This is a genomic window from Paenibacillus sp. MMO-177 (genome assembly GCF_037147795.1).
In the GTDB taxonomy this organism is placed as follows: domain Bacteria; phylum Bacillota; class Bacilli; order Paenibacillales; family Paenibacillaceae; genus Pristimantibacillus.
On the sequence record NZ_JBBCUR010000008.1, the window covers coordinates 57,672 to 115,342 of the forward strand.

The following is a 57,671-nucleotide window of genomic DNA, read 5'->3' on the forward strand; positions in this document are numbered from 1 at the left end:
AAGCTAACGGAAAAGGGCAAGGAGCTCTGGCGCGAGACGAATGCGACGCGAATGAATATGATGCGTCCTCTGCTGTCGATGACCGAACAAGATCACCGCGAGCTGAGCCGTCTCCAGAACGAAGTATTGCGTTTATTAAAACAATCCAAGGAGGAAGCTTAAGCCATGACAACAGTTGTGTCCAATCAATTGCGCAAAGGGCCGATTATGGCCTCCTTGCTCATCGCTGCGTTCGTGGCTCTGCTGAGCCAAACCGTGCTTAACGTCGCGTTGCCGAAAATGATGGAGGATCTTGACGTTGGCGAAAGCACGATTCAATGGCTGTCCAACGGCTACATGCTGGTGAACGGCGTACTCGTCCCAATCAGTGCTTATCTGATCAATCGGTTTACAACCCGGAAATTGTTTCTGGTTGCCTCGTCCTTATTCGCAATCGGTACGATCGTATGTGCCTTGTCGGGCGACTTCAGCTCTTTGTTAACCGGCCGTCTCGTACAGGCATGCGGCGCGGGCATCCTGATGCCGCTGATGACTATCGTCACCTTAACCATCTTCCCCGTCGAAGAGCGCGGCAAAGCGATGGGACTCATGGGCGTTGCGATGATTTTCGCACCGGCCGTCGGACCGACGCTCTCCGGCTGGGTCGTCGAGCACTACGACTGGCATGTTCTGTTCTATATCGTATTACCGCTGGCGATCCTCGCCGTTGTATTCGGCGCCTTCTCGATGAGGGACGTCATCAAGACATCCCGGCCGAATCTCGACATTCTGAGCGTCGTACTGTCCACGCTCGGCTTCGGCGGCCTGTTATACGGCTTCAGCGAAGCGGGTACGAAAGGCTGGGATTCCACCGAAGTCATCGTGTGCCTGGCCGTTGGCGCAATTGCGCTCATTCTGTTTATCGTCCGTTCGATACTCCTGAAAACTCCGCTGCTTGAAATGCGCGTCTTCAAGTATTCGATGTTCTCGCTTACCACGTTGATCAACGCCATTATTACAATGGCAATGTTCTCCGGCATGATTCTATTGCCGATCTTCCTGCAGAATATCCGCGGCTTTACGCCTCTCGAATCAGGATTGCTGCTGCTCCCGGGCGCCATCTTGATGGGTATCATGTCGCCGATCACCGGCATGGTGTTCGACAAAATCGGCGCACGCTGGCTGGCCGTCCTCGGCCTTGCCATTACAGCCGTTACGACCTACGAATTCAGTCATTTAAAAATCGATTCGTCGTACAATCACATGATGCTCTTCTATACGCTGCGGATGTTCGGCATGTCCATGCTTATGATGCCTATTCAGACAGCAGGCCTTAACCAGCTGCCGCGCCGCCTGAATGCTCACGGCTCTGCCATGTCGCAGACGCTCCGGAACGTCTCCGGCGCGCTTGGCACCGCGATTCTTGTCACCATTATGACTAACAAAGCCGCGTCGCATGCGAAGGAGCTGATCATCGCCGGAAAAATCAATCCGTCCGACAAAGCAAAAATGGGCGAAATCACCATACAATCGACGATCTACGGCATTAACCAATCATTCGTCGTCGCGACTTGGTTGACGATTGCCGCGCTCGTGCTCGCCTTCTTCATCCGCAAGGTGAAGCCTGCCGAGGACGCGGTGCAGGTGCCGGATAAGGCGGCGGAAGCGGTGCAAGTGCCGGATAAGGCAGAGAAGGAGGCGGCGCCTGCTGCGGAATTGGCTAACAACGAAAATCGCTCGAATCGGCAAAGCGCAGACGGCGAATTCCGCAACGCCATTCGCGGGTTTCTTACGCCTCAACCGCCGAAGAACAACGATCAATTTAACGATCAGGAATACCGGAAGGCGATTCTTCGCTTAAAAGGGAATTCCGCACAGGACCAGGAAGACCGTCAGGAAGAGATGAACGATAAGGCATACCGGGAATCGCTTAAGAAGCTCAACAAACCGCAAAAAGAAAGCGAATGAGAAATCGCGTTTTCTCAGAGCCAAGAGAGGAGATTAATCGATGAAAATTTACATTGTTTACGATAGCGAAGCAGGCCACACGGAACAACTTGCCCGCTCCATTGCCAAAGGTGCCGAAAGCGTGGAAGGAGCAGAGGTGTTCATCAATCACGTCAAACAGGCGAGCGTCAAAGACCTCGCTCAGATGGATGCCATTATCTGGGGCTGTCCCGGGCACTTCGGCACGATCAGTTCCGGCATGAAAGAATGGATCGACAAACTCGGTTATTTATGGGCCAACGGGACTCTGGTTGATAAAATCGGCGCCGTTTTCTGCACGACCGCAACCATACACGGAGGGATAGAAGCCACCTTACTGAACCTGATTACGCCGATGCTGCATCAAGGGATGATTATTGTCGGCTTGCCGGCCAATATTCCCGCAAATGCGCTGTACGGCAGTTATTACGGGGTAGGCGTCACATCTCCCGTCGAGGATACCCATGACCCGCTGAGCCAATCGCTCTTCTCGAAAGGGCTGGCGCTAGGCGAAGCTCTCGGAGCGCGCGTAGCTCATGCGACGGGCACTTTTGCGGCGGGCAAGAAAACGCCGGGGACGACGGTTTAAAGCAGAAATTGACAAGCGCGGCCCTTCAAGAGGCCGCGCTTTTATTGAATCGATTTGATTTTGCAAGGGCAAGATAGATGCATATTACACGCTCGGCGCTCTAGCGGAGCGCGCCATAATCCCGAAGAAGGCTCGCCACATTCTCGTGCCCCTGCTGAACAGCCAGCGACAATGGCGTATCCCCGCCATCCGCAGAGGCATTTACATCCGCTCCATGCTCCATTAACAGGCGGATCATCTCCATATTGTCGTTATGGAAGGCCGCCGAGTGCAGGCAGGTATGGCCGTTGCTGTCCAGGATTGTTGTGTTTGCCCCTTTTGCGAGCAGCAGATTAATGACTTCGAGGCTCCGTTCCCCGGCAATCGCCGCATGCAGGGCTGTATTCGAAGGAATAAACGAAATGCTGGAATGAGAGACGGCATTTACGTCCGCGCCGTGCTCCAACAGTACCCGCACAACCTCCGCGTTGCCAAAATGGGCGGCATAGCCAAGCGGCGTTAGCCCGTCCTGATTCTCGGTATTGGCCAGCTGCGGATGGGCCTCAACAAGCGCTTTCGCTTTGGCGGCATCACCGCTCTGAGCCGCATGGAACAGATCATTTATGTAAGAGTGCAGGTCCATTCGTATAACCTCCGTTTGAAAGATAATGAGCCTATTTGATCTTCTCGCAAGGACCTTCCAATTCCTGCCGAATAATTGAAAAAGCCGGCCACATAAGTGACCGGCTTTTTCCCACCAACCTTACGCATACCGGGCAATTGCTTGCTGATACACGTCCTTCGGACGAAGCCCGATATACTTATCGACCGGCTCGCCGTTATGGAAGACGATGACGGTTGGCATCGACATCACGCCAAACTCGGAAGCAATCTCCGGCGACTCGTCACAGTCCACTTGAAGGATCGAGACACGCTCGCCTTCCTCCTGCTGAAGCTCATCCAGGATAGGCAGCAGCACCTTGCATGGCGGGCACCATTTTGCCCCGAATTCAACTAGAGTAGCCCCGCTTGCGCGAACAGCCTGGTGGAACGACTGTCCGTCTATTTTTCTAACGCTCATCTTCATCCCTCCGTTTCCTTCTGCTCTTGCAGAATCGACTGAATGCGGTCCTCCAGATTGCGTTTAATGCTGCTCAGAAGCTGAATCTGCGCCTCGATCTCCTCCAGCTTCTCGCGGTAGATCGGAAGCACCTCCTTGCAGAACGCCTCCTTGTTCTTCAAGACGCAGTGCAGGAAACCGGCGATTTGCTCCGTCGATATTCCAAGCTGAAGATACAGCTGAATCGTCCTCACCTGCTCTTCGGCAAGCGGCGAATATTCCCGGTACCCGTTCTCCAGCCGGATGGGAGTAAGCAGTCCCTGCTCCTCATAATAACGAAGCGACCTCAGGCTAACTCCCGTACGGGCCGCAAGCTCTCCGATTTTCATTCCTAACGCCTCCTGCATCGTCGATTCGAATCGATTATATACCCTCACATTAATGTGAGGGTCAAGGTGAAACGGCTTCAAGCAGGCAAAAACCCTTCCTTGATCGGAAGGGCTAAGCTTCTATTATTGCTGGCGGTACGCCTGCGGCGTAACGCCGGTCATTTTTAGAAAAGCACGATGAAATTGGCTGGTGCTCGAGAAGCCGAGATCGACGCTGATCTGTCCGATCGTGGCGCCCGAACGGCGCAGTCTGTTCATGGCCTCCGTAATGCGCAGCCTCAGCAAATATTGATACGGGGTTGTACCGGTTGCTTCTCGGAAGGAACGGATGAAATGATACCGGCTTTGAAGCGCGATTCCGGCAAGCTCCTCGATATTGATCGTATGGTCGTAGCAGTCATGGAGATAGGTCAAAGCCCGCCTAATGTGCGGATCGTTAATGCCCGGCGGCATGAGCTCCTTCTGGCCAAGCTTAAGCATGCCGCCCAAATAGGCGACCACATCCTGCTCAACCTCCTGCACCGCAATCGGATCGGCCAAGGCCTGCCCTTCAATCAACGCCATCATCCATTCACGGAATCGGCCCACCATGTCTCCGGTATGGAATTCCTGACGGATGTCCTGCCCCGCTCCCGCCATAAAATGCGGCTGAAGAGACTCCATCCCGCCTTCTCCGCGTTCGCGAACTTTTATAATGATAACGGAAGATTGCTCGCCCAGATAAAAATGATGCTCGGTCCCCGGCGGCTGAAGCAAGCCGTTGCCTTGCTTCAAGCCATAACTCCGCTCTTCCTGCGTAAAATGCACGGTGCCTTTGATCGGAAGCGTAACCTGCATCCAGTCCTCATGTTTGTGGGGAACATTCTTGTAGTCATGGCTTCCTTGCCACAGCTCGATCCAGTTGGTCTCTACTTTCATCTCCATATCTCTTCACCTGCCATCATTATAGCAAAAGTTGCTCCATTTGCAGCACTTTTCGCAACGACCGTTTTCCGCTGCCCCCGCTATACTGAAACAAATGAAAAGGGGGAACCGTTCCATGAATACGACCGCTGCTTTACAGGCGCAGCGCAACCCGGCCATCTGGATGCTGTTTGGCGTCAGCTTCGCCCATCTGCTGAATGATGCGATGCAGACCGCCGTGCCTTCCGCTTTTCCGCTGTTTCAATCCGAGATGCATCTGAGCTTCACTAAAATCGGCTGGGTAGCTTTTATGCTGAACATTACCGCATCCCTGCTCCAGCCGTTTATCGGTTACGTATCCGACCGCAGGCCAATGCCCTTCCTGCTGCCGCTTGGCATGCTCTTCTCGCTGGCCGGCGTAGTTGGCTTCGCTTATGCGGACAGCTTCTGGATGCTGCTTGTCTCTTCCGCACTTATCGGGGTAGGCTCGTCCGTCCTGCACCCGGAATCTTCCCGGGTCGCCCGGATGGCTGCCTCCGGCGGGAAAGGGATGGCGCAATCGGTATTCCAGGTAGGCGGCAACACCGGTCAGGCGCTGGCACCGCTGCTTGTTGCCTTTCTGTTGATGCCTCATGGCCAAAAAGGCTTCCTGTGGTTTACGATTTTTGCCGTTGCGGGCATCGTTATTCAACAGATCATCAGCCGCTGGTATGCCGGTCAGTTGACCGCTGCCGCATCGATCAAGAAGACGGCTAGCCGGATGCTGGATAAGCAATCGGCCCATTCCACCTTGTTCGTGGCTGGCACGATGGCGCTGCTCATTATCCTGCTGTTCTCCAAGTTTGTTTATATAGCGGGCATGACCGGTTATTATTCGTTTTATTTCATCGATCATTACGGATTGTCGTTCTCTCGCGCGCAAATCTGCTTGTTCGCTCTGCAATTCGCTGGCATGGTGGGCACGCTGCTTGGCGGACCGCTTGCCGACAAGTTCGGCCGCAAGACGATGATCTGGATATCCATTGCCGGAACAGCGCCGTTCTCGCTGCTGCTCCCTTATGCAAGCCCGGCAGTCGCTCTCGTCTTGTGCTTGGCAATTGGCCTCATTCTGATGTCCGGCTTCTCCGTCATCATCGTCTATGCGCAGGAGCTGATGCCAAGGCATATCGGCACCGTATCCGGCTTGTTCTTCGGGCTCGCGTTTGGCATGGGCGGACTCGGCTCCGTTCTGCTCGGCTGGCTGACCGATGTGAAGGATGTCGCTTTTACGATCCAGCTCTGTTCCTTCCTCCCGCTGCTTGGACTTTGCGCGTTCCTGCTGCCGAAGGACTCGAAGCTGATGGGCAAGGCGTAGACAGGGATTACCGCCAAGTTGACAGCTCCAGACCAAATAAGACCCTGTCGGGGTCTTATTCGCTGCTTATTTACTTTACTTGAGCCCGATAAGACCCTGCCAGGGCCTTATCGCTCTACTCTATGTGGTTCAGACCTCTCGGGTTCCACCGCTTTAAGGTCCCTCAGGGATCTTAACCCGGCAAATTGGCGCACCGCTCACCACCTTAAGGTCCCTCAAGGACCTTAAAAGCTGGAATCCCCTTTATTTTGCCGACTCTCGGCCATATTTCGCATCATTAAGGTCCCTTAGGGACCTTAACCCGGCAAAGCGCCGCTGCGTTTCGAGCGTTAAGGCCCCTCAGGGACCTTAACGTCCTTGATCCAGCTCCAAAATCATTTATGTATCGTCACCTTTGTACCCGCAGGTACCGCATTATATAACCATTCTACATCCTCATTCAGCATGCGGATGCAGCCCGCGCTTGCGTTCGTGCCGATTGACGAAGGGGCGTTGGTCCCGTGAATGCCGTACTTCGTGCCTTGGGTATCCGGGACACTTAGCCCAAGCCAGCGGCTGCCGAGCGGATTCCTCGGGTCGCCGCCCGGAATTCCTTTAGCGGAGTACCAGGGATTCTCGATCTTCGTCATAATCTCGAAGGTTCCTGTCGGCGTTAATCCCGCTTTTTTCCCGCTGGCGATATTGAACGTCTTCTTAACCGTCCCGCCGGATTTTACGTACAGCTTGTTTTTGGTAATATCGATATCTACCGAGAGCTTGGCCGGGGTGGGCACAGCAACCGTGCTGCTGGACTTCGCCGCCACCATATAATACGGGTTGGGAATTTGCAGCTCCTGACCTGCTTGAATCAGACTTGTGGCCGTGCCTACTTCGTTTGCCTCGGCAACCGCCTTCTGATAATCCTGCGATTTGAAATATTTGACCGACAAGCTGTACAGGGTATCGCCCTTCACAACATGATGCCTGCCCTCGCCCGACGGCAGCGGAATTCGAAGCGTCATCCCTATTTGCAGCTCGGAATTAGGATCGGTTATCCCGTTATATTCCATTAGCGTGTCCATATAATTGCCGCGGTTAAAATAGCTTTTGGCAACCGCAAACAAAGTATCTCCGGGTTGTACCTCGTAATAGTCCAGGACAAGAGGACTTTTCAGCTTGATTACCGTTCCGGCTTTCAAAGATACTTTTGGATCCAAACCGTTCACTTTCGCTACCTGCTCGTAATCGCCTGTCAGATAATATTTCTTCGAGATACCAAACAACGTATCTCCGGGCCTAACGGTATACGGAATGACAATGCCGGAAGCCTTCTCCGCCTCCGCCCCCGAATTCCCGGGATAGCTGACCAATGCCATCATAACCATAATCATACAAAGGACCCACTTCGACTGCCTGCTCAACGATGATCACACCTTCTGAAGGAATAATTGCGGCTCATCTGATTCGCTGTCATTCGGCAGGATTCCTTCTTATTCGGCAGCCTCCGGCAACAATTGGTCCGTACGTAGGAAACAAACGCAAGAAGAACCCGCCGCAGCGGGTTCTTCCAGAACTACACTTCCCCGATATACCTAACGCTAACAAGGATTCAAGCACTACCCCTTAATCCACTCCCCAGCCAACTATGCCTACCATGATTTTTCTGATCGGCTCCATTCCCATGTTGATGAGCACGACCGTTGTCCCTGATGCCGCACCGGACCAATTAAGAACAAAGCCTACCGCGACAAAGGCGCTCCAGGTCATAAGGATCAGGTAGAAGACGAAATCCTTGTACCATTTTTTACGAATGAGCGTTTTTCCTCCGGCATAGAGCAGGACGAAGTACGCGAGCACGATGACGAGAGCGACATAGAGCATAACCTACTTCTCCTTCTTTTCCATTAAATAATCAAAAGACTTGTTGCTTAGTCCCATCCGTGCCATCCGGAATTTGACCTTTGTCTCTAGCGGGGACTGCTTAAACACCTCATCCCAATTCTTGCTCCACGCCTTCCATTGCTTCGGATATTTCCGGTGGGTCTTCTCCGCAGCCCCGAAAATATCGGTATTTAACTGCTGCCCCCTCTTCCATGACTCTTGCAGCAGGGAGCTTACCTGCAGTTGTCCTCCTTCTTCAAGCGACTGGATGATCCCCGGTTTATATAAATCCTGCGCGCAATTGGATTCCTGCAATGTGCCGGTCACGTCGACTTCCGCCGTAAACGCGAGCTGATTGTTCTTCAGCTTCGGGATAAGCTTGGTGGAAGATTTGAAAATCTGAATGGTGTCATAGCCTTTCTTCCCTTTATCGTCTTTGCAAGGAACAACCACAAAAGACTGTTTCACGCTATCCCGCAAATAGGATGCGCCAAGCGATTCCTTCCGGCTCATCCAGCCGATCATTTTATCATCCTTCAGGACCGCAAGGCGTCCCAGCTTAAGCTTGGAAGGAATGGAGGTGTTGCCAAACGACCTCAGGGAGGAAGTGTCCTTCATTCCGGATACAAAAATCTCGGGGACGACGGCGCTTTTCGCATCTCCGGTCACTTCCATAGCCAGCTGATAAACCGGAATATTAGGCAGAATGGAGGTGTGCTGCATCTCGGATAAAATAATCTCCTTCATTCCTGCCCCCGAAATTGCCTGCAGCTGCATGAACTGCTCCAAAATCCGGCGCGCCGTACCCGGCGTCGCAAGCACGCTTACCGTCTCCCTGGAGCCCGAATTTCGGAAATAAACGTCAATCAGCTCGTTCAAGCCATGCTGCATAGCTTTTTCCCCAACTACAACGACGCGGTTATGCGCGAAAAACAGCTTGCGCGGACTTTCCGAATAGCTGTTCATCATCGCATCCCGGATGGTCTTGCCTTTTGTCGAGTATACAATGATGGGCGATTTCTGCCCGCCGCCTCCCGATCCTCCCATAACCGAAGAGATTGCGGCAGGGATAACGACCTGATAGGATACAATCCAGCTGTTTCCGTCCCAATCAATGCCGGTTGCCGACGTAATCGCTACTTCGTTCAGCTCGATCCGGTTCCAGCAGCCGGTTGTCAGCAGCGTGAACAGGAGCAGCAACAGGGTACAGCAGATAAGCTTAAATCGTCGTTTCATGGCTTCCGGACGCCTCCTTGCCGCTTTCGTCTCCCGCGCGTCACGAGAAGTCCCACGGCAATAAGAATCGGCAATGCAATATTCGTGATCAGCAGCACCGGCATATTGACCAAGGTTGTCATAAGGGTGCTTTCCATATTTTTCGGCCACTCGCCTGCCGTCGTGACGATCGCGAGAGCGCTTAAACCGATAACCGCATGGCGCTCGCTGCGCAAGCGAAGAGAGTGAAAAAGACAATGAACGGCTGCAAACAGGAAGACGGCTAATTTGACATACATCGTCAGGACCCAGACCGAAACGGTAAATATTTCGATCCGCTCCAGAAATTCGCCAACCTCGACAATCGACATGACATTAACAAAGGCGTAGGACATAAACGGTACAAGCTGCTGCCCAAAGATCGTAAGGCTCAGCAGGATAATCAGCACAAGCTGCGAGGATCCAAGCAAAGTTCCCAAGAGGCCTGCTCTCACGCCGTGTGCCGGGTTTTTCATATATGGATTGATAAGAAGCAGGACGGCCACCTCCGACAAAAGACCGATAGGAGGAAAAGAAGCAATCGCCAATCTGGCCGCGCTCGTATCGAACAGCGGAATGAGCCTTTTGAAATCGATGTCCGCGTAAAGGACAAAGACGGATATCGGAACTATAAGCACGATCATGAGGAGCACCAAAAAAGCCGAACGCGCAATCGCTTCAATTCCCTGCATGACGGTAAAGGCCGTTACGACCACAATAATAGCCGCCAGCATGAACAGCGGAGTGGAATCAAGAACGATATCGGCTATAAAATCGGCAAACGTCCGGACAATGACGCAAAAGGAGTTGAAATAATAGATCCCAACGAATAATCCGATAGCGATGCCAACCGGTCTTCCGAAGCTGCTTTCCATCCATTCCACAAAAAGCTGCCCTTTGTTCGCCTTGCATAACAGCGCGATGCCCAAAGCCATAATCATGCCGGCTATGGTCGCTATAACGCCTGATATCCATGCGTCATGATGGGCAATCGTGACCATTACGCTTGGTATTGCCAATACGATGGTAGGCGTAATTGCGCTTTGAATTAAGGCAACCGTCTGCAGGGTCGATATAGCCGGCTTCATCATGCTAGGCTCCTTCCTGATCCGGGCTGGGCTTCTGCCCCGCGCCTTCTCTTATTGAATTGCTGCCATTTGCGATATTTTTCGGACGCTTACGCATCGCCCACCAAGGCACTCGAACCAGAACATCCTTCATATTGGCAGGTACAAAAGGCGAGAATGGCATCATATACGGTTTGCCGAAGGAACGTAAACCGCATAAATGGGCAAGCAGAACCATTAACCCGGACATTATGCCAAACAGCCCGAACGTACCGGCAAGAATCATTAACACAAAGCGGATAAGCCGGGCTGCAATTCCCATATTCACCGCCGGAATAACGAAGCTCGCAATAGCCGTAAAGGATACGACAATAACCATGGCAGCCGATATAATCCCTGCCTGAACGGCCGCCTGGCCAAGTACGAGCGCTCCGACGATCGAAATCGCCGGTCCGATTATCCGCGGCATCCGCACACCCGCTTCGCGCAAGATCTCGAAGGTAATCTCCATCAGGAAAGCCTCGAGCAACGCCGGGAACGGAATTCCCTCCCGCTGGGCTGCCAAGCTGATGAGCAGCGAGGTCGGCAGCATTTCCTGATGGAAGGTCGTGATCGCGATATAGAGCGACGGCAGCAGCATGGATATAAAAAAGGAGGCCATCCGGATGATCCGCAGAAAAGTCGCGATATCGTAACGCTGGTAGTAATCCTCGCTCGATTGAAAAAACTTCGCAAAGGTTGCAGGCCCGATCAGGACAAAAGGCGTTCCGGAAACCATAATCAAAACCTGGCCTTCCAGCAAAGCAGCGCTTGCGGCATCCGGACGCTCGGTATTTTGCAGCAGCGGAAAAGGCGTAAACGCCCGGTCCTGAATAAACTCTTCGACATAGCCGCTTTCCAGCACGCCGTCGATATCGATCTTGTCTAACCGGCGGTGAACCTCCTTAACGATTTCCTCCTCCGCGATTCCCTCCATATAGACAACCGCAACATTCGTCCTCGTCTGACGCCCGATCATTTTGTAGTCAAACCGAATGTCAGGCGACTTGATAATTCTTCGGATAAGAGAGGTGTTGGTCCTCAGATTCTCCGTAAAGCCCTCCTTCGGCCCCCGAATAACGGTCTGGCTGCTCGGCTCCTCAACCGCCCGGGTTTTGCCTCCGGTTGTATCCATCACAATCGCCCGCAGGCAGCCGTTCACCACAAGGATTGTACTTCCCTCAAGTATGCTGTAGCCTGCTTGCTCAATCGTGCTGACTTCGCTAAGCTTGCCAATTGCAATGGACCGCTCGGTCAAATGATGATAAAGGCCTGACTCCTTGCCCCCCTCCTCATCCGCATACGGATTATTGGCATCGTCCAGAAGACTTAGCAGCAGCGTGTTAATCGACGTCCCTTCCACAATCCCGTCAATATAGAGAATCGCATACCGCGTATTGTCAAAAGAACGATGCTGAAACGTACGGCACACGATATCCTCGCCCCCGCCAAGGAACCGGTGCAGGCGCTCAATATTGATATCCATATCCGGAAGCAGCACTTGCTCGGGCTGCCTGTCTTGGCCAGACGAAGAGGTCTGCTTGCTTGACTTTGATGAAGTCTTATCAATTAGCATGGTTGCTGTCCTCGCTAGATGGCTGTTTTTGTAGCTTGCTGCGCGAGCGAACTCCGGACCGGAGAAGCATAACGATCAGCAGCAGGACCGGAATGTACATTTGGAAAATCGGAAAATGATACTTTACATTTTGCTCGAAGCCTACGTTAACCTGATGCATGTAGCTCTTAAACCAGAACGAACCTAAAAAGATGCCAATCCCAACCGGAATGGCGGCAATCCGAAGCGAAATACGAAGCAAATAGGCCAAGGCAAGCGATGCGCCAAGATAATAAGCCGTCAGCTTTACGTACACCGCCGTGAAAAACAACAGCGCTACAAGCGGATCAAACCGCTCGAACACATCCCCGATTGTAACAAAGGTCGTTGCTTGAAGAAGCGGTACCGTGCTCCATGGGGCTAATGAGCCTAGACTCGCGATAATAAACACATTCATGACGGTAATAAACACTCCGGCGAACAAGTAGCTCTTCAGCGTTACCCGGATCACCTGACCAAAGCTGCTTCTGTCAATATAGCGATAGAACATGAGGAACAATACCATTTCGCCAAAGGGAAAGGAGATAAGCTCCGGAATAGCGGCATTCCAAACAGGCTTGAAGCCTTTTTCCAGAATCGGCAGCAGTCTGGCAAGATCAATGATCCCCGTAAAAATCAGCAAGAGATAGATTAAGACATAAATCAGAATCAAGATCGGCAGCAGCACCTCGGCCATCCGAAAGAACACTCCGGGGCCGCCCATGACGGCATATCCTCCAATGATGCAAATAATGAGCATGATGACGGACAACGGCGTATCCGACAGCATAAACATAATGGACAGGTCTGCAAACTCTCGGACATTGCGGGTGCATTTATAGCAGAAATAGACAACGTAGATGAGTCCAAATACAAAGCCAATCACATTGCCGAAATACAGCTTGAATATTTCAATCAGGTTTCGGTCAGGCTCAAGCCTTTGAATCTGCAGCGTTACAAGGCTGATAACCGCAAAGCCGGCCAGCACACCCACGGCCACCGACAACCATGCATCCCGCTCCGCCGTGCCGCCAAGCACAAATAAAGAGGAGCTGCCGATTAAAAACAGGATGACCATCGTAGCCATTTGTCTCAACGTCACCATGACTAATCCCCTCCCGTCAGCGATGTGCCCAAATTTGCATTTCTTATCGTGCCCGGCGGAATGGAAAATAATTCAGAATGAGGAAGGCGGGACCATAGAGGGGAATAAAAAAAGCTGTCCTAGCGGACAGCTAAATGACTATTTCCGCTCGATTACCTCCGACAAAGGATCCTTCGGCGGGATGCGGTTATGCTTGCGGAAAGCATAGATGCGGATTGCGATAATTTTGATGATCGCGTAGACGGGAACGACGATAATCATCCCAAACGCGCCGATAATGGAGCTTGCGCCAATGACGAGAAGCATGACGGTGAACGGATGGACATTCATTTGCTTGCCGATGATCCGCGGTCCGATCAGATTCGATTCGATCTGGTTCGAGACGATAAGCACGACGCCAACGAGAAGCACCGTCATCGGGGAGACGGTAAGCGCGACTACGGCCGTCGGGATAAAGGCGATTAACGGTCCGATATAAGGAATGAAATTCGTAATGGCGGCAATTAAACCAAGCAACAACGGATAAGGCATATGGATCAGCAGGTAACCGACAAAAGTCAGCAAGCCGATAAGCAGCGACGTAAGCACCTTGCTCAGGATAAACGAACCGATCGACGCATCGATTTCCTTGAGCGCCCCGCTTGCTTCCTTGTGAAAACGCTCCGGCAGCATCCGCAGAATATGGCCAGGCAGCTTGTCTCCCTCGCTGAGCAAGTAGTAAATCATAAACGGAACAAGCCCAAGCAGGAAGAAGAAGTTCATAATCACATTAAAAATGCCGCGTACGCTGCCGATGACGGAATTAAGCAATTCATCCAGCGATCCGGTCAGCTTGTTCGTCAGATTTTCCGTAGAAAGAGCATCCTTCTGCCCGATTTCCTTCACCCACTCATGCTGCTGCAAGGACTCGAGCCATGACTGGACGGAAGCGACGATCTGCGGAAAGTTGTTCACCAAATTGATGGACTGGTCCCGGATTGGAGGCCAGATCATCCAGAAGAACAAGTAACAGATGCCAATTGCGCCTATGTAAACAAGCAGAATCGCTAGCGCCTTCGGAAGCTTCATAGACAGCAGCCTTACAAACGGCCGGAACAAATAATAGAACATGCCCGAAATCAAAAGCGGCACGAATAACGCCGCCAGCACCTTGCCGATCGGGTTAAACACGAAATCGACTTTGGACGCCAGATAGGCGATCAATAAGACAACGATAATGCCATAACCTATGCGAAACCACTTGCCTTGCGGCATACGGACAAAACTCCTTTTAACTATATTTTTGGCCTATTACTAGAATTAACGCAAAGCGGGCGATAATAAACATCGCAAGGAACAATTAATCCTCCCAAATTCTCCGAATGCTAGGTTTATCTTCCGACGAGAAGGTCAGCTGAAAAACATCGGGATTAGACATGGCTTCCCACTCTTTAAATCCGATCCGGTTGTCAAAATGCTTAAGCAGAAGAGAAATCAGATTTCCGTGCGAGACGACAACCATGTTGTTCCTGCCGCTGTTCAAGGCTTCCGAAACGACACTTGCAGCGCGGCTCATTGCCGCATTGCTGGACTCCCCTCCCTCGTAGTGCAAGTCCGGATCCTCGTAGGTTAGCCGCAGCATCTCCCGCCAATCCGCATGATTGGAGCCGGACAGAATTCGTTCCGTTAACCGATCATCCATAACGATGTCTACCGCTAGTCGATCGGCCAACGGGGCAATGCTGCGATAAGCTCTTTCGAACGGACTTGATAGGATGACATCAACCGCCCTGCCGGAAAAGAAATCCGCAAGCGCCTCGGCCTGCCGAACGCCCGCCTCCGTTAATGGCGCATCCGGCTCCTGACCGGCAGCTTTGCAATGACGAACAAGATACACTTGTTTCATGACGTTGGCTCCTTACATTATTTTCTTTAGATAAATCATACCATATCTTGGCATTAAGCTAATATCCTATAGCAACTCTTGCGGTACGCAGCTTCACGCGCGCGCCGTCTCTTAAGGCAAGTTTTTGGCCCTCCTGACGATCGACCATGCGTAACTTCTCCTCAGTGAATAACCTATCTAAGCTAACCTCATTCAATAACCATTCATAACGTTGGTTTCCCTTACCTTAAATGAATCGAGGTCACCTGATGGCAAATCCCTATACAAAAGCCCGAATTCATAAAATTGTCCGCCGCTTCGGGTTGTCCCCGCTCGGTTCGAACCCGGTCGCTTCATTTTACCGAAAAAACGCCGTCCTCCAGGTTAAAACGCGAAGTGGGACATATGCGATAAAACCCTTTTTTCGGAATAAGTTCCTCCGCACAAGTACAATTCATCAGATCAAAACAACCACGCGCTATGTTCAACTTTTGATGAATGGCGGCTTCGGCTACATGCCTGCATGGCTCGAGAGCAAATCCGAAAGGTTATGGACGTTAGATCAAGGAAGGCCCTTTTATGTGACCGCGTGGATAAAGGGCAGGAAATTAGAGAAACAAGAAGATTTCATAGAGCTTGGTCGGGCTCTTGTCACGCTGCATACGATATCCAATGGTTTTCTGCAAACGACGAGAGGGGCATCCGCACGAACACAAATCCGATACTGGGAAATCCAAGACCGTCTCTTTCGCAGACGAATGGCGAAAGCAGTCCGCAAGAATGAACGGAACCGCAGATGGTACTTGAATTATGGAGAACAATGCAACAAATTCTCCAATCTAGCCTGGACCGAATTGAGAAGTCCTGAGATTATAGATCTCTTAGATCGGGAACCGATACGTCCCGTATTGATACACAATGATATTACCTCGCCTAATGTCATTATTTCTGATGATGGCCCGCTTTTCCTTATCGATTGGGACCACGTAAAGGTTGGCTCCATCTATGTCGAGTTAGCAAAAGCCCTTATCAACACATGTCAATTTAATCCCGATTTTATGCATTCTTTGTTAAACGGGTATGAAGAACTGTATCCTTTGAACCGGACTGAACGCAAATTGATTTCTTTGATATACCGTTTACCCCGGGAAGCTTGGCAAGCCACTCTGTTCCCTAATCGCCCTATAAGCCGTGAAACGCTGAGCATTATGGAACGAACATGGGCTGACCGATTGAAAGCAATGGATTTATTGGATGATTGGTCAAATCAGTAAGGGCGAAAATCCCGTCCTCAAAGTGCACACCCACAACGGCGGATCCATGACGATGTAGGCGGCGATCCAATAATCAAACAAGAGCCTTCGAACTCTATCGGTTCGAAGGCTCTTGCTACTGGAAGATTAGATCAAATCGGACTTTTGAAGCAGGTTCCGAACCATCATCGCAACTTCGGCTCGCGAAACGTAGGCATTCGGCGCCAGCTTGGCTTCGCCTCTGCCGGATACGATGCCGGCTTGCACGCAGTCGGCAATACCGGTCTTCGCCCAGCCGGAGGCCTCAGCCGCGTCTGCGAACGAACGAAGCGCCGCGTCTGTCGATTGCGCCGGAAGCTTGTCTTTCAAGCCGGTAACCTTCATCGCCTTGGCGAGGATCGTCATGACTTGTTCCCTCGTAATCCGCTCGTCCGGGCGGAATGCGCCATCTGCGAAGCCATTTATCAATCCATACTTGACCGCGGTGTTCACAGCGCCGAAGTACCAATCCGATGCCTTCACATCCGGGAAAGCACCCTCTCCGCTCTCCAGCTTCAGCCCAAGGCCGCGAATAACAATCGCAACGAACTCGGCACGCGTGATCGTACGGTCGGGACTGAACAGGCCATTGCCCGTCCCCTCGATGACCATCCGCGATCCCATATCGTTGACCGCGTCCTTCGCCCAATGCTTCGTCATGTCGGCAAATTCGAGCGGGTGCCAGACGACGGAGTACGTGCTGTTGGTTAAGCTGTTGATTTTCGCGTAATGCTTGCCGTTGATGACAACGACCTTCGTCGGTACATGGCGTACCGTTCCGTCCGGATCGACGACCACGCCCGTCGTTATTTTACTCGGGTCGACTCCGTCCGGAATCGCGATCGTACGCTCTACGTATGCGTTGAATTGGGTGACCTGAACGGTCTGATCCCCATAAGTCCCGCGTACCGTAAATTCAACCGGCGGAGCGACAAGAGTGAATGTGCCTTTCTCTGCCGCATTCTCCACTAATTTGACCTTATCCGCAGCCGGAACGGCAATTTCAACCTGGATCTTGATGTCTTCCAAAGCCACAGATTTCCCCAATTTTCCGGACATCGCGTCGATGTTGATTTGCTGCGCCGGAAGCGTGTAGGCGGCTTTGTCCGTTTGAAGAACAAGCGTAGCCGAAGCGTTCTCCATGTTTTTGACAATCTGTCCGTTCAGCTCGCCGATGACTAAATCCGCTGCCGTTTTGACCGGTATGGTCACAACCGCATGGCTTCCTTCCGCATCCAACTTCGCTTGGAGCTTGGCAGGATCGACGGCAACCGTTAACGTCTTCACGCCGCCGGTTTCGGACATCTTCGCCTTGCCCATATTTTCGACCTTGCCATTTACGAGAACGTCCACGTTATCCGCAGCGCTAGGTACGGATGTTGAAGGTCCCGGATTTGGCGTATCATCTGTCACAATCGCTATTGTCTTGCCGAAGTGAACGACTGTGCCCGTCGCCGTGTCGATCTCTGCAACTCCGATTTTATCGCCGTTCATTGCCGGAATCAGGCCGTCGGCTGGCAGATCGGTATAACCGGTTAGTACTTCGTCTACGTTTGGCACAATCACGTCACTGCTGCCAAAGTTACGATAAACCAGCTTTTGACCTTCCGATACGTCCGGCGTCACCGTCAGCTTTGTCTTACCGTTGTTCGCCGAGCCGCTCGGATCGCTCGCCGTTACTGTCAGGCCCGTTGCCGCAACCGGTCCCGCAGGCTCGTCCGTCACGACAGCCGTCGCTTGACCGAAGCGTACCACCTTGCCCGTCACCGTTTCAATCTCCGCAACCCCGATCTTATCGCCGCTCGATGCCGCAATCAGGCCATCGGCTGGCAGATTGGTGTAATCTGTTTCAGTCAGCACAACGCCTACATTCGGTACGTTCACGTCGTTAACGCCGAAATTCCGGTACACCAGCTTGTTGCCTTCGGATGCGTCCGGCGTCACCGTCAGCTTCGTCTTGCCGTCATTCGCCGTGCCGCTTGGATCGACCGACGTTACCGTCAGCCCCGTTGCCTCAACCGGACCGGGCTGATCGTCTATCGCCAAGGCCATCGCTTGGCCGAAGTGAATCACCTTGCCCGTCTCGGTTTCGATCTCCACGACTCCGATCTTATCGCCGGTTGTCGCCGGAATTAGACCGTCGGCAGGCAGATCGGCGTAGCCCGTCGCTGTTAGCACATCACCTATGTTTGGCATGGCGGCGTCGCCAGATCCAAAGTTCCGGTACATCAGCTTGTGGCCCGCCGATGCGTCCGGCGTTACCGTCAGCTTCGTCTTGCCGTTATTCGCCGCGCCGCTCGGGTCGCTCGACGCAACGTTCAGACCGCTTACCGTGATCTCGTATGCCGCTTCGCTTGCTTTCACATTGAAATCGGTTCCGTAGAAGTCGCCCGTATAACCGGAATATACGGCTTTAAGGGTATGAGCGCCTTCCGACAAATCGTTCGTATTCAAGATGAACATAGCGGTTGGCATAGGTCCTATGGGTGAAGTTAACGCCATACTGTCACCCTGCTGCACGCCGTCAACGTAGAATGTCACCGTTCCCCCATAAGAGACGGGATTAAAAATCCCTACCGAGTGGGACGGAGCGCCCGTTACGGACGCGGTATAGAAAGAGGGGATCTGTTGACCGATAACGACATTTTTCGAACCGCCGAGGAATGTCGTCGACGGCGTTCCTTGCGTGCCTTTCGTCAGCCGGATGCTTTTATTTCCCGCCTTGTCTACCGCCTCCACCTCGTAATAGGCGGGAGACGAAGGAGCAGCCATAATGATCGTCGTAGCGTGATTATTGTAATAACCTACGCCATTGACATACAGATTATAATAGTCAATTCCGCTTCCGGAACCGTCAGTGGCGGCGTTAAAAGATATCGCCACGGAGCTGCTGTCGTACCACTCGCTTTCGGTGATGACGTCGCCCTCCGGCCAAGTCGGCGACGTGTTGTCTACCGTCATGCTAGGATAGAAGACGCTCGTACGATTGCCGTACTGGTCCTTGAAGTAATAGCCGCCTAAGTTATAATTGCCATCGATCAGACCCGTCGTATCGGCCGAGACCCGCACCGACGTCTCCGCTCCGCCCTCGATTACAGCTACCATCGCGTCGTCGGAAGCTTGATAGACGCCAATTCGATGACCGTACCATAACCAGTCTGAGAACATGCCGATTGTCAGATCGTGCGCGTGTTCGTACTGATCGGATACGTAACTCGGCTGGACATAGAAATTAAAATCCATACCCGCGTAGAGGCGCGGGTATTGGCCGTCCTCCGCATACCATACATGGTCGAAATCCCAGTTGTTCTCGGCTTGCGTATCGGACGTGAAGGTTGCCGCGTCCTGCAACTCCGCCGTGCTGCGACCGCTTCCGAATAGATGGGGAACGGGTTGATCTTCGCCATCCTTGCCTGTCGTCTCCTCGTCCCAGTAGGATGCCATAACGATCGTCTCTTCATTGGCACCGATCAAGCCGCCCGCGTCTACCCCCGTTGCGTCCAGCCCGCCTGCCGCGTAACTATGCGTGATCGAATCATAGCCCGAATTGCCGATCAAGCCGCCGACATCATTGCCGCCGGCTACTCGGCCCGTGGCATAGGAGGCATAGAGTTGATTGAACATCGCCGCGCCGATCAGACCGCCAACCTCATCCTTGCGATCTGCGGCCGCCCCGACATCCCCGACTGCATAGCTCCGGAATATTCTCGAATCGGCCGCGTACCCAAGCAGCCCTCCCATTCTGGATCCCTTGGCAACCGTCGCTTCGGCATGGGAGTTATAGACAAACCCGTTCTTCCAATAACCTACTAATCCTCCGACTGCATTTACGCCGGTGACGGTACCCGGTCCGACTCGGTCGTACGCGAACAGCAAGCGCGAATTGTCTTCTCCCGTGACCTTGCCTGCCAACCCGCCTACGTTCTTATTGCCGGTCACCGTTCCCTTAACGATTACGAACATGAAGCCCGCTTTATCCGAGCCCGTTTGGCGGACTGACCCGGCCAGGATGCCGACGTTATCGTGGCCGACAATGCCTCCCGAGCCAAGCTCGACCGTCAAGTTATAAATGCGGGCGTTTTCCGTGGCGGAGAACAACCCGACATTATCCGTAGTCGGCATATCAATCTCCAGGCCGCTGATCGTTTTGCCGTTGCCATCAAAGTTTCCCGTGAAGCTATTGCCATTGCCGATAGGGCCCCAAAGGCCATCCAGCACGATGTTATTCTTCAACTTGTAGTTGCCGCTTAACGTATAAGGGCCTTTCCCGATTGCAGCCAATTCGTCGGCGTTCCCTACCAACCACGGATTTGATTCGGTTCCATCGCCCGTCAATCCCGGCAAGCCCGCATAAGCCACATTGCCCGCCACCGGCGAGAAAAGCGACAAAACCAGCAGTAAGCCGGTCAGCATGACCAGCAGCTTCCTGCCGGAGAAATTCATGACGCTCTTTGCGCCATCCTGATTCTTCATCTAAACCCCACCTTTATCATGTATAATCACCGAGTCTTTCCGTACCATCATACAGAATGGCAATAAACGTAGAATAAACAAGAAAAGCCGCGGAATCTGTCGATTCCGCGGCCTTCGCCTTTGTTTGGAGCTAATGCGTCATTTTCCTGACATATTCTTTCATGCGCGGGTCGGGCTTCATGCCCAGTTCCTGCTGCAGCAGCTTCTCCAGCAACCGGTATTGGCGGAGCGCCTCATTCTTATTTCCCAATTCGATGTGTAAACGTATCACCTCGTGATGGATGTCTTCCCTCAAGGGATCAAGCCGCAGGATAACGCCGAAATCATGCAAAGAATCAAGCGGCCGGCTGTTCGCCAAGCGGCGTCTACCGGCCGCCTCTAACAGATCGATGTATTGTTGCTCGAGCCGGCGTCTGATCGGGATGGCCCATTCGAACGCCTTGCCATTCAGCAGCTCCCCTGCATACAACGCCTCCGCTTGCTTGAGCAGCTTGTCGGCCCGTTCCGGAACCGCTCGGATTTCCTTCAGCAGCCTTTCGAATTCATACAAGTCGCAATAGACACCGTTATCTTCCACGCGGATTTCCGTTCTCCCCGTGTGAATGACGTTCCCGAACTTATCCGCATCGATCGCTTGACGGATGTAATAGATCATCGAATTTAAATTTTTTAACGCCTTCTCCGTCTCCAGGCCGCCCCATAACGTTTCGACGATTTCTTCCCGGCTCACCGTTCGTTTGCATACGAGAAAAGCAAACAGCTCTTCGGTTTTCGGGCTTCGCAGCTTGATCGGCATTTCCTGCCGGCCCTGGCCGTATATTTTCAATCCGTTCAGCAGCTGAATGTATAAGGAAGGAGTGCGATGGCGCGTCTTGCCGATCTTGTCCAATGTCTGGTTCAATCGCGCTGCCGTGACCGGCTTCATCAGATAATCCAAGGCGTTTATATCGAACGCTTGAACGGCGTAGTCTCCATAACCGGTCGCAAACACCAACCGGACCGAATCGTCAATCTCCCGAAGTTTGGCGGACAAAGCCATTCCGTCGATCTTCGGCATGGCAATATCCAGGAAGGCGATATCGATCGGGTTCGTTTTCGCGAACTCATAGGCCTCCGTCGGGTTCAGGAAAGTGTGGCATACGCCGAACTGACCGCTCTCGAGCAGAAGCCTCTTCAGCCGTTTCACCGACAAATCCTCATCATCCACTATCAATGCCGTTAACATGGATTATCCCCCAGCCTTTCCACCGGATACGCCGGAATGACGAAAGATACCGTCGTCCCGATCCCTTCTTCGCTTTCCACGCAAATAACCGTATCGTACAGAAGCTTAAGCCTTCTGCCGATATTCCACATTCCGACTCCTTTTTTGTCCGAATTCGAATCCGAGATCATGCGCAGCACCTCTTCTTTTCTACGCTCGCTCATCCCGCATCCATTATCCGCCACGATAAACCGAACCCCGCCTGTCGCTTCCTTTTTCACGGATATGGACACTTTTCCCCGGTCGTAAGTAGACAGCAAACCGTGCCGGATCGCGTTCTCCACGAGCGGCTGCAGGATCAGCGGAGGAATCCGGGTGTTCAGCTCCGCCTCCACTTCATACTCGACCTCCAGCCGATTCCCGAAGCGCGCCCGTTCGATATGCACATATGCTTCCACGAGCTCCATCTCGCTGTGCAGCGATGTCAACGAGCTCAATTGCTTGAAATCGAAGCTGCTTCTTAAATAGTGAGAAAGAGTCAGCGTCAATTCCTCGGCCTTCCGGGGCTCGATGATGCACAATTCGGCAATCGCGTTCAAGGCATTATAGAGAAAATGAGGATTGATCTGCGAACGCAGAAAAGCGATCTCCGCGTTCGCGGCGTTTCGTACAGAAGCCTTCAATCGGGTCAAGCTTCGGACACGAGCCGTCAATTCCTCCGCTTCAAACGGCTTCCCGACAAAGTCGTTGGCCCCGATTTCCAAAGCGGACCGTACATCGTACTCTCTGTTTCGCGCCGTCAGCATCAATACCGGCAGTTCGAAAGCGGAGAACCGTTCTCTGATTTTCTGCAGCACTTCGTAGCCGGAAAGGTCGGGCATCATGATGTCCAGAATCGCCAAGGAGAAATCCGCTTTCAGGGAAAGCTGATCGAGCGCCATTTGTCCGCGGTTGACCGCTACGATGGAATAGCCTTCGAGCCGAAGCAGGTTGATCATCGCCTGCAGATTGGAAGAATCGTCGTCCGCCACCAGAATCGGCTCGTTGATCTCCCCTTGGATATAGACAGGATATTCCAAATTCGGGAAGGCGGCATCCGAATAAGATGCCCACTCTTCTTCCAAGTGACCGGCGGCGACTTCCGAATTCACTTCCGATCGCGGAAGGGTGAACGTAAATACCGCGCCTTGTCCTGGAGTGGATTCCACCCCGATTTCTCCCCCGTGAAGCTCAACCAGCTTCTTGGTTATGCTTAAACCGAGACCTGTTCCTTCATAGCTTCGCGTTTCGGAAGGATCCGCTTGTTCGAAGGCGTCAAAGATGCGCTGCCACATGGACGGGTCGATCCCAATCCCAGTATCGCTTACCCGGATTTCTGTCGCCTCGCCGACAATCCTGGCGCTTACGGCCACCTTGCCTCGGTCGGTGAACTTGATGGCATTGCCCATCAGGTTATGCAGGATTTGAATGAGTCGGTTGCCGTCCGCTTGCACGGCGGGAAAGTCCGCCGGTATGCCGTTAACCAGCGCAATAGGCTTGCCGCCGAGCAGAAACGAATGGATCCGGATAACCGAATCGACGACCGCCTTCAATTCAATATGGCTCTTCTGCAACACGATATCGCCATGCTTCATTTTAGTATAATCGAGCAATTCGTTGACCAGTTGGGCGAGCCTTCTGCCGCTCCCCAGAATAATCGCCAAATTTTGCGCCTGTTTATCCGTGACCGGCCCCTCGATCCCTTTGATCAGCGCATCGGTTATGCCGACGATGGCGTTCAGCGGCGTCTTTAGTTCGTGAGAAGTATTCGAGAGGAAATCGTCTTTGATCTTGTCTGCCTGTAGCAGCCGATTTTTCATTTCATCTACCGTATGATAGGCTTCGAAAAACCGGAGGACGATCAGGAAGATGACGACGACGTTAAATACGACGATATAAAACTGAGAAAGCCAGAGATTTTCTTTCAAGGTCAAGGCAAATAAAATAATGTCCAGGGAGTACAGATTGATGGCGAGAATCGCCATAAACAGCAGCAAAGCTTTGAGCCGGCTGTGATGCCCGCTCCTAATAAAGAGGACAGCGGCTTTCCAAAGCATCCAAATCAGCATGGCTTCATACATGACAATGACGTATACCTGAATGTTTGTGTACAAACGAATCGGAGCAATACCGACAAAGACGAGGAACACGCCCAGCACAATCCATATCGCATGCAGTACCTTTATCGAAATCATGTTTTCCTGCATCTTATAAAAAAAAGCGGCGAGCACGATCAAGGTGGCAATAGACACGATATCCTTCGCTCTGTACATCGTTTCGAAGGTAACGTCAGGCAGAAACAATAAGAGGGACCGTTCGTCGATCAAACCGTGATAAACGGCGTATAACGCGCAGATGAGCGCAAATACAAGCAGCGAATAATCTTTGTTGCTGTACACAGCCGCCGCGGCGAAACAAATCAAATAAATCAACGCCAACACGCCGAGGATCGCAAGCGTGCTGAATTCGCGTATCGAGTTCTTCATCTCATGCTTAACCATCGCAGCCTGCTCGCCAAAATAGAGGGAGGCCGGAATGCCCGCATTGAGGTAATCGTAATTGGCCACTTGGACGATGATTTCCGCATCCCCCCTGTCAAGCGAAACAAGCCCGAACTGCGGCGTGTTGCCCGCCCGATATCCCGCTGCTTCCCCTGATGGCGTCCCGTCTTCGAGAAGCTTCCGTCCGTTCACGAAGATGACGCTCGAAAAACGGATATTGTTTTTTTTGAGCGCGAAAACACCTCCGAAAGGCACGTTTTTCAACACCATCCGGTAGGTAGCGAACCCGAATACAGGCAAGGATTGGCCGTCGACGATTTTGCCGTTCCATCGCGAAGGCACCTTCATATAGGAGGCGTTTAAGGCTCCGTTTTCGCGGAAATCGGCAGGGGTCAGCAGCCGGTTCCAGTAAAATTCCCATTCGCCGTCCAGTCTGATTCTCGTATCCCGCTTGTAATTCCAAGAAGAGAGATCCAAGACCCCCTTCCGGACTCGCAGATCGCCGGTTTGATCACGATGATTCATCATGATCGACAACGGAATCAGAGAGAACGCAACTAAGCCGAGCAGGCAAACGATTAGAGATCTTTTTAGCAAGCCACAATTCCTCTCATGGTGTAGAAATCCCGTTCCGAAAAGAACGGGGTCTGGCTGGTCAAGGCATTAACGAATATGATGCAATATTCGACAAATTGTGCCAGATTCCTCCCGAATGACGTCGCGTATTTCAAAGGCGTGTATTGTGTGCAGCGTAGGCGAGCGCCGGAAATTTAATCCAACGTACGAACGCCCGTATCCCCATCAGCAAGACAAAAAAGGCGGTCCCTTAGGGAACCGCCCTCGCCTCTCGTCAGCCCTTGGCTGCAAGGAACGCAGAAGCCTGCGTCTCCAGCTCGGTCTTCACTTTGTCGACGCCCGCTGCTTTCATCTTGGAATTCAGCGAATCGAATTGCTTGTCGACATCCTTCACGGCACCGATCGCAAGCGGCATAAAGTATTGCGTCGAGACGTTTTTCAGATTCGCAATCTCGGTCTTCACATTATCCGTGTTAAACGTGAAGCCCAGATAAGGGACCGGCTGCAGGAAGTCCTTGATCTTGTTGTTCAGCTCAATGTAGGAATCCGTCCAGCTTGCGCTTGGCTTGAAGTAATCCTTGTCGACGAACCAGAAGCCCGCCGCATCCGGCGGATACGTATTGTCTGCAGCGGTTACGCCGTCCGGCAAGGCCAGCTTATCGTCCGCCGTAAGCACGTAGTTCTTGCCTTCGATGCCATAGTAAGCATTATAGACGTAGGTTTGGTCTTCCATGATAAGATCAAGAGCTTCCATCGCGCGTTCAGGATGTTTGGAGTTAGCCGCAATGGCAATGCCGTTGTTCAGCCAGCTGTTGGACGGTGCATGGCCAGTCGGCGACAGCACAGGCATAATGTAGGTGTCGATGTTCTTGTCTTTGCAGGACGACAGAGTGGCTTGAATATCGATCGAGTTGCCAAACGCTACGCCGGATTTCCCGTCGCAGAAGTTATCCTTCGAGCGAATCTTGTTGGAATAAGGATTCTTGTTGACATATCCCGCATCATACCATTGCTTCATAATGCCAGCCGCATATTTGAACGCGCCTTGAACCGGCTCGTCGGTGATGCTCAGGATTTTACCGGTTGCGTCCTCCTGGTCCGTATAGTTGCCGACACCGGACGGGTCGCCGGAGTCAAGCGGAGCGCCGGCGTAAGCGAACTTCTCTTGAACCAAAGCGCCAAACGGAGCAGGCAGATCATATTGAGAGTCCAGGTTGAGCGGAATCATGTTCGGGTAGTCCTTTTTAATCTCAGCAAAATAAGGCCCGAGCTCTGAAATTTTCGTCGGATTAGTCAGCCCGGCTTTCTCCATTACATCCTTGCGGAGTACGATAACGCCAACCTTGCGGTCCGGAGTTGTAGTCGGAATCATATATTGCTTGCCGTTTACCTGCGCGGCTTTATAAGCAGCCGGATCCTGCTTGGCATAATACTTCGGCATATACTTCTGGAACATATCCTGCGTCAGTTCCTTGAAGGAGCCTTTATTGGCTTCCGGCACATAGAAGTTCCAGTCGGCCGTGAAGACGAAATCGACATCTTCTCCGGAAGCCAGAATGAGAGGATATTTCGCGGCGATATCTCCCCAGCCGATATAGTTGATCTCAAGCGTTGCGTTAAGGTCCTTTTTCAGCTTTTCGTTCAGCGCTGCCATAACATCCGGCATGCCCTTTGGCGCTTCGCCCAGCAAATAGCCGACCAACTTCACTTCTTCCGAGTGATCATTCCCCGTATCGGCGGCTGCCGTTTCCTTGCTGCCCTCTGACGGCGAAGCCGAAGGCTCTTCAGAAGCCTTGGAGGAAGCCGGCGTATTGCTGCTATTATTGTTGCTGCTGCTGCAGGCGGCTAGCAGGAGCGCCATCATGGCGATCAGGGCCAGCATCGTAAACAGGCTTTTTGTTTTTCCTTTCAAGTAAATCCCTCCCCTTATAATGGCCAAGCGAATCAAGCATCTATATAAATTCCAAGTCCAGCGGAATCTATATCATCCCTTGACGGCGCCAATCGTAACGCCGCTGACGAAATACTTCTGCGCAAACGGGAAGACAAGCAGAATGGGTCCCGTTGCAATTACGGTCATCGCGAGCTTAAAGGTCTCCTTCGGTGCATCCAAGCTGGTCACATGCTGTGCCATAGCGGAGGACAGATTGATGGAGGACAGCATTTTGTAAAGCAAATATTGCAGCGGAATGAGCGAGTCCTTCGTCGTAAACATCATCGCCGTCCACCAGTCATTCCAATAAGCCAGCGCGGTAAACACTCCGATCGAAGCAAGCGCAGGCTTGCTGAGCGGCAGAACCATCTGCAGGAAAATTCTCATCTCGCCCGCTCCGTCAATTCTGGCGGATTCGATCAGCGGTTCGGGAACGGAGCTTTTAATAAAGCTGCGAAGAATAAGAATGTACATGACATTGAACATCGGGCCTAGAATCAGTACCGCGTAAGTATTCGTCAGATGCAGGTTGCGGCTGAGCCAAATATAGTAAGGAGCGAGTCCGCCGTTAAACAGCGTGGTGAAGAAGAGGAAGAACGCCAGCTTATTGCGGTGCTTCAGCTCTTTTCTCCCCAGCACATAGGCAGCCATCGTTGAGATGAACAGCGACAATACCGTGCCGACTACCGTCACGATAATCGATACCTTGTAGGCCGAAAGCACGTCGTTAGGATAGCGGAAAATATACTTAAACGCTTCAAGGGATACCTCGCGCGGCCAGAACCAGTACCCGTCCGCAAGTACGGAGCTCTCCGAGGAGAATGCGCCTGCCAGAAGAACGATAAAGGGCAGCAGACATATTAGAGCGATAATGGATACGACCGTATAAGAGATCGTTGTAAAAATCGGAGCGGAATTCAGCTTCCGGCTGGAAGTTGGACTGCTCATCGCAACACCTTCTTTCTCGCGTAACTCGCGTAAATTGAATAGGAGGCTTCCGGCTAGGACTAGAACAGCGCTTGCTCTTTGTCATACCGGCGCACCAGCCAGTTGGCGGTCAGAATAATGATGAGGGTCAGCACCGACTGATACAGCCCGACCGAGGAGGCCATGCCGAAATCGGCCGATCCCATTAAGGACCTGAACGCCAGCGTATCGATAATATCCGTCGCGTCCATCAGCAGACCGTTGTTGCCGATCAGCTGATAGAACATATCGAACTCGCCTCTCATAATCCGCCCAAGTCCCAGCAACAGCAAAATAATCATCGTTGGCTTGAGCAGAGGCAAGGTAATTCTCGCAATTCGCTGAAACCGGGTTGCCCCGTCAATGGTGGCTGCCTCGTAGATCTCCTGATCGATGCCTACAATAGCGGCCAGATACAGGATGCTGCCGTAGCCTACCCATTTCCACACATACAAGAAGGGAAGAAGGAAGTACCAATAGCTGGTGTTCGAATAAATATCAAGCGCCTGCACGTCAATGTAATGAAGAAGCTTGTTTACGATGCCGTACTCGTAATTGAGGAAGTTATAGACAAAGGCAGACACCGTTACCCAGGAAATAAAATACGGGAGGAACATCAGCGTTTGACTCAGCTTCTTGAACGATTTGCGCCGGATCTCGGACAGGAACACGGCAGCAATAATGGAGAACAAGGTGTAGCATCCGAGGAACATAACGTTGTACACCATCGTATTGCGGGTAACAAGCCATGCTTTGCCCGAAGCGAAGAAATAATGAAAATTGTCAAAGCCCACCCATTCGCTCAGAAACATGCCGCCTTGCCTGGAGTAAGATTCGAATGCCATCACGATACCACCCATCGGGATGTAAGCGAATACAACAAAATAAACGGCAACCGGTAAAAACATCAGATACAACAGCCAATTCTTTCGAATATCTTTCATGCGAGCAACCTCCGTAACATTCTCTCCGCCATCTCTATCTGTTTCTATGTTATCGAATGCGGCTTTTGCCTCACACGGGGTAAACCTACGATCATCTTTGAAAACCTATGAAAGGGGAAACGGCTTGGCGGAGCGCGTCGCAGGAAAAAAAGCCCGCCCGGCGTTTTATATAACGCCGGGCGGGCTTCTTCAAAATTCAATTATCGGCTGGCGATATACTCCGCCGCCTGCTTTTGCACCTCTGCCTTCACCTTTTCAATTCCGGCCTTCTTCAAGTGCTGCTTCAACGTATCGAAGGCCGCTTCCACATCACTAACCGCTCCGATATAGATCGGCTGCGCGTATTGCGTGGAGACATTTTTAAGATTGGCAATCTCCGATTTCACCTGATCGGAATTAAACAGGAACCCTACCAGAGGAGTCGGCTCCAGCAGAGGCTGAATCCGGTCCTGCAGCTCTTTATACGACTCCGTCGAATTGGCAATCGGCTTAAACAGGTTCTTGTTCACAAACCAGAAGCCGGCGGCATCGGGAGGATACGTATTGGATTCGGACGTCACGCCCGCCGGGAGGCCAATCATGCCGTCAGGCGTTATCGTGTAGTTAACCCCTTCGATTCCGTAATAAGCCAGATAGGCGTACGAAGGATCCTCCATAATCAAATCAAGCGCCTCCAGCGTTCTTTCCGGATTTTTGGAGGAGGCGGCAATCGCTACCCCATTGTTCAGCCAGCTGGATTCCGCGGCCTTCCCTGAAGGATACAGCATCGGGAAGGGGTAGACGTCAATCCCCTGCTCCTTGCAGGACATAAAGACATTCATCATATCGATCGAATTGCCGAATGCGATGCCCGATTTCCCGTTGCAGAAATTATCCTTCGAGCGAATGTTGTTCGCGTAAGGATTTTTGTTAATATACCCCTTGTCGTACCAGTCCTTCATGATAGAAGCGGCTTCCTTCTGCCAGCCCAGGATCGGCTCTTCGGCCATGCTGTACATGACGGCCTCAGGGTCCTCCATATCCGCCGTTATGCCTTGGGCAAGAGGATCGCCCGAATCAAACGGAGCCGTAAACCAGGCAAACTTCTCCAGCATCAGATAAGCAAACGGAGTTGGAAGATCGTATTGGGAATCCAGATTAAGAGGAATCATGCCCGGATAGTCGCGTTTAATCTCCGCCAGATACGGCTCTATCTCCGAGAACTTCGTAATCCGCGTCATGCCGGCCTTCTCCATCACGTCCTTGCGGAATAAAGCGACATTCACCTTGCGGTCGGGCGAGGCGGTCGGAACCATATACGGCGTCCCGTTCACATCGGCTGCGCGAAGCGCTTCCGGTGCCATCGCCGCCATATGCCGCGGCATATATTGCTCCAGCATGGATGGGCTAAGCGGATAGAAGGCCCCCTTGGTCGCCTCCGCGACATAGAAATTCCAGTCTGCCGCAAATATAAAATCAACGTCCTGGCCGCTCGCCATAACAAGCGGATACTTCGACGCGACATCATTCCATCCGATATAATTCAGCTCAATCGTTGCGTTTATATCCTTCCTCAGCTTCTCGTTAATCGCCTGAAGCACTTGCGGCAGCCCCTTTGGGGCCTCGCCAATGAGATATCCGACAAGCTTTGCTTCCTTCTCATGGCCGGAATCCGCCGAGGCTGCATCCTGCTTCTCTGTACTTTTGGAACAGGCGGTTAATCCCAGCACGATCAACATGCCTATCAGAGCCGCGCCCAGCCATAACTGTCTTCTCATTCCCCGTCTCATTGCGCTCTCCCCCGTCAATCCAGTCTTCGTTCAGGCAGCCGCAGCAAAACGCGCGTCCCCCCGCCCTCCGAGCTGTCGAACTTCAGTCCATACTGCAGGCCGTAGGACAGCTGCAGACGTTCCTCGATATTGCGGACGCCGTAGCCGCCGAGCTCGCCTTCTCCCGAAGGAGCCTGCAGAATGGCGCGCAGCTGCCCCGCATCCATTCCTACGCCGTCATCGCTTACTTCAATAAACAGATCGCCCTTGTCCGTCCAGGCGGAAATCCGGATTTCGCCTTCTTCGCTGTCCTTCTCCATAATGCCGTGCAGAATCGCGTTCTCGACAAGCGGCTGGAGCAATATTTTCGGCAACTGGCAGTCATACAGATCCCTTGGCACTTCAAACTCCAGACGGACGCTGTCTCCAAAGCGCATGTTCTGAATCCGCACATACGCCTCGATATGCTTCAGCTCGCTTTCAAGCGAGACGTATTCCTTGCCATTCGATAAGCTGAGCTTATAAAAAACGGCAAGTTCGTCGACAACCCTCTTAATGTCATTTGCGCTGGATTCGATCGCCATCGCATTAATCAGATCCAGCGTATTGTATAGGAAATGGGGATTGATCTGCGCCTGCAGGGCCTTCAGCTCCTTGTTCTTCACCTCTCGGCCAAGAGACGACTTCTCTTCGATTAAACCCGAAATATTCTGGACCATCGCGTTGAAATTATGTGTCAGCTCGCCAATCTCGTCATCGTTTGCCGGGAGAGGCGCCAGCTGGAAATGCCCATGCTTTACCTTGCGGACATGCACAATAAGCCTTCGTATCCTCTTTGTAGCCGAGGCGGCAACAAAAAAGGAGAATGGCAGCATAAACGGAACAACGATCAGGAAGATCGATATAATCCGGTTCCTCGCCTTCACGCTGGACTGCAAAATATCGGAATACGGCACGACAAGAGCGACCTTCATGTCGGTATGGGGAATCGCCTGGACTCCCAGCAGATGCCGGCTGCCGTTAATCGGATAATTATTATTATAGTAATTGTCTACCTCGTCGGAATGATGATAAAGGACGCTTACTTCCATGGCAAGCTCATCCGAATAACGAAACCGGTCGGACTTGCCTAACAGCTCGCCTTCGTCATTGAACAAAAAGGCCGCCGCGTGCGGTGTCAGAATGGCATGGTTAAGCACCGAATCCATGGCGGCCGGCTTTACGCGCGCGCGTACAATACCGTCAAACTGCTGAATATCATGCTCATTCGGAATTTTCCGCAATACCGTTAATTCCCGGCTGTCGGCATCGGAATCAACCGCTGTCGAAGGAAGCCAGGCGACAAAGGCTTTCCCCGAAGCAAATCGGGTGTACCAGGGCTCCGCTTCCGCCTTCTTCATATCGTGAAAATCGGCATTTTCCGTAGCATCCGCTAGTCCCTGCCTCATATAAATCTGAATGGAGTCAATGTCGTCATTATAGCGAAACTGATTAATAAGCCTCGACAGCTGCAGCGAAGCCATATGCCAGACGTCAATGTCCTCATACGGCTTGGGGTCCGCATTCACCGCCGTCTGCACAAGCTCGTTGAAGGCGATAAAATTAAGGACCTCCGTAATCGCTTCGGATTTGTATTCGAGATAAGCCTTCGTCTCGTCCAGCATTTTGCGCGAGGCATAGATCGCCGCTTCCTTGTTCTCCTGCTGCGTCGTGCTGATATGAATAAACAATAGGAGCAGGAACGGGATCATGATGACCAGCACGTAACTCGCGAACAGCTTATAACGGATGCTGAAGAAGAAGGGCCGCTTTGATCTTCTTCTCATCGGACGGCACGCTCCCTGAATTCGGAGGGGGTACAGCCCGCGTTCCGTTTGAAGAAGGTGGTAAAGTAATTGGCGTCGGTCATGCCGATCAGAAGCGCTACCTCGATCATTTTGACATTCTGGTCGCAGAGCAGCTCCTTTGCCTTGTTCATTCTTGTATCCGTAATGTATTCCTTGATCGTCTGACGGCCATGCTTCTTGAAATAAGCGCATAGATAAGTCTCGCTTAACTGTACATGATCGGCTATGGCGCGGATCGTAAAGCCCTTCTCATGGAAGTGGGCATGGATATAACGGAGAATCTCCCTCATCTTTCCGCTCCCCGCTGCTGTCTCTTCCTCGCTTGGCTCAGCCATTGCTTCGAGGAACGATAACACATATTGCTCCAAGTCCCCGAGACATGGAATACGGTCGATCTCCTTCCACATGTACCTCCGCTCGGTATCCTTCGATACCTCCGCCAGCCCAAGCTGGATGGCGGTTTCCATTATAGCGATAAGGAATTGGAAATATGTATCCTTTAATCGTAAAATATCGAGATCCATCTGCTTCCGGACATAAGCCGTCCATTCCCGGACGATTCGTTTGGCTTCCTCCACATGGCCTTTGCGGAGCTGATCGCGCATCAGCCGCACTTCTTCCCAGTTCGTTGCGACGGGGGCATGCGATCCAAGCACATCCGAGAAGACAGGCTTTGATCCGTTGCCGTAATATTGATAGGCGCAAGCAAGGGAAGCCAGACGGTAGGAATCGGGAATCTCCCGGTAGGAGGCTGCCGGTTGTCCGATTCCGATCCGAAGGTCGATAGCCGGACCCGCAATCTCTCGAAGCCCGGCAAAAATCTCCTCTATCTTTTCTCTGCCTTCCCGGTAGGAGCTTCCGTACTCGCCGGGCAGAATAAGCACCAGATGATGGCTCGAATCGAACCCGGCAAGCGCTTTCAATTCGTGAAAACAATCACGGCTGGAGATCGCTTCCAGTATTCTCAACTGCGTCACGCCGGGATCCTCCGGCAAATCCAGCGGACTCCAGTAAAGGCTGGAGACGGCTACCGTAAAGGAACCTTCCGCCTGAAGCAGGAACGTCTCCCGGCTTCCAAGCGCCGGAACGACATGCGGAGAATCCGGATTCGACACCAGCCTGCGGACCATCTCCTGCCGAAGATAAGGCAGGCTGTGGTCAAAGCCCTCCTGCAGAATGCGTTCTTCCTCCTTGCGCTTCCGCTCCTCCTTCCGTTGACGGATGGCCGCCTCCACGGCGTCGCGCACTTCGTTCAAATTCACGGGCTTCTCGATATACGTAAACACCTTAAGCTGAATCGCGGACTTGAGATACTCCTTATCGGAGAAGCCGCTGAGGAAAATAATCGGGCAGTCGGGATCCGTATCCCTGTACGCAGTTGCGAATTCGATTCCGCTCATCTTCGGCATCCTTATATCGCACAGAATAATATCCGGCTTTCGTTCCATCGCAAGCTCCAGCGCCTGAAGACCGTTGCGTGCCGTCTCTACCTCGTCGATTCCTACGGTGTCCCACGGAATATAGTTTTTCAACAATTCTCTTGTCCGGGTCTCGTCGTCTATAATTAATAACTTCAAGAGAATCCCTCCTGAATAGCGATGTGTATGGGCTTGCTGCGGACACGACTTTCGTCTCTTCATTATAGATGGTGCTCTACAGCCTGCATACGGGAAAAACCTACGATTACCTTTGATTATTGAAGCCGACAAAAAAAAGCAGCAAGTCCGGGAAAGCTTCCCTGACTTGCTGCCCACTGTGGTTATGATTAGTTTTTGACCAGCGACCAATCGTCTACTCTGACCCAATTGCCCGCGTTAGCTACCGAATAAAGGCCAATCTGCGCCTTGCCGTTTGTTACCTGAATATTAGGGATCGTGATTTGCGTCCAGCTGCTAATAGAGGTGTTGATAGCCGCATCCAACTCCGAGCCTCCATAGTTCTTCACGTAAATTTGCGCCGTGGATTGCCCGCCGCTGCTCTTCACCCATACCTTCAAGGTATACGTTCCATTCGGAAGACCGGTTATATTCTGGTACCGGCTTGCGCTGTAGGCCGCTGCTGCGTATTGATTGCCCGACCATCTTCCCGAATGCGCGCCGCCTTCAATATTCGAGTTAGGATCCGCGGCCGTGTTAAACCACGTACTCCAGCCCGCCAGATCGATCTGCGATACCCGGTCGGCCTCATAACTTGGATTCATGACATAGTTATTGCCGCTTCCTACGCTCCACGTTCCCGCTGCCGCATCCAGATTGAACTGGCTGAGGGAATTTAGCGTAGGAGTGGTTCCGCTGAATGAGATCGGCATCCATTGGTTATAACCGATGCCGTTGCCCGCGAAGTCGCTCCAGCGGTCGCCGCCAAAGAGAATGGTCGTCTGCGAGGTGCCCTGCACGGGAATAAACATCGAGGTCTGGGATACATGCGAGAAGTCGGCATCCGTTCCGTTCATCACAAACTCACTCGAGTAAGTACCGGTTATATTGGTTGAAGTAACGCAATAAGTATGGGAAGCGTTCCAGCCATGCAGGTCGGACGAGCATAAATAATAGACGCCGTTATACTTGAACATCGCATTCCCTTCGCGGCCGCCGGCGCTGCTGTTATACACATTGGCTGCCGGTTCCACGTTCAAGTAATCGGATGCCCGAAGCTCGGACACGTACAGATGCGATCTGCCGCTGGCGTTGCTGAACACAAGATAAGCCTTCCCGTTGTCATCGATGAAGGTAGACTGATCTCCCGACATATTATTGACGACATTCGCAATGGTGGACTGAACATGATCGAAGGCGAACGTTCCCGTCGGCGTGCTGCTGGTTGCAAACGCAATCCCGCTGCCTGCAGGTCCCGAGTATTGCGTAATCAGGACATATTTCTGCGTATTTGCGTTATACACGACGCCAAGACGACCCAGCCAATCGGCGTCCCAGGTGGAACCGTCCGTTGCCCCCGTAATGACATTGCCCCTGAAAGTCCAGTTCACGAGGTCCGTAGACGAGTAACAGGTGACAGCTGCAAAGCTGGTATCGCTGTTCTTGGACGTCGGATTATTATAGTAGGTTACCGCTCCGTTATATTTGACCCCATACCAGTAATACGTGCTGCCAACCTTTAAAATATTGCCGCCTTGCGAGTAGATGGGATTGCCCGAGGTGTCCTTCCAGAATACGTCGTTGTTAATTGTCTGGCTTGCCGCATGCGCTGTCTGCGGCAGAGCAAACGCCAGTACCAGCGCGGCGAACAGAACCAGGCTTTGCATGGCTGACAGCCACTTTAACTGCATCCTCATTTCCAGCATCCTCTCTTTACGGTAATGGTCCTTAATCCTCCTTCTTATTCCTCCTTCCCGCATTTGTCGTTGTTCATTTTATAGCGCTTACAATGGAAAAAACAGCCGAAGAAGTTACGATAATCTTGATTAACTTACGATCAAGACCGCGTTATTGCTTGGCCGATAGAAGAGATGTTTTTATGGCTTGGCATACTCCAATATTCGGACATACTTTCTTCAAGTTTAAGACAGTCCTTGGGCCATTTATTTTTATTCAGCTAAACTTATAAAAACCCGTTGGATAATGGATTATTTGTGATATAATCTCCATAGTTTTTTACCAATAAAGCATTTAGACTAAAACAGAAATCGGTGATCACATGTTTCAATTCAAGTGGCTTTGGCACAATCTGACGGGTGATCGGGCAAGGTACATTATCGCCCTATGCCTGTCGGTCATTGGCTCATCGCTCACGATTATTAACCCGTACATCGGTCAACGCATTGTCGACACCTTCATTGCAAGCGACAATGCCGTACAAAATCTGACCGATGAACGCTCCCTGCTGATCGGCTTATGCTTTGGCATGATCGGCTTCACCCTGCTGCGCACGGGGCTCGCATACTTCACGACCCTGCTCTACGAACGCGCATCGCAGAACATGCTGTTCCGCGTAAGGATTTACTTGTACAACAAAATTCAAGGTCAAGACATGCAATACTATGACCGCAACCGAACCGGGGATCTGATGACCAAGATGACGGGCGATCTCGAGATGGTGCGCCACTCGCTCGCGTGGATCATCAAGACGATTATCGAATCTCTTACGATCTTCCTTGCGGCGGTTGTCTACTTCTTCTTTATTGACGTCTCGCTTACGTTATGGCTGCTTATTCTATCGCCGCCAATCCTAATCGTCGCTTTTATCTTCGCCAGACGCGTACGCCCGATGTATGTGGATCTCCGGGAGCGCCTGTCGCAGCTGAATACAACAACCCAGGAAAATATCGCGGGCAACCGGGTCGTCAAGGCCTTTGCGCGCGAGGAGTTCGAGGTTCAGAAGTTTACCGAGAAGAACGTCAATTATTCAACGGCCAACAAGAAGGCCGCGTTGGTATGGCTTGATTATTTTCCTTATCTGGAGACCTTGTCCCAAGCCTTTAACGTCATTCTTATGATTGCGGGCGGTCTGCTCGTGATGAACGGCAGAATCACCTTTGGCGAATTTTCCGCGTTCTCGGCGCTCATCTGGGGTCTATCCAACCCCATGCGCAACATCGGCATCATTATTAATGATATTCAGCGGTTTTTCGCCAGCCTTAGCAAAATTATCGATGTGTACTACGCCCAGCCTCAAATCGTCAATGAGCACAATCCGGTTGTGAAGCATCGCTATAAGGGCAGCATCGAGTTCGACAATGTCAGCTTCAAATACGACAGCGCTACGGTACTCGAAAATATCAGCTTTAAAATCGAACCGGGTGAAACCGTTGCCATCATGGGCGCCACAGGCTCCGGCAAAACAACGCTGATCAATCTGATCCCGCGTTTCTATGATGCCACGAAGGGCCGCGTTCTCGTGGACGGCAAGGACGTCCGCAAGCTTGAGCTTGATGAGCTTCGCGGCAATATCGGGGTAGCGACGCAGGACGTCCTGCTCTTCTCCGACACGATTGACGGCAATATCGCTTACGGCAATCCGGATATGCCGGAGGAGGAAGTTATGAAGTTTGCGAAGCTTGCCGCTGCCCATGACTTTATCCGCAAAATGCCGGAAGGCTATGATACCGTCGTAGGCGAGCGCGGAGTTGGTCTGTCGGGCGGTCAGAAGCAGCGTATTGCTTTGGCGCGCGCGATGGCCGTGCAGCCTCCGATTCTCATTCTGGACGATACCACCTCGGCGGTCGACAACGAGACGGAAGAGCATATTCAGCGGAGTTTGAAGGAGCTGGAATTCTCCTGCACCAAAATTATTATCGCGCAGCGCGTGTCGACAACGGCGCAAGCCGACCGGATCCTCATTCTGGAGAACGGCCGCGTTATTGAAGAAGGCACTCACGCCGAGCTTCTCGCAAGGCGCGGGTATTATTACGGGGTATTTATGCTGCAGAACGAAGGCATCGAGAGAGAGGTGACAGCTCATGGCAAGGAATAAATTCGACATCGACGAGAATCTGGAGTCGCCCTTTAATATCAAGCACTTCAAACGCGCTCTCGTCTATATCAAGCGCCAGAAGAAACCGATGATTATCGCTTTCGTGCTGAGCGCCCTGTCAGCGGGTATCGCGCTCTCCGCGCCTCTGATCATGCAGCATGTGGTTGACGTAACGATTCCCGCCAAGGATAAAAGCGGGCTTGTCTGGCTGTCGTTGTTAATGCTCGGAACGATTGTGGTCAGCGTTATTCTGGCGACGATCCGTTCCCGAATTATGACCCGCGTCGGGCAGGATATTATCTTCGATATCCGCTCCGATCTGTTCAAGCATTTGCAGGAGCTGCCGTTCCAATATTACGACGACCGCCCGCAAGGCAAAATTCTGATCCGCGTCGTCAATTACGTCAACTCGGTATCCGATGTGTTGTCCAACGGCATCATCAACTTGATTCTGGAGATTCTCAACCTGATCTTTATCGCGGCGTTTATGTTCGCGGTTGACGCCAGATTGTCCCTTCTTATCCTGGGCGGTCTGCCGATCTTCATCGGCATCATGCTGCTTATCAAGACAAAACAGCGCCGCGCATGGCAGGCGGTTTCGAATAAGAGCTCCAATATGAACGCTTATCTGCAGGAGAGCATCAGCGGCATTCGCGTTACGCAAATCTTTACCCGGGAAAAACATAACGAAGGCACCTTCACCCGCTTGTCGGTAAACTACCGCAACGTGTGGATGAGAGCCATGTATTTCAACTTCCTTGTGCCGTTTTCGGTAGATAACTTGACGACGCTCGTTACGACGTCCATTTATTTCGTAGGTCTCTTGGCACTTAGCCCGGCAGAGGTTACCTTCGGGGTTATTCTGGCGATGAGCAGCTACGCGGCGCGCTTCTGGCAGCCGATACTTAACATTTCCAACTTGTATAACAGCTTTATCAACGCCGTTGCTTATCTGGAACGGATCTTCGAGACGCTGGACGAACCGGTAACGGTCAGCGATGTGCCTAACGCGCGCGAGCTGCCGGCTATCAAAGGGCGGGTCACGTTCGACGATGTAACCTTTGCTTACGATCCTGGCGTCAACGTCCTTCAGAACCTGAAGTTTGACGTGAAGGCCGGCGAGAGCATCGCGCTTGTAGGTCCGACCGGCGCAGGCAAAACAACCGTCGTCAATCTGATCTCGCGCTTTTACAATGTCACCCAGGGCCGAATTCTGATCGACGGGAACGACATTGCGGACGTGACGCTCAAGTCGCTGCGCAGCCAGATGGGCATTATGCTTCAGGACAGCTTTATCTTCTCCGGCACGATTATGGATAATATCCGCTACGGCAAGCTGGACGCGACGGAAGAAGAAATTATCGCCGCAGCCAAAACCGTATGCGCGGACGATTTCATCCGCGAGTTCGAGCATGGCTATATGACCGAGGTAAACGAACGCGGTTCGAAGCTATCCCAAGGCCAGCGCCAGCTGATCTCGTTCGCCCGCACGCTGCTCGCGAATCCGCGCATCCTTATTCTCGACGAAGCTACTTCGTCTATTGATGCCCAGACCGAGCGCTTGCTGCAGAAGGGTCTGAATGAATTGCTCAAGGGACGGACTTCGTTTATTATCGCGCACCGTCTGTCCACGGTTAAGAACTGCGACCGGATTATGTACGTAGCCGACAAAGGCATCGCCGAAGCCGGCTCGCATGACGAGCTGATGGCCCAGCGCGGCCGGTACTACAAGCTGTACACGGCTCAGAAGATGGAAGCTATGTAACAACGCAAAGCAAGGCCCCCGATCGGAATGGATCGGGGGCCTTTTCTATTAGCGCGATAACTTGATAACAAGCTTTTTCGCCGATTCGGTTTCGGTTTCGATTGTGATTTTGTAACGTTCCTTTATTGCCTCAAACTCGATGCTGCCAGTCTCCTTGGAAGTTACGGTTTTCTCCCAGACCGTCTCGTCATCATGGCTGACCTTGAGGATAAACGCCCCCTCTTCCGAAGACGCCTCATACGGGATGCTTATCGGCCCCGCTTCCGCGACGGAGAAATCGTCTACCTTGTAAGTCCCCTTCAGCGAGCCGATCTTCGAACTCAGCTTGCCGTTGATCTCCGTTTTGACGGTTGAGACGGCTAAATTGGTTCCATCGGCATATTTGGACGCGACATTAATGACAACAACCGTCATAATGAACAAGGCTAAAAAGATCCAAAATCTGAATTTGGATTTTGATTTGGACTTACCGATTCTCAAAAACATAACCTCCTGGCATTATTGTCCGTCGGACAATAATTCGCCAGGGGGCTTGTAATCCCTCTTCTTGCCGTTATTTTGCCGTTACCATTCCATCCTCGTTAACCTTCACGTTGAATGAAATCTTGTTCAGCTTCGAATACGTCGTTTCGTTATACGCTTGCTCCCTCAGAATCGGTCTAGTATTTTCGATTTTGACCGGCGTGATTTTACTGCTTACCTTATCTCCATCGAACGTCAGGGTAACAATCATGGAATCGTACGCTTTGTTCGAGCGCTGCGTTGGGGTAAAGACAAAGTTGCCGAGGGAATAGAAGACCGGTTTGCCCTTGTACGTCTCAATCCCTTGCAGGCAATGGCTGTGGCTGCCGATTACGGCATCTACCCCCGCGTCGATAAAAGCTTTCGCATACGTTCTCGCATAATCCTCCGGGTAATCCTGGTATTCGTTATTCCAGTGAATATAGATAACCGTTATGTCCGAATATTTAACGGCGTTCTTAACGTAACGCATCATCGCGTCAAAATCGTAACCCGAGGCGATACCCGCCTTGTTATCCCCCGCATACCAGCTTGGACCCGAGAGCACCCGGCTGATGCCAACGATCGCTACCCTCTTCCCGTTAACCGTCTTGGAGTAGGCGGTGAACGCCTCATCGATATTCCTTCCGGCCCCGGTGTGGCCAATCTTGTATCCGTCTAAATAATCCAGCGTATCGGTCAGCGCGTTCACGCCGTAGTCGAGTGTGTGGTTGTTCGCAACGGAAACTCCGTCTATTCCGGAGTTAACGATCGCTTGCAGCGTTTTGGGCGCGGAACGGAAGGTGTACGTCTTGGTCGCCTTTTGCCCGCGTGTCGAGATCGGAGTCTCCAGATTGGCGAAGCTGATGTCGGAGCCGGATAATAAGCCGCGTACCTTCTCAAACGGGTAATTCACGCCATACTTATCCATATTCGCCGCAACCTTCCCGTCCAGCAAAATATCCCCCGCAAAGCTGATCTCAATCGGCTTGTCCTCTTTGGCAGCCGGCTTTGCCGAAGCAGATGAAGAGGCAGAAGAGGCTATTGCCGTCACGTTGCCCGCCGCCTCCAGATTAAAACCAAGAAAAAGAAGCAAAGCAGCCAAGTATTTAAGCACTGTCATTCGCATCGTACCCTCCATCGAATCTATGTATCTTCCAGACAAGACTACTAATATGTATGCCGGGAGGAAGAAATAGATTACTAGAGAACGATCATAAAAAAATAAACGGCAGCGCAAGGGCGTTAACCCTGCACTGCCGCCTTAATGAATGAATTACGAGGCATTCTTTACCGTAAACGTCCCTTTTACGTTAGAGCCCTGAACCGTGAAGCCGTAAACGCCCGGGAGTGCCTTCTTGAGCATGAATATATTATCGCCTTTATGCAAAGGCGCTTCGAGCTTCAAATCCTCGGAAACAAACGTCATGCCTCCCGAAGCCAGCGATGAAACATGGAACACCAGCTTGATCATCACATCCGGTTGAAAATTCATATTGCGAGGATTAAAGCCCGCACCGTTTACTTCCACCGTCGCGATCTGAATGCCGCTATCGGCATCGTATACGGCATCCGCCGTTGAAGTCTGGCCGATCTTGGCCGCGCTGGAATGATCCGCATGCGACAGCAACACGGAGAAGAACAAAGCAACGGCTGCCGCATACATGGCTGATGCCGGAATACCGGATGCGCGATTTGATTTAACCGCTGCTTTTCCCTTCGGCTTAGCCGGATCATCCGCCTTGCGGTAGTAACGCTCCGCGGCTTTCTGCATAAGAAACGCGAGCACAACAAATGTAATATCCGTGCCAATCATCACGGCATCCGATACATAAAAGCGCGAACCCGCAAACAGGCCTATTCCCACGCCAAGCCAGCCCGTAATCGCGGCGTTGGCTGCTGTTACTCCGCCGTATTTTTTTATATAAGCCATGCCTAGTACCGTTGCAATTACTCCGGCAATAACAGCGGAAATCCACAGCTTATAATCCATCGTTTCAATAAGCAGGAAGCCAAGCGCGGTTGAAGCGAGGAATACAAGAGCTGCCGCGACTGTCCGGTTTGCCATTCCCGCGATCATCAGGTATACCGTTGCGCCTAACACGAGCAATAAACTTCCAATATGCAATCCCATAGAAGGAGCCTCCTTCTCAGTGTTTCAACAAACTTAAATTTTTGATGCAAAATTGATATCCGGATATACGTAAGGCACCGCGGACGGCTCGGCTGACTCTATATCCGTCGCCACAATCTTCATGATATCGCGGCCGCCCAATTGCGTTTTGCCGATTGTGCCCGTAACCGTAATCCATGTATCGTTGGCGTAATCGTCCGCTTCGGGCATCTCAACGATCATGCCGTAAGGGGCAATGTCCGCAATACAATGAGTCATCGCCATCCGGCCTACGATCAGTTGACCGCCGGACAGCTGCTTGTCCCGGTATACGAAACCGGTTATCCGTATCGTTTTCCCCTGGAAGTTGTCCACGAAACGGTTAATCGCCTCAAGCTTCTCGATAAACCATTGATCCTTCATTTCGATCATGTCCTGCTGATATAGCAGCATGCCCAGCTTTGCGTAATCAAGGTTGTAAGGCTGCGTGCGAAACAGCTCCTTCAGCCCGTTGTCTACATTGCCTTCCAGCTCTACAAGCTCGAGATCCGCTTTGCCGTCATCGACGGGAGCAGCCCCCATATTCATTCCTTTGTTAACGGCGAGCGATCCGGCAAACGCCGTGCTCGGGAGCGTTGCGCCAAGGAGCAGCGGAAGCAGAAATAGACCGTATATTCCCGATTTCATGAGCATCCGGCGCGAGCGTCCCTGCCCCTGCCCGACAGCATCATGCTCATGTCCGTGATCGTGACCGCAGTCGCATACGATAACCCGTTCCCGAAGCGAACGTACTGCTATGCGGAATTGCGATCCTGCCAGAATGAGCAATACAACGGAAGCGGCCACGACGTAAGGCACCAGTCCAGGTGCAATATAGAGCAGAATATCCCCCGTTTGCCACAGATAAAGGATGAGCGCGGCGAAGCCAATCAGGATCAAGCCTTTAAACGAATGATCGAAGGCTTCGGTATGCGCGGGTTTCCAGCGTATCAATATCCTTCCTCCCTAGTTCATGATAAGAAGCGAGCCAACGTATACAAGCACGGTAACGCAGGCGCCTACAAGCAGCACGAATTTTGTTTTGAATACGGCAAGCATCATCAGCAGGCTTTTCAAATTCAACATGGGACCAAATACCATAAAAGCGAGCAGCGCACCTTTATCGAAGGTGGTCAGGAACGACTGCGCCACAAACGCATCCGACGTCGAGCAAAGCGACAGCATGAAGCCAAGCGCCATCATCAGCGCGTTCGAGCTGCCCGGACCATGTCCCAGCGCCATCAGCTCGGTGTTGGACACAAACGTCTGAAGCAGACCAACGAATATGGCGCCAAGCAACAGAAATTTGCCCATGTCAAAAAATTCGCTCACCGCGTGTCCCATCACTTCTGCGATTTTGCCGGAGCGGTGAGCATGCGAATGTTCATGGTTATCATCATGCTGGTGCTGATGATCATGATGATGGTGGTGAACATGTGCGTGGGTATGGACGTTTGCGGCAGCCGCTGCCTCCCGAAGCGGATCAAACCGCACAACGCGGTAGACAATCAGACCAACAATCAGAGCAATAACAAAGGCAAGCCCCATCCGCATGTACGCCATTTCGGGATGGCTGCGGAAGGCGGTAAACGTCGACCAGAAAACAATGGGATTAATAATGGGCCCAACCAGAATAAAAGCCGTCGCTACATGGATGGGCATCCCCCTGCGAATGAGCTTCCGAATCGCCGGCACCATCCCGCATTCGCAGATCGGGAAGATGATGCCAAGCACCGTTGCCGTTAAAATCCCCAGCACCGGATTGGAAGGAATAAAGCGGCGGATCATGGCGTCCGACACGAATACGTGAAGCAGCGCCGAGACGATAACGCCGACCAAAATAAAGGGCATGGCTTCCAGCATAATGCTGATAAATAAGGTTTTGAACAATTGCAGTTTGGGATCGGCAAGCCATGTCCCCGGAGCATTGCTCGAGAACAAATATAGCCCAAGAATAAATAGCAGGCTGACGACAGCGAAAAGATTCGTGCGCGAAGATGCGGTCTTGCGTTGTATTGTCGTATTTTCCATAAGTTTACGCTCCCGATTTATCCGATGAATACCCGTTCAACAAGCCAAATTCCACCCAACAGCAAAGCCGTGCTGGAACCGGCCAATACGAATTTTCTCGCGTGCCGGTAACGATGAAGAGCCAGAATAATCGGAAGAGCAAGGCAGACAATCCCCAATTGGACCGCTTCGATGCCCAGATTAAAGCTGGCGAGATCAACGCCCATTTCCTTGCGCGGTATATTCATGCCAACCAGAATATCCGCGAAGCCCATGCCATGGATCAAGCCGAACAAAAACGTAAGCATCCACCGGTAGCTGACTTGCGGACGCACCATATTGTCAATCGCTACATAACAGATGCTTAAGGCGATCATCGGTTCCACAAATGCGCCGGGGACGCTGATCCAGCCAAGGACGGTCATGGACAACGTGATGCTATGCGCGACCGTAAATGCCGTGATCATAACGAAATACTGCTTAATCGTTTGTCTGGCAATTAGCAGCGAGAATAAGAAGAGCAGATGGTCGTAACCGCCAAGAATGTGATGCATGCCTAGTTTAAAAAACGAATACCAGCCGGAGGTCGCGCTTTGGCTGCTTTCCGTAACGGTGTTGCCGGAAACGGCGCCTTCAGCCGCATCGTTTGCTTGATCTCCGCCGCCGGCAGCAACCGGCTGCATGTCTGTGGGCAAAGCCGCGTATTGATCATCCGTTATTTGCATCGCCCATGTCCGGTCGCCGCCGTTTAATGCCGAAGTGCTTTGACCGGAGCCGTAATGGATCGTCAGCAAATTCACGTAATTGGTCTTGGCATCCTTCTCGTACAGTGTATCTGAAAGCGAGAGCGATTCGCCTCCGGATGCGGCCGGATAACGAACCTGCATAATCACCTGCGTGGCATCGCCTTTGCGGTTAAGATAGTAGTTCTCGATCTGAACCGGCGCCTGTGCTTTCCCGCCTATTTTCAAAGTTATGTTTTTATTGAATACATCCGCAAAAGGTTCCTTATCCGCTTCGAACTCTTCTGGCTCGAGCATCTTGTTGTCATTGGCGTCGCCGCCTACCCATTCGATGACGGACAATTCATCAATCGCGTAAGTGACCACGGTGCCGGACTTCGTCAAATCCACGGTCGTATAGCTGGCGCTGTACGCATGCGCCGATGCCGCCAATGGAAAAGATACGGCTGTTAAAGCAATTGCAATGGTCCCGCCTATTCCGGCGATAATCTTTCCTAACTTGTGCGCAAACATGATCCGTTCTCCCTTCGATCAAGCGTAAACGGCAATTTCAAGACAAAACAAGGAGCAGAGTGCCGATCTGTCGACACGGCACTCTGCCTTGCTTTTGAAAAAATCAATACTTTGCTTCTTTATTTGTTCATGAGGTTGTAAATCGCTTGCACGGCTTCAGCGCGAGTCGTAATGCCCTTCGGTACAAATTTATTGCCCGAGCGGCCATTGATCAGCTTGAGCTTGGCAGCGGCATTTACGTAATTTTTCGCCCAGCCCGATACCGTACCGATGTCCGCAAATGAAGATTCGTTCACGGTATCGATCGGCTGCTTCTTAACGACCTCGTAAGCTCTCATCATCATGGCGACCATTTCCTCGCGGGTGATGATGCCTTGCGGATCAAACGTGGTTGCGGTACGGCCGGTTACAATGCCATTGCTGTACGCAATCGAGATTGGCTCCGCGTAATACGCGCTGCCAGGTACGTCAGCGAACGATTTTGTCGTCGAAGCGGTCAGCTTCAGCGCATTTACCAACAGCTTCGTAAATTCGCCGCGCGTAATCGCCCGATTTGGTTCAAAGGCCGTATCGCTTGTACCGTTAACGATTTGTTTGGCTGCCATTTCCTGAATGACGTTATACGCCCAGAAGCCCGACGTTACGTCGCTGAAATTATGCGTTACTTTAAGAACGGCATATTTGCTGAAATGGCGGATCTCGGCAGTCATTACGCCATTCGCATAATCGCCGCCGATGTACTCCAGCTTGCCGTCGTCACCGATGTAGAAGATGCCAAGCAAGCCTGGATTTGCAGCTGCAGCCGAAGGATCAACCTTCAGGCGGAGCGTGATCGGCTCATTGAATTGCGTGAGCTTCGATGTTGCGCCCGCAGCCGTCGTGAAGGAAAGGCTGAATTCGTAAATCTGGCCTTCGACCCGGATGACAGAATGGCTGTTATTCTCGCTTCTCGAAATCGCCTGGCTGGCGTCATTCGAGCTTAACGGAGCCATCTGGATGGAGATCGTGCCCTTCGAAAGATCCGTTCCGGATACTTGCGCGGTCAATTGCTTGAGCAACTCTGGCTGCAATTGCAGCTCTACGCTGCCCGATTGCAGAACAAGCGGATGACTTCCAAGCAGCTCTGATGCATTGCCAGGCAGGCTGAATGCCGTTGTGTCCGGCTTCAAGGCTACAGTCGTAACACCTTGCTTAAGCATGTCGGCGGTTACCGGAGTAACGTTGCTTGGCGTTTCGGTCGAACCGCCATTGTTGCTTCCGCTGTTATTGCCACCGTTGTTTCCGCCGTTGTTACCATTGTCCGATGGCGTCTTCGCCGGAACGATGACCGGGATTGGTGCCGTCTCCGCCGTCGATTGATCGGATATTTTCGTTACCGTCACGACAACCTGTACCGTTGTTGCTTCAGATGGCGGCGTAACCGTGCCGTCTGTTGCGATAACGCCGGTTGGCGTCACGCTCTTAATGCTGTACGTGAAACCTGTCGGTGCTGCCGGCAATGTCCAAGATGTCGCATCCTTCGCCGGCGCCGGGAGACTTGTCAGCGCTGCAGCCAAGCCGGCAGCGGTCTGTTCAACCTTGGACAGCTCTTTCGTATTCCGGACGCGGATCCGCATGCCTCCGGAATAACCGCCGGACAAGCCTACGGCTTGCAGCGTTTCTCCCACGCTAAGAACCGGAATCGGTCCGCTCTGATCGACGATATAACCGTCCGCGAACACAAGCAGCGGTCCGCTGCCGTCATCGATAACATAAGAATTGCTGTCCGGGATCGACGTTACGGTGCCGATCACCTTCACCAGTTGACCCAAGTTCGCAGCAGCTACTGCATCATGCGTGCTGACCGGCTTCGGATCAGGCGATGATCCGGAGCTGACTTTTACGACGCTGGCCGCAAAGCCGTTATACTCCAGCTCAATGTTATTTTCGAATTCGCTGATATGACCGTATACCCGCACAACGTCACCCAAAGAGAGCGTATGCTCAGGCAATTCGTTAAACGCCATAATACCGCCGGTTGCGTCCTGCAGGTAGAAAGCGTCGAAGAATATTTCCGAATCGGATGTTACGGTTCCCTGTACGACAACATCTGTGCCGACCGGCAGCGCGCGTGCTTCTGCAATCGAACTTACAACCGTCTCGCGGTGCGCAAGCCAGTTGATCGCGTTAAGCGCAAATTCGTTATTGCCCTTTGCGTTAAAGCTTTCGTCCATCTGTTTGTCGTTGAAAATATTCATGCCCGATACGATAATTCTTCCGGCACCAACCGTTTCCGACGCGATGAGCGGAATCGCCGAGCCGCCCGTCAAGTCTGCGGGAGCCGGGGAAGACGCTACATTATACGGGGCCGTATCGCTCTTCATCTGCGAAGCAAGCTGGAATGTGGACTCGTTGCCTCGTGCCAGAACCGTTACCGTATCGCTGTCCTTCAGTTCCGCTTTGACCGGACCGCCGCTGTTCTTCGCCAAGCTGGATCCGCTGTAATACTCGATGGTCGATACGAAATCCGTCAAATAGTTGCTGACAGGCTTCGGATGCAAGCGGACCGAATAGTTCGAAGTAAGCGGCGTAGACCAGAAGTTGCCGTCTTTTGTCTCGTCAACCACTTCGTCGTTATTCAGCACAATCGTGGAGCCGATGCCTTCAAGAAGCGGATTCAGATTCTGGTTGGTAGCGCCATAGTTGCTCTTATCCGCCAGCCAGACCGAGCCTCCGTTATTAACGAAGTTTTTAATAGCCGTAATTTCATCCGCGCTATAAGGAGCCGCCGGGTGGGAAATATACAGCACCGCCGCGCCGTTCAGAGCGGAACCGGTAATCGTCGACGCCGTATTCTCGGCAACGGTATAGCCTTGGAGTCTCATCTGGTTCGTAAACGACTTCAGGTTGTCTTTATAGCTGCCGGTATCCTTGGTTGTGTTCTCGTTGTTCTTCGAAGCGTCGATCAGAATCTTTTTGCCAAGCGGCGCTTTAATAGAGAAGGATTGATGGTACTCGTTCAGCGTTGCATCAGCCGTTGTCAGAACAACGATGATGTCATGATTGCCTGCCACCGGATTGCTCCAGATGACGCTCGCTGTCGTTGATTTCCCGCTAGCCAAGGAATCAATGGTCGTCTGACCGATCAGATGACCGCTGTCTTGTTGATCGTAGTAGTACGAGACCGTCATCCCGTTAATGGTTTCCGTACCTTGGTTGCTGATCGAAGCGTTCAGCGTTGCTGCATTGCCGCCAATGATGGCGCCTTCCGCGGCAACAACGGTGCCGACCTTCACAGCGACCGCTTCTTCTTCCGACCAGAACGGCGCGGAGTAAATGCGGTCTCCGTCAGCTTGCGTAACGCGAACGACGAACCATTGTTGTCCGCCTGCAACCGTTACGGTTGGCTTCCAATTGAACGAAGTCTGATTAGACGTCGGAGTATACGTTGCCGCTATTACGCCGCCGTTCGTGATCAGTTCAACCTTTGCAACGTTATCGTTGGACTGCGTTGCAATATAGCTGTAATGCGGGTCGGATTTGTTCTCGAGCACGTCATCGCTGCCGGAGATGTTGAAATTGAGCGTCTTGCTGTCGACGGTAGAACCCATATACCAGCCGTTTGCCGTTGCGTCCAATTTAGCGTTTGGATCCTCGGTCATGTAAACGCGCATATTGCGCATCGCATCCATAAGCGAATCCGTCGTCAAATCTTTCGAGACAATTACTGTACGTCTCTTTGTTTGGCCCCAAGTCGCATCATGATTGTCTTCACCGAAGGTTGGTGCGACATGCCAGCCGATGTCGAGTGCCTTATAGTACAGGTTTTCAAGATTGACATAGGAGTAGTTGCCGGAGCCGTTGCCGACTTCGAACAAGGTGAACAGCTTGTCTACTTGCTTGTTGTAAGGCAAGAAGCTGTTGAATGCGCCCGTAGGTGCGTTCGGATGATTGAATTGGGCAACGATGTCATCGTAAGTCATTACCCAAGAGTAATACTTGTCCAGGTCCTGATACATGCTGCCGTCTTCAACCCGGTCGATGAAATTGTCCGTGCCGAATACGTTCGAGTGGCCCCAAGTGGTCGATGTCATTTCGAATGCCGGGAATACCACGAATTGTCCGTCAACCGTATTCGATTTGGCGAGCGACTTAGTCAGCGCCCAGCTTTCGCCGCCCTTGCGCTCAGGCATGCCGCCATGGGAAGCCGCATCTCCTGCCGTTCCGCGAATTGCAGCGTCGATATCATGGGAATGGTCAGAGAAGGCGAAATAGTCATAGCCGTAATATTTTGCCTGATCAAGCGCGGTTTGAGGGTCGCCGTGCGCGTCATGCGAAATATTCGTATGGTTATGCGTTGTGCCGTAATAATGGTTGCCGCCGGAAAAACGTGCTTCAATTGTAAACGTCCACGATTTATCCGTTACGTTGCCAAGAGCATCCTGGATAATCAACTGAATGGTGTGGTCGCCTACAGCCAAATCATCGTCTGCGGTCAGCGTAAGCGTCGCCTGTGTAGCCGAGAATGCTGCACGCTGCGTGTAATCAACGCCGTCGATTTTCAGCGTGGCATTAGCAAAATCAATACCGCTTGGATCGTTATACGTTGCGGAAATAGCCGGATGCTGCGTTTGGAGCTTATCTCCTTCCGCAGGAGATAAGCTTGTAATGGCAGGGCCGTCTTTATCTTCAACGATGTCGATAACAATTGGCTCAGCGCTGCTGCCGGAACCGGCCTTAACCTCGCCGGACACCGCTTCGATGTAATAGAATAGCTTGCCCGTCGTCGGAACATCCGATTGCGGAATATGGCCGTTATAATGCACCTTGTCCGCAGCTGTCAGCTGAACGGAACGATAATTTTCGCCTTCCGCCCCTTTATAATAAAGCGTTACGGAATCGGCGAACTTCGCCATGGCTTCAAAGCTGACGTCCACGCGAGTGTAGGCTTTCTCAAGAGGCGTATGGCTGAATTGGAGCTCGCCTTTGACGTCCGTAGCGCTGCGTGGCATCAAACGGTAGCCGCTGTCATACGGGGATACCCGATCAGCCTGTCCGATAATGCCGGTAAAGGAATACGTTTCGTTTAGTGCAATGGTATTGCCCGACATATCAATGCCCGAGCCTGCCGTTACTCTAACGATAAACGTATTGTTCGCATCATCCGTAAGCGTTACGTCCGTATCCGCTCCGGATGCTGCCGTATTCGTAACCTTCCCTTTGATTACAGCAAGCGTGCCTTCCAGCGGCTCCATGGTAGCAGCCATTGAAGCTTGTGCAAGCTCAACCTTCGTTGCTGCAGGCAGGCCTTGATCGCCTTCATCTTCGATCGAGGAAGCCAGAAGCTGAACCATACCGGCTGTAAACACAATCGTGCCTGTCACTTTGACTTTATGTCCCGGTACGATGGATACGCTTGGAACCGCTCCGGCAATGACGCTAAGACCGCCTGCAGCGTCCTGCACGTAGAAATGGGTTGGCTCCGTACCGAGCACGCCGTTAGCCGTCGTAATGACACCTTCGACGGTTGTCGTATAACCAACCTGCTGCGTCATGCCTTTTGCATCCGAAGCACGTACGTCGCTAATAGCCGCGATTGCCGGTTTCGTGTAGGAAGACGCGTCGATGCGTGTATAAGGGCTTTCCGCATTCGCATACGCATGCGTGAGGTAAACGGAATGAATGCCGGTGGAATTCTGGATGGTCATCGTAAACGAACCGTTCAATCCCGCTGTCGTTTGTCCAACCGCGGTGAACGCACCGTTAACATAGGCATAGGCTTTCACCGTCGAATTCGCCACGGCCGCATCCGCCGCACCGCTCACCAATGCAGCACCGTCAAATGTAATATTGGCAGCTACAGGCGTTTCTTTGTAGGAAGCATTCTTCATGATGATTTCGGATGGCGCCGCTGCCGATTTTGGTACGAATGTCACGAAATCCTTCGAAGGATCCTTCGTGAAGTAAGCACCGTTATGCATGCCAACAGCCGCACGCGGGTCCGAGCCAATCTCGGTTTTGCGCACCATAACACCGCTTGCGATATCCGATGCGATGAACGGCCTTCCCCATAAGAATGTCTTGCCATCAAAGAAGGAAGATGCGCTGCCGTAAGCAACCAAGTCGACAATATTCTCGTTAGTCGGATCTGATGTCACTGTTGATGCTTGCGTCAGAATCATAATGCCGCCGCCGGAGGAGCCCGAATTAGGTCCCAAGGAGCCGGAAGCATCGGCTGTCACGGGAACGGCAGATGCTCCATTGGCGTTGACTGCATCGTTCACCAGATAATAACTATGAGCTTTGATCGTGCCGTTAAGCGCCGTACCCGATCCTTTTGTCTTAGGCGTGCCTAAAGCACTGTACTCGACAATCCAGCCTTTCAAGCTGATATCATGGTCCGTACGGTTGTACAGCTCGAAGAATTTGTTCTTGTAAACCCCGTTCGCCGATCCGCTAACGTTCAGCATGCTGAAGACAACGTCACCGGGATTAGCTTTATTCGGGTTGGCGATCGCAAAATCAACGCCGGTCTTGGAGCTGACTAGCTTGTTCGCCGCTTTTGCAGTCACGTAAATTTTCGCATTGCCGTCCGCATTGGAAAGGCTAACCGTAAACGAACCGTCCGCTTCGGCTGTTGTCGAGCCTGCCGGAGTTGTGCCATCCGCCAAATAGATCGTAACGGCTGAGCGGCCAGCTACGGCGGATGCTGTTCCCGACACGGTCGAGTGGCTCGAATAAGTAATTTTGGTTGCATTCGGTGCGGCAGTTTGTCCGACCGATATGTTCACCTTCGCACTCTCTTCTTTGCCCGTTTCCGTCGCGGTTACCGTCACCGTTCCCGCATGAGTCGGATTGCTGATGGTCAAAGTAAACGAGCCGTCCGCGTTTGCGGTCGTATTGCCAAGCGACATATTGTCCGCATCGTATGCTTTAACTTCAGCATTTGCCGGCACTGCTCCGATATCGCCGTTTAGTGTCGCATAGTCGTCCACAAACGTAATTTTGTTTACGACCGGAGGTGTCGATGTTTGTACGCCGCCGTTATCGTTACCGCCGTTGCCGACATCGCCGCCGGACCCGTCAGACGAATCGCCGGTTACAACGATATTTTCGATCTGGTTGGTCCCCGTGGCTCCAAGCGGATCGGTTGCGGAGTATGACCCCGTACCCGCACGGACGGAAATATTGTCAACGAGCGTCCATCTCAAATAAACCATTGCCTGATTGTCCGCTTGGGAAGGCAGTGCAACATTGGTCAGTACGCCTGTCGTCCAATCGTTTTGAACTTTGACGGTGCCGCCTGCAACATCGTTCCAGGTTGTCCCGTCTAAACTATATTGAAGTTGGAAATCTCTCGGTCCTGTGTTCGACCCTCTTTGAACCGACGATACTTTAAGGTTCGTATAGCCGGAAGACACAAGAGAAACCTGCCAATAATCGCCGACCTTCCAATCTTTGCCGCTGACAACTGGCATTGCAGGAGTTGATGCATCGTTGGAAAACGTAACCGCTGATAGACTTGTCGTCATCTTCTTGTCCTTGTTGACATCAAGCGTAACGTTTTGGTTCGCAGGAAGATCAGCTACTCCCGTGCCCGTCCCGTCCCATTTCGCAAGCGTCACCGCAGAAGCTGCGGATGCCTTAGGCAAAAGACTGCCCGGCTGCAGTAGCGTGAAAAGCATCATAACGGATAAAACAATGCCGAATACGCGTTTATTTTTTAATGCCGAATAACCCACTTAAATGCCTCCGTTCAATGAATTCATTATGGAAATAAGTCTGCTAACAGAGGTAGGCCAAGCTATAATGTGATAAAATAAATAGGGCTTGCTTATCAACGGCAAATAAACCGCCGATAAGCCGGTTTCTTCAGAAGCCGTGGTCCGTGTGCCCCGCCAAAAGCTAACGGATCGCGGCTATTCGATTCCTATTTATGCCTTGCAAGAGAATAGAACTCCTTTCTACAAAATTCTACAAAGATCTACAAAAAACGAGTTAGCCTTACCTCACCTGCATTATAGCACCGTTAAATTGGACAAATGTCATCGTAATATTAATTTTTTAGCAGTAAACCATCCCGCTTTTTTCATATGTTCATTTTTGGAATATTTTCAGATGAAATTTGTTTCAGCCCTTACAAAAAGAACAGGTAACCGCCTTTTCTTTCGTTCAAACTTTTGATACAGTAAGAAAAATAACGTTGTATGCGACTGGCGAAAAAAGTGGAATCAACCACGAGGGAGCATACGGCTTGGACGTTCCGTTCGCCTGGGAAAAGTATCTGATGGATAGACTCGCGTTTTTCGCGAGCCTTCCGCAGGTGCTTTTTTTTTCGTTCATGAACAATGGCATGGAGGGATTGGAATGACAAAGCTCTTGAAAGCGAAGGAAGCAGCAGATCAGGTATACGAAGGAATCCGGACGAAGGTCGAAGAGTGGAAGCAGAACGGAGTCCAGCCTCATATGGCGACCATTCTGGTCGAAGGAGATCCCGCATCGGCCTATTATGCCGGGGCCAAACAACGAATTGCCGAGAAGCTGGGCGTAGTTTTTACTCTCCACTCATTTACGGCCGAGGTTACGGAAGACGAGATCCTCCGGCTTGTTCATCGGTTGAACAATGATCTATCCGTGCATGGCATTATGCTGGAGCTCCCCCTGCCCCGGCATCTGTCGGCGAGCACCATTGAGAAGGCGATCTCCCCGCTGAAAGACGTGGATGGAGTTACGCCTGACAATAAGCTTGCTACGGTAACTGGCGACACCGGTCTCTATCCGGCTACCCCTCAATCCTGTATTCGGCTTCTAAAGCATTACGGTTATACGCTTGAAGGCAAGAACGTAACGCTCGTCGGACGCGGCCAAACCGTCGGACTCCCGCTGTTCCATATGCTTCAACGCGAGAACGCCACCGTAACCGTCTGTCACTCGCGCACGCCGGACATCGCTTCTCATCTGGGCCATGCCGATATCGCCTTTGTCGCCGTGGGCCGTCCAAATGTCGTTACGCAAGCCATGGTTCATTCCGATCTCGTTATAATCGATGCCGGAATCAATGAAACGCCGGACGGTAAAATGGTCGGCGATGTTGCAATCAACGTCCAACCAATCGCAGCGGCGGTATCCCCCGTACCAGGCGGGGTCGGAACGTTAACGACGGCAATCCTGTACGAGAATCTGATGAAGGCTATTGACCTTCAACTTGGGGAGGGCAAATAGATGACTGCAACAACGACGTGGGATGATTCCATCCGCTATTTTCTGCAGCAAGCCGGCAGCTCCAATCCTACGCCGGGTGGAGGTAGCGTAGCGGCATTAATTGCTGCGCTTGGAGCTTCGATGACTTCCATGGTCGGCAACCTGACGCAAGGAGAAAAGTTCGCCGATATTCAATCTACGATTGTTGAAGTCATAGAGAAGATGCATCGTTTAACGGCAGAATGCGAAGAGCTGCTTCAGGCGGATATCTCATCGTTCAATAAATACATGGACGCGCTAAAGCTTCCTAAGAGCTCCGATGATGAGAAACTCATACGCAAAAACGCGCTTCACGAAGCTGCGATTCAAGCGATTGAGGTTCCCCTTCGTCTCATTGAGGTATGCCGGGAGGGTCTGGTATTTACCCATCACATTGCGGAATCTTCTAACAAGAACGTCATCTCCGATCTGGGAATCGGAGCGATCTTGTTCGAAGCTGCCGCACAATCGGCTTTGCTGACGATCGAGATCAATCTAGCCTCGTTAAAGGACGCCGAGCTGAAGCAGCATTATTCGTCCAAACTGGCCTCGCTAATGAGCGAGATTCAGGATCTGAAAAACAAGTCCCTGCAAATAACCCGCAACCGCATCTTGAATTAATTCATTTGCAGACGTACGTTGGATTCACTCCAATAAAATAATGCAGCTCCACTTCGCTATGCACAATGGACAACGGTCTAGCCAACAATGGCGATGTCAAAATAGAAAAGGCTGTCCCATTGTCATCTTGATGACTTATCGGGACAGCCTTTTCACTTATGCTTCCTCTATAATCGCTACGCCCCAGCGCTCAAGCTCAATCGTCTCTCCCGAGCGGAGCCCGCGGTCCGCGAGCAGCTCGGCGCCGTCTCCATGAGGATAAACGAACGATTGCGGAGCATCCGAATAATTGAAATAATAGCGGATTGTTTTGCCGGACTCGTTAGTCCCCGTCTTCACGATAATCGGGAACTGGAGCTCTTGATCCGCTCCCCAAATACCCGCTTCGCGGCATGCTCCCTCCAGCACTTTGCGGGCAACCGCTTCGCTTGGAAGGCAGCCGATATAGGTTGCGACGCCTTCGCCATGCCGGTTGGTCGTGATCGCCGCGTATTGTCCCCAATGCGGGTGATCATACCAAGCAAGCACCTCCGCCGTAGTTGGCGTAAGCAGCTCCATCCACACCTCTACGTTATTGTCGGACTCTCCAACGCCAAACGGATTGCCTTTCAGCGATACCTTGTTCGGCTCTACAAATTGCGAATAGCGAATGCCGCATGCCTTCTCGATGAGACCGGGCTGAGCGCCCGTCCGCACCTTAATATGCTCGTTGGCAAAACCGCTCTTGAACGTATATACGACATGCCCGCCGTTCGCGACGTAGCGGTTCAACGCCTCAAGAAGTTCATCCGATGCGGCGTACAACGCCGGTATTACGATTAAATCGTAATTGCCCAGCAGCTCGACAGACCCCGGGTGCAAAATATCGCAGCCGATATTCATCTCGTACAGCCGGTCGTACATGAGGCGAACGATATCATTATAACGGATCTCTCCGCCAGGCAGCTTGAACCAGTCGAGGGACGTCAACGCTTCGTTGCTCACAAGAACGGCAGCGCGATTCGTCTTCTTGAGGTTAACCAGCTTATCTGACAAACGGGCGAACTGGCGCCCAACAAGCTTCGCTTCGTTATAAGTCGGATTTGGCCCCAAGTCATGGCTGAGCAATCCTTTCCAATACGTTTCGAAGGAGTTATGAATGGAATGCCAATGCCAATACTCGACCATATTGGCGCCGGAAGCCAAGTGGCTGAATGCCTGCTGCAGCAGCTGGCCCGGATATGGCGTCCAGTTCGGGAACGCTTGGGCTTGCGTCTCCAGCACGAAATAGTTCGTCCCTTTCAGCGAGCGGGTCGAGTCTCCGCCGAAGGAAATTTCCTTCCCGGTGAGATCGTCCTGCGACGGATGATAAATATCAACGCCAGCGATATCGAGCGCCTTGGCCGCTTCAAAATGGTCCACGTCCGGCTGAACGCCAAACGAATAACCCCGCCATTCAAAATCGAAGTTATGCGTAACGAATTGACCGGGACGTTTATACTCGTTTACGATAGATGCCTGCCACGCGAGGAAATCGGTCACGAGCTGCCGCTGGAATCTTGCGAACTCGGCTCCAAGGCTGCCGTTAATCGTACCGGCTGCCGACGGGAAGTCCTCCCAGCTGTTGATCCGGTTGCTCCAGTAATCGAGGCCAAATTCCTCGTTCAGCCGCTCTACCGTACCGAACTTCTCCCTCATATATTTAACGAAGCGAAGCTGCACGTTAGGACCGCTTGTCCGGTAATGCTTCGTTTCGTTATCCACCTGATAACCGATCACGGCAGGATGATCGCATACCCGGCTGATCAGCTTGCGGATAATACGCTCGGAATAAAACAAATACGAAGGGTTCGTAATGTCCATAATCTGCCGCGCCCCGTAACGGCCCGGTCCGTCCGGCGTCTCCGCCAGCACATCCGGGTGCTCCTTCACCATCCAGGTTGGCACCGCGTAGGTTGGCGTTCCGACAATTACATGAATGCCCGCTTCATGCATGGCATCCAGCACGCGGTCCACGCTGGAGAAATCAAAGACGCCGTTATGAGGCTCATGCGTGCTCCAGGTCGATTCCGCGATGCGGACCAGGTTAATGCCGGCCGCCTTCATCATCTCAATATCCGTGCTTAATCGTTCGTAAGGCATATACTCGTCGTAATAGGCTACCCCATATAACAGCTTGTTCAACGTCATCTC

Annotated in this window: 39 protein-coding genes and 1 riboswitch (1 of these 40 only partly in view); of the genes, 9 read left to right on the forward strand and 30 right to left on the reverse strand. The window is 52.1% G+C overall.

Annotation, left to right across the window (positions count from 1 at the left end):
• The 3 genes in view from WFK81_RS23120 to WFK81_RS23130 are tightly spaced (at most 40 nt apart) and all read left to right on the forward strand, a layout consistent with a single transcriptional unit that may run on beyond the window.
• A protein-coding gene (locus WFK81_RS23120) for a MarR family winged helix-turn-helix transcriptional regulator (RefSeq protein WP_336788841.1) crosses the window boundary here: on the forward strand, positions 1-162 show its 3' portion. 279 nt of this gene lie to the left of the window's left edge; the window shows 162 of its 441 coding nt (coding positions 280-441); its start codon lies off the left edge, out of view; its stop codon occupies positions 160-162.
• A gap of 3 nt (positions 163-165) precedes the next feature.
• The gene (locus WFK81_RS23125) at positions 166-1,947 is read left to right on the forward strand and encodes a DHA2 family efflux MFS transporter permease subunit (protein WP_336788843.1); all 1,782 of its coding nucleotides are present in this window, start codon (positions 166-168) and stop codon (positions 1,945-1,947) included.
• Positions 1,948-1,987: 40 nt separating this feature from the next.
• Positions 1,988-2,554 (forward strand): NAD(P)H-dependent oxidoreductase, encoded by a 567-nt coding sequence (locus WFK81_RS23130; RefSeq protein WP_336788844.1) that lies wholly within the window; start codon positions 1,988-1,990, stop codon positions 2,552-2,554.
• Positions 2,555-2,654: 100 nt separating this feature from the next.
• Here the strand turns inward: WFK81_RS23130 and WFK81_RS23135 are convergent, their stop codons facing one another.
• From WFK81_RS23135 to WFK81_RS23150, 4 genes are all read right to left on the reverse strand, one after another.
• Positions 2,655-3,176 carry an ankyrin repeat domain-containing protein gene (locus WFK81_RS23135; RefSeq protein ID WP_336788846.1) on the reverse strand — a complete coding sequence of 174 codons (522 nt, stop codon included), beginning with the start codon at positions 3,174-3,176 and terminating at the stop codon, positions 2,655-2,657.
• 120 nt (positions 3,177-3,296) lie between these two features.
• Entirely contained in the window at positions 3,297-3,614 is a 318-nt protein-coding gene (locus WFK81_RS23140) for a thioredoxin family protein (RefSeq protein ID WP_336788847.1), read from the reverse strand.
• Between the two features lie 2 nt (positions 3,615-3,616).
• Positions 3,617-3,982 (reverse strand): MerR family transcriptional regulator, encoded by a 366-nt coding sequence (locus WFK81_RS23145; protein WP_336788849.1) that lies wholly within the window; start codon positions 3,980-3,982, stop codon positions 3,617-3,619.
• 123 nt (positions 3,983-4,105) lie between these two features.
• A complete protein-coding gene (locus tag WFK81_RS23150; protein ID WP_336788850.1) occupies positions 4,106-4,906 on the reverse strand; it encodes an AraC family transcriptional regulator in 801 nt (266 codons plus the stop codon).
• Positions 4,907-5,021: 115 nt separating this feature from the next.
• Here WFK81_RS23150 and WFK81_RS23155 point away from each other — a divergent pair, with 115 nt between their 5' ends.
• Entirely contained in the window at positions 5,022-6,239 is a 1,218-nt protein-coding gene (locus WFK81_RS23155; RefSeq protein WP_336788851.1) for an MFS transporter, read from the forward strand.
• A 374-nt stretch (positions 6,240-6,613) separates the two neighbouring features.
• On the opposite strand, the gene WFK81_RS23160 is transcribed toward WFK81_RS23155, so the two are convergent.
• The 8 genes from WFK81_RS23160 to WFK81_RS23195 form a co-directional block, all read right to left on the reverse strand.
• Positions 6,614-7,609: a LysM peptidoglycan-binding domain-containing protein gene (locus WFK81_RS23160; protein ID WP_336788852.1), complete on the reverse strand. Its 996-nt coding sequence runs from the start codon at positions 7,607-7,609 to the stop codon at positions 6,614-6,616.
• 232 nt (positions 7,610-7,841) lie between these two features.
• Entirely contained in the window at positions 7,842-8,099 is a 258-nt protein-coding gene (locus WFK81_RS23165; protein ID WP_336788854.1) for a hypothetical protein, read from the reverse strand.
• Positions 8,100-8,102: 3 nt separating this feature from the next.
• Complete coding sequence (locus tag WFK81_RS23170) at positions 8,103-9,335, reverse strand: Ger(x)C family spore germination protein (protein ID WP_336788856.1); 1,233 nt, start codon at positions 9,333-9,335, stop codon at positions 8,103-8,105.
• Positions 9,332-10,441, reverse strand: a complete 1,110-nt coding sequence (locus WFK81_RS23175) for a GerAB/ArcD/ProY family transporter (RefSeq protein ID WP_336788857.1) — start codon at positions 10,439-10,441, stop codon at positions 9,332-9,334. Before WFK81_RS23175 ends, WFK81_RS23170 begins: the two co-directional genes overlap by 4 nt.
• Before the next feature lie 4 nt (positions 10,442-10,445).
• Positions 10,446-12,035, reverse strand: a complete 1,590-nt coding sequence (locus WFK81_RS23180) for a spore germination protein (protein ID WP_336788859.1) — start codon at positions 12,033-12,035, stop codon at positions 10,446-10,448.
• A complete protein-coding gene (locus tag WFK81_RS23185) occupies positions 12,025-13,158 on the reverse strand; it encodes a GerAB/ArcD/ProY family transporter (protein WP_336788861.1) in 1,134 nt (377 codons plus the stop codon). Before WFK81_RS23185 ends, WFK81_RS23180 begins: the two co-directional genes overlap by 11 nt.
• Positions 13,159-13,296: 138 nt before the next feature.
• The gene (locus WFK81_RS23190; protein ID WP_336788863.1) at positions 13,297-14,412 is read right to left on the reverse strand and encodes an AI-2E family transporter; all 1,116 of its coding nucleotides are present in this window, start codon (positions 14,410-14,412) and stop codon (positions 13,297-13,299) included.
• Between the two features lie 85 nt (positions 14,413-14,497).
• Positions 14,498-15,043, reverse strand: coding sequence for a histidine phosphatase family protein (locus tag WFK81_RS23195; protein ID WP_336788864.1), 546 nt, complete (start codon positions 15,041-15,043; stop codon positions 14,498-14,500).
• Between the two features lie 248 nt (positions 15,044-15,291).
• Between WFK81_RS23195 and WFK81_RS23200 the strand changes: the two genes are divergently transcribed.
• On the forward strand, positions 15,292-16,296 hold the full coding sequence (locus WFK81_RS23200; RefSeq protein ID WP_336788865.1) for an aminoglycoside phosphotransferase family protein: 1,005 nt from the start codon (positions 15,292-15,294) through the stop codon (positions 16,294-16,296).
• 126 nt (positions 16,297-16,422) lie between these two features.
• On the opposite strand, the gene WFK81_RS23205 is transcribed toward WFK81_RS23200, so the two are convergent.
• The 10 genes from WFK81_RS23205 to WFK81_RS23250 all read right to left on the reverse strand — a co-directional run bounded on the left by WFK81_RS23205 (position 16,423) and on the right by WFK81_RS23250 (position 35,837).
• Positions 16,423-20,787 (reverse strand): S-layer homology domain-containing protein, encoded by a 4,365-nt coding sequence (locus tag WFK81_RS23205; protein WP_336788867.1) that lies wholly within the window; start codon positions 20,785-20,787, stop codon positions 16,423-16,425.
• Between the two features lie 130 nt (positions 20,788-20,917).
• Entirely contained in the window at positions 20,918-22,012 is a 1,095-nt protein-coding gene (locus WFK81_RS23210; protein WP_336788868.1) for a response regulator, read from the reverse strand.
• Positions 22,006-25,128 (reverse strand): hybrid sensor histidine kinase/response regulator, encoded by a 3,123-nt coding sequence (locus WFK81_RS23215; protein ID WP_336788869.1) that lies wholly within the window; start codon positions 25,126-25,128, stop codon positions 22,006-22,008. The genes WFK81_RS23210 and WFK81_RS23215 overlap by 7 nt, the downstream gene beginning before the upstream one ends.
• 253 nt (positions 25,129-25,381) lie before the next feature.
• Positions 25,382-27,019 carry a DUF3502 domain-containing protein gene (locus WFK81_RS23220; RefSeq protein ID WP_336788870.1) on the reverse strand — a complete coding sequence of 546 codons (1,638 nt, stop codon included), beginning with the start codon at positions 27,017-27,019 and terminating at the stop codon, positions 25,382-25,384.
• A gap of 72 nt (positions 27,020-27,091) precedes the next feature.
• The gene (locus tag WFK81_RS23225) at positions 27,092-27,988 is read right to left on the reverse strand and encodes a carbohydrate ABC transporter permease (RefSeq protein ID WP_336788872.1); all 897 of its coding nucleotides are present in this window, start codon (positions 27,986-27,988) and stop codon (positions 27,092-27,094) included.
• Between the two features lie 59 nt (positions 27,989-28,047).
• The gene (locus WFK81_RS23230; RefSeq protein ID WP_336788874.1) at positions 28,048-28,950 is read right to left on the reverse strand and encodes an ABC transporter permease; all 903 of its coding nucleotides are present in this window, start codon (positions 28,948-28,950) and stop codon (positions 28,048-28,050) included.
• Positions 28,951-29,150: 200 nt separating this feature from the next.
• Positions 29,151-30,707: an ABC transporter substrate-binding protein gene (locus WFK81_RS23235; protein ID WP_336788876.1), complete on the reverse strand. Its 1,557-nt coding sequence runs from the start codon at positions 30,705-30,707 to the stop codon at positions 29,151-29,153.
• A 26-nt stretch (positions 30,708-30,733) separates the two neighbouring features.
• Positions 30,734-32,524 carry a cache domain-containing sensor histidine kinase gene (locus tag WFK81_RS23240; protein ID WP_336788878.1) on the reverse strand — a complete coding sequence of 597 codons (1,791 nt, stop codon included), beginning with the start codon at positions 32,522-32,524 and terminating at the stop codon, positions 30,734-30,736.
• On the reverse strand, positions 32,521-34,122 hold the full coding sequence (locus WFK81_RS23245) for a response regulator transcription factor (protein WP_336788880.1): 1,602 nt from the start codon (positions 34,120-34,122) through the stop codon (positions 32,521-32,523). The genes WFK81_RS23240 and WFK81_RS23245 overlap by 4 nt, the downstream gene beginning before the upstream one ends.
• 188 nt (positions 34,123-34,310) lie before the next feature.
• Positions 34,311-35,837 carry a family 43 glycosylhydrolase gene (locus WFK81_RS23250; RefSeq protein WP_336788881.1) on the reverse strand — a complete coding sequence of 509 codons (1,527 nt, stop codon included), beginning with the start codon at positions 35,835-35,837 and terminating at the stop codon, positions 34,311-34,313.
• A 362-nt stretch (positions 35,838-36,199) separates the two neighbouring features.
• On the opposite strand from WFK81_RS23250, the gene WFK81_RS23255 reads away from it, so the two are divergent.
• The gene (locus tag WFK81_RS23255) at positions 36,200-37,975 is read left to right on the forward strand and encodes an ABC transporter ATP-binding protein (protein ID WP_336788883.1); all 1,776 of its coding nucleotides are present in this window, start codon (positions 36,200-36,202) and stop codon (positions 37,973-37,975) included.
• Positions 37,962-39,740: an ABC transporter ATP-binding protein gene (locus tag WFK81_RS23260; protein WP_336788885.1), complete on the forward strand. Its 1,779-nt coding sequence runs from the start codon at positions 37,962-37,964 to the stop codon at positions 39,738-39,740. Before WFK81_RS23255 ends, WFK81_RS23260 begins: the two co-directional genes overlap by 14 nt.
• Positions 39,741-39,788: 48 nt before the next feature.
• Here the strand turns inward: WFK81_RS23260 and WFK81_RS23265 are convergent, their stop codons facing one another.
• The 7 genes from WFK81_RS23265 to WFK81_RS23295 form a co-directional block, all read right to left on the reverse strand.
• Entirely contained in the window at positions 39,789-40,220 is a 432-nt protein-coding gene (locus tag WFK81_RS23265) for a hypothetical protein (protein WP_336788887.1), read from the reverse strand.
• Positions 40,221-40,293: 73 nt separating this feature from the next.
• Complete coding sequence (locus WFK81_RS23270) at positions 40,294-41,364, reverse strand: CapA family protein (RefSeq protein ID WP_336788889.1); 1,071 nt, start codon at positions 41,362-41,364, stop codon at positions 40,294-40,296.
• 153 nt (positions 41,365-41,517) lie between these two features.
• Positions 41,518-42,375, reverse strand: a complete 858-nt coding sequence (locus WFK81_RS23275; RefSeq protein ID WP_336788891.1) for a hypothetical protein — start codon at positions 42,373-42,375, stop codon at positions 41,518-41,520.
• Between the two features lie 33 nt (positions 42,376-42,408).
• Positions 42,409-43,347: a TIGR03943 family putative permease subunit gene (locus tag WFK81_RS23280; RefSeq protein WP_336788892.1), complete on the reverse strand. Its 939-nt coding sequence runs from the start codon at positions 43,345-43,347 to the stop codon at positions 42,409-42,411.
• A 12-nt stretch (positions 43,348-43,359) separates the two neighbouring features.
• Positions 43,360-44,424 (reverse strand): permease, encoded by a 1,065-nt coding sequence (locus tag WFK81_RS23285; protein WP_336788894.1) that lies wholly within the window; start codon positions 44,422-44,424, stop codon positions 43,360-43,362.
• Positions 44,425-44,441: 17 nt separating this feature from the next.
• Complete coding sequence (locus WFK81_RS23290) at positions 44,442-45,659, reverse strand: HupE/UreJ family protein (RefSeq protein ID WP_336788896.1); 1,218 nt, start codon at positions 45,657-45,659, stop codon at positions 44,442-44,444.
• A 119-nt stretch (positions 45,660-45,778) separates the two neighbouring features.
• Positions 45,779-53,380: an S-layer homology domain-containing protein gene (locus tag WFK81_RS23295; protein WP_336788898.1), complete on the reverse strand. Its 7,602-nt coding sequence runs from the start codon at positions 53,378-53,380 to the stop codon at positions 45,779-45,781.
• Between the two features lie 457 nt (positions 53,381-53,837).
• Positions 53,838-53,922: riboswitch (ZMP/ZTP riboswitch) on the forward strand.
• Between the two features lie 83 nt (positions 53,923-54,005).
• On the opposite strand from WFK81_RS23295, the gene WFK81_RS23300 reads away from it, so the two are divergent.
• A complete protein-coding gene (locus tag WFK81_RS23300) occupies positions 54,006-54,860 on the forward strand; it encodes a bifunctional 5,10-methylenetetrahydrofolate dehydrogenase/5,10-methenyltetrahydrofolate cyclohydrolase (protein ID WP_336788900.1) in 855 nt (284 codons plus the stop codon).
• A complete protein-coding gene (locus tag WFK81_RS23305) occupies positions 54,861-55,499 on the forward strand; it encodes a cyclodeaminase/cyclohydrolase family protein (RefSeq protein ID WP_336788902.1) in 639 nt (212 codons plus the stop codon).
• Positions 55,500-55,655: 156 nt separating this feature from the next.
• Here the strand turns inward: WFK81_RS23305 and WFK81_RS23310 are convergent, their stop codons facing one another.
• Positions 55,656-57,662, reverse strand: coding sequence for a beta-galactosidase (locus WFK81_RS23310; protein ID WP_336788903.1), 2,007 nt, complete (start codon positions 57,660-57,662; stop codon positions 55,656-55,658).
• Positions 57,663-57,671 lie beyond the last annotated feature (9 nt).

What these genes read in the sequence shown, in the direction of transcription:
- WFK81_RS23175 (WP_336788857.1), bottom strand. Translation starts at nt 10,441, where the DNA reads ATGAAGCCGGCTATATCGACCCTGCAGACGGTTGCCTTAATTCAAAGC.
- WFK81_RS23305 (WP_336788902.1), top strand. Translation starts at nt 54,861, where the DNA reads ATGACTGCAACAACGACGTGGGATGATTCCATCCGCTATTTTCTGCAG.
- WFK81_RS23275 (WP_336788891.1), bottom strand. Translation starts at nt 42,375, where the DNA reads ATGGGATTGCATATTGGAAGTTTATTGCTCGTGTTAGGCGCAACGGTA.
- WFK81_RS23190 (WP_336788863.1), bottom strand. Translation starts at nt 14,412, where the DNA reads ATGCCGCAAGGCAAGTGGTTTCGCATAGGTTATGGCATTATCGTTGTC.
- WFK81_RS23130 (WP_336788844.1), top strand. Translation starts at nt 1,988, where the DNA reads ATGAAAATTTACATTGTTTACGATAGCGAAGCAGGCCACACGGAACAA.
- WFK81_RS23290 (WP_336788896.1), bottom strand. Translation starts at nt 45,659, where the DNA reads ATGTTTGCGCACAAGTTAGGAAAGATTATCGCCGGAATAGGCGGGACC.
- WFK81_RS23300 (WP_336788900.1), top strand. Translation starts at nt 54,006, where the DNA reads ATGACAAAGCTCTTGAAAGCGAAGGAAGCAGCAGATCAGGTATACGAA.
- WFK81_RS23145 (WP_336788849.1), bottom strand. Translation starts at nt 3,982, where the DNA reads ATGAAAATCGGAGAGCTTGCGGCCCGTACGGGAGTTAGCCTGAGGTCG.
- WFK81_RS23140 (WP_336788847.1), bottom strand. Translation starts at nt 3,614, where the DNA reads ATGAGCGTTAGAAAAATAGACGGACAGTCGTTCCACCAGGCTGTTCGC.
- WFK81_RS23150 (WP_336788850.1), bottom strand. Translation starts at nt 4,906, where the DNA reads ATGGAGATGAAAGTAGAGACCAACTGGATCGAGCTGTGGCAAGGAAGC.
- WFK81_RS23255 (WP_336788883.1), top strand. Translation starts at nt 36,200, where the DNA reads ATGTTTCAATTCAAGTGGCTTTGGCACAATCTGACGGGTGATCGGGCA.
- WFK81_RS23225 (WP_336788872.1), bottom strand. Translation starts at nt 27,988, where the DNA reads ATGAGCAGTCCAACTTCCAGCCGGAAGCTGAATTCCGCTCCGATTTTT.
- WFK81_RS23260 (WP_336788885.1), top strand. Translation starts at nt 37,962, where the DNA reads ATGGCAAGGAATAAATTCGACATCGACGAGAATCTGGAGTCGCCCTTT.
- WFK81_RS23170 (WP_336788856.1), bottom strand. Translation starts at nt 9,335, where the DNA reads ATGAAACGACGATTTAAGCTTATCTGCTGTACCCTGTTGCTGCTCCTG.
- WFK81_RS23230 (WP_336788874.1), bottom strand. Translation starts at nt 28,950, where the DNA reads ATGAAAGATATTCGAAAGAATTGGCTGTTGTATCTGATGTTTTTACCG.
- WFK81_RS23135 (WP_336788846.1), bottom strand. Translation starts at nt 3,176, where the DNA reads ATGGACCTGCACTCTTACATAAATGATCTGTTCCATGCGGCTCAGAGC.
- WFK81_RS23205 (WP_336788867.1), bottom strand. Translation starts at nt 20,787, where the DNA reads ATGAAGAATCAGGATGGCGCAAAGAGCGTCATGAATTTCTCCGGCAGG.
- WFK81_RS23250 (WP_336788881.1), bottom strand. Translation starts at nt 35,837, where the DNA reads ATGAGGATGCAGTTAAAGTGGCTGTCAGCCATGCAAAGCCTGGTTCTG.
- WFK81_RS23235 (WP_336788876.1), bottom strand. Translation starts at nt 30,707, where the DNA reads ATGAGAAGACAGTTATGGCTGGGCGCGGCTCTGATAGGCATGTTGATC.
- WFK81_RS23165 (WP_336788854.1), bottom strand. Translation starts at nt 8,099, where the DNA reads ATGCTCTATGTCGCTCTCGTCATCGTGCTCGCGTACTTCGTCCTGCTC.
- WFK81_RS23180 (WP_336788859.1), bottom strand. Translation starts at nt 12,035, where the DNA reads ATGCTAATTGATAAGACTTCATCAAAGTCAAGCAAGCAGACCTCTTCG.
- WFK81_RS23240 (WP_336788878.1), bottom strand. Translation starts at nt 32,524, where the DNA reads ATGAGAAGAAGATCAAAGCGGCCCTTCTTCTTCAGCATCCGTTATAAG.
- WFK81_RS23195 (WP_336788864.1), bottom strand. Translation starts at nt 15,043, where the DNA reads ATGAAACAAGTGTATCTTGTTCGTCATTGCAAAGCTGCCGGTCAGGAG.
- WFK81_RS23210 (WP_336788868.1), bottom strand. Translation starts at nt 22,012, where the DNA reads ATGTTAACGGCATTGATAGTGGATGATGAGGATTTGTCGGTGAAACGG.
- WFK81_RS23160 (WP_336788852.1), bottom strand. Translation starts at nt 7,609, where the DNA reads ATGATTATGGTTATGATGGCATTGGTCAGCTATCCCGGGAATTCGGGG.
- WFK81_RS23155 (WP_336788851.1), top strand. Translation starts at nt 5,022, where the DNA reads ATGAATACGACCGCTGCTTTACAGGCGCAGCGCAACCCGGCCATCTGG.
- WFK81_RS23285 (WP_336788894.1), bottom strand. Translation starts at nt 44,424, where the DNA reads ATGGAAAATACGACAATACAACGCAAGACCGCATCTTCGCGCACGAAT.
- WFK81_RS23125 (WP_336788843.1), top strand. Translation starts at nt 166, where the DNA reads ATGACAACAGTTGTGTCCAATCAATTGCGCAAAGGGCCGATTATGGCC.
- WFK81_RS23200 (WP_336788865.1), top strand. Translation starts at nt 15,292, where the DNA reads ATGGCAAATCCCTATACAAAAGCCCGAATTCATAAAATTGTCCGCCGC.
- WFK81_RS23270 (WP_336788889.1), bottom strand. Translation starts at nt 41,364, where the DNA reads ATGACAGTGCTTAAATACTTGGCTGCTTTGCTTCTTTTTCTTGGTTTT.
- WFK81_RS23185 (WP_336788861.1), bottom strand. Translation starts at nt 13,158, where the DNA reads ATGGTGACGTTGAGACAAATGGCTACGATGGTCATCCTGTTTTTAATC.